This window comes from Radiobacillus sp. PE A8.2, assembly GCF_045635475.1.
Classification (GTDB): domain Bacteria; phylum Bacillota; class Bacilli; order Bacillales; family Amphibacillaceae; genus JBJGXI01.
In genome coordinates this window covers 1-55,646 of the sequence record NZ_JBJGXI010000033.1, presented here as the reverse complement: position 1 = coordinate 55,646, position 55,646 = coordinate 1, and the positions used below count along the sequence as shown (strand labels likewise).

The window sequence follows — 55,646 nt, the reverse complement described above, 5'->3', positions numbered from 1 at the left end:
TGAGTGGGATGAAGGTGCTGATGTTGGCGGGGATTATGGCCCGTATCGCCAAATGGAGCGTCTTGATATTTATAAAAAGTATGTTGATGAATTGCTTGAGCGCGGCTTAGCATACAAATGCTATGTGACCGAAGAAGAGTTAGAAGCAGAGCGTGAGGAACAAAAGGCGAATGGGCAAGTACCGATGTATTCAGGTGCACATAGAAATCTGACTGCTGACCAAGAAAAACAATTTGAAGATGAAGGTAGGCAGCCTAGTATTCGCTTTCGCGTTCCTGAGGGTAAAACATATCGTTTCAAGGACATTGTACGTGAGAATATTACCTTTGATTCTAGTGATTTTGGTGATTGGGTAATCGTTAAGAAAAATGGGATTCCGACGTATAATTTTGCTGTTGCGATCGATGACCATTTGATGAAAATTTCACACGTATTACGTGGTGAAGAGCATATTTCTAATACACCTAAACAATTGATGGTATATGATGCATTCGGTTGGGAAGCACCTCAATTCGGCCATATGACGTTGATCTTAAATGAAAACCGTAAGAAGCTTAGTAAGCGGGACCAGCATATTCTGCAGTTCATTGAGCAATACAAAAATCTCGGGTATCTTCCGGAAGCATTATTTAATTTCATTGGCCTACTTGGATGGTCTCCGGTTGGAGAAGAAGAGATTTTCACTAGTGAGCAATTTAAGGAAATGTTTGATCCAGAACGCTTATCTACCTCCGCGGCAATATTTGATCCGCAGAAATTGAAGTGGATGAATAACCAGTACATCAAAGCAGCTGACATGGACAAGGTTATTGAACTGAGCTTGCCACACTTAATAGATGCTGGTAAAGTATCAGAGCAAATGAGTGATGATGAGCGGGAATGGGCACTTGAGTTAATTGGACTATACAAAGATCAATTAAGTTACGGACAAGAAATTGTGGAATTAACAGAGCTTTTCTTTAAAACAGAAATTGATTATAATGAGGAAGCAATGCAAGTGTTACAAGAAGAACAAGTAACAGAAGTGCTTCAAGTATTTTCTGACAAACTTTCAGAGGATAACGAATTTACACCGGATACTATTAAAGCGCAAATTAAAGCAACACAAAAAGAAACGAAACAAAAAGGTAAAAAATTGTTTATGCCGATCCGTGTAGCCACCACAGGTCAGGTACATGGACCAGAGCTTCCAAATGCGATTCATTTACTTGGTAAAGATGTGGTGCAAACTAGACTAAAAGCAGCAATTGAGTCCATTTCATAACTTCCTTACACTGCTGTATGCATCCGCATATAGTTTGGGGATGCGAATGGATAAAGTCAGTATTATGAAAAGGACCAAATTGAAAAAATCTAAAACGAATTAGTTCACAAAAATCGTTAAATATAATATAGTATTACTACAAATTAGAACGTTGATGAGGAGAAGTAAGAAGTAACGTGCTTATGCAGAGAAAATCACCACTGGCTGGAAGTGATTTTAAGCAATTACTTTTGAAATGCACCTTAGAGTCCTTTATTGAAGTTAGTAGATAAGGGCGGAATTCTCTACCGTTACCTAGAGACTGGAGTTGGGGATACTAGTTCCCAAACAGAGTGGAACCGCGCGCAAGCGTCTCTGTGTTTATAACACGGAGGCACTTGCGCTTTTTTATTAGGCAGTTTTCTAAAAGATTGGTGTTCTTGTACAAAAGAAGTAATATCTGGCGTAGTAATTAGTTGCTTAATGATCTTACATGTGCACCGCTCCGTCCCTACACTTTGCTTTCCGCGGGGGGCTAGTGAGCCTCCTCGCGCCTTCGCGCTCCGGGGTCTCACTTACGCCACTAGTCCCGCAGGAGTCAAAGTGTAGGGCCTACGCTTCATAAAAGGTGTGGAACAGAAAACTAGCCTAAGATGTGGAAAAATACGCCACTCCGACGGGAAAGGACGTGTTTTTCCACAGCGCCGGATTAGCACACGATGATGCACTACGTCGGATACTAGATAAATTACGAACGCTAAAAATCAATAAATCTTACGTAAAAAGTTTTTATTAAAGTACAAAGCCGAGGAGGATGGATGGTGTGGGTCTATTTAGAATGTTGAAGGAAGATGTGAATGTTGTCTTTGATCAAGACCCGGCAGCGCGCACTTATTTTGAAGTTATATTAACGTATTCCGGGTTACACGCGATATGGGCCCACCGACTCGCCCATGCTTTTTACAGAAAGAAGTTTTTCTTTCTGGCACGAATCATTTCGCAAATCAGTCGTTTTTTAACAGGTATTGAAATACATCCAGGTGCCAAAATTGGCCAGCGCTTTTTTATCGATCATGGCATGGGAGTTGTGATTGGTGAGACATGTGAAATAGGAGATAATGTGACTATTTTTCAAGGAGTTACTTTAGGTGGCACAGGCAAGGAAAGAGGTAAACGTCATCCGACACTGAAAGATAATGTACTTGTAGCTACCGGCGCTAAGGTGTTAGGGTCAATTACGATTGGGGAAAGCTCCAAAGTAGGTGCTGGTTCGGTGGTATTGCACGATGTTCCTTCCCACTCAACTGTTGTAGGTATACCTGGACGTGTCGTTGTTCAAAATGGTGAGCGTGTTAGAAATGATCTTGACCATCATAAATTGCCTGATCCGGTTTCTGAGATATTAAAGGAAATGGAACGCGAAATTAATAAACTTAGGAAAGAAGTAAACGAATTAAAAGGAGTGAATACTAATGACGATCAACATTTATAATACACTTACAAGAAAAAAAGAGCCCTTTCAATCGCTCGAAAAGGGTAAGGTGAAAATGTATGTATGTGGTCCTACTGTATACAACTATATTCATATCGGTAATGCCAGGCCGGCAATTGTTTTTGATGCCGTAAGACGTTTCTTAGAATACCGTGGTTATGATGTAAACTATGTAATGAATTTTACTGATGTAGATGACAAAATCATTAAAGCGGCAAATGAATTAGGGGAAGAGGTTCAAGACGTTTCTGAACGGTTTATCAATGCATATCTAGCAGATGTTGATGCTTTAGGTGTAAAGATAGCGAATCATCATCCACGAGTAACCGAGACAATGGATGATATCATTGCATTTATTGAGACTTTGGTTGAAAAAGGGCATGCTTATGAAGCGGCTGGAGACGTATATTTTAAGACACGTTCATTTGATAATTATGGTAAACTGTCTCACCAATCTGTAGAGGACTTGCGTTCCGGAGCACGAATTCAAGTTGGGGAGAAGAAAGATGACCCGCTAGATTTTACTTTGTGGAAACAAGCAAAGCCAGGAGAAATCGCCTGGAAATCCCCATGGGGTGAAGGTAGACCGGGGTGGCATATCGAATGTTCTGCTATGGTTCAGAAATATTTAGGCGAGACTATTGATATCCATGCTGGGGGACAGGATTTAACTTTTCCTCATCATGAAAATGAGATAGCCCAATCGGAAGCTAGCACAGGAAAACACTTCGCGAACTATTGGATGCATAATGGCTACATCAATATTAACAATGAAAAAATGTCAAAATCACTTGGTAATTTTGTGCTTGCACATGATTTAATGAAAAAACACGATCCACAAGTCATCCGTTTCTTTATGCTTAGTGTCCATTATCGCAATCCGATTAACTTCAGTGATTCGTTATTAGAATCGGCGAAAAATAGTTTGGACCGTATTGTTAATGCGTACCAGAATTTAGAGCATAGAAAGCAATCTAGTACGAATTTAGATAAAGATATACAATCATGGTTAGAAAAAATCGATAATTATGAGCAACGGTTTACTGATGAAATGGATGATGATTTTAATACAGCCAATGCTATTTCTGTTCTGTTTGATATCACGAAGGATGCAAATCTCTATCTCCAATCCAAACAAACATCAGAACAAGTTATTGAAAAATTTCAATCAACCTTGTCGTCGTTAATGGAGATTTTAGGTATTCAACTAGTTCAACAAGAAGATTTGTTGGATGAAGAGATTGATGCAATGATTCAAGACCGGATTGAAGCGAGAAAAAATCGTAATTTTGCTTTAGCAGACGAAATAAGAGATAAGCTAAAAGATAAAAATATAGTGCTTGAGGATACCGCTCAAGGGACCCGTTGGAAAAGAGTGTAGTGATGGCAGTAGATGTCAAACAAATGAAAAGTTTAACGCTTGCTTATATGGGTGATGCTGTTTATGAGATTTATGTCAGGGAACATCTAATTAAAGAAGGAAACGTTAGACCACAGCTGTTGCACGGAGCTGCAATTCGATTTGTTTCTGCTAAGTCACAAGCAAAAGTGCTTCGTCATTGGCTAGACCAAGAGCAATTAACAGAAGAAGAAACAAGTGTTGTACGTCGGGGCAGAAATGCAAAATCAGGTTCTGTTCCGAAGAACACTGATGTACAAACATATCGATACAGTACTGGCTTTGAGGCGTTAATCGGCTATCATTATTTATTAGGTCAACAAACAAGGCTGGAAGAGCTGATAGAAGCTGCAATTAAATTCGTAGAAGAAAGGGGATGAGTATATGAATGATGAATGGATTATTGGAAAAAACCCTGTAATGGAAGCTTTAAAATCAGGACGTTCTATTAATAAATTACTAATTTCAGATCAACTAAATCAACCATTGGCCAATAAACTGCAAGCATTAGCCAAAGAAAGCGGCACGACTGCGCAAAGGGTACCTAAGAAAAAAATTGATCAATTAGTTAGTGGCAATCATCAAGGTATTGCGGCCGCGGTTGCAGCGTATGAGTACGCCTCATTGGAGGATTTATTTGCAATTGCCGAAAGCAAAAACGAACAGCCATTTTTCATGATATTGGATGAGGTTGAAGACCCTCATAATCTGGGATCGATTTTACGGACAGCTGATGCTACAGGCGTACATGGCGTGATTATTCCGAAACGGCGTTCGGTGGGCTTAACGGCGACAGTTGCCAAGACTTCAGCAGGAGCAATTGAATACATACCAGTTGCCAGAGTCACGAACATCGCATCTACCATTGATGAGTTAAAACAGAGAAATGTTTGGGTGGTAGGAACGGAAGCGGAAGGAACAGAGGATTATCGTCAACTTGATGGGAGTATGCCGATTGCATTAGTAATTGGAAATGAAGGGAAAGGTATGAGCCGACTCGTCAGAGATAAATGTGATTGGACAGTAAGGCTTTCTATGGTAGGGAAGGTATCTTCACTCAATGCCTCGGTTGCAGCGAGTTTACTAATGTATGAAGTGTATCGGAAACGATATCCGATTGGTGAATAGAACATGATTGTTTTAATCGTAGATGGATACAACATTATAGGGGCATGGGAAGAGTTAAAGCGGTTAAAAGATAGTGACTTAGATCAAGCGAGAAATATATTGATAGAAAAAATGGCTGAATATCAATCTTACCGAGGCTGTCGCGTAATTGTCGTATTTGATGCGTATTATGTACGGGGTGTAGAAACGAAACAGAAAAGTTATAAGGTGGAAGTAATTTTTACAAAAGAAAACGAAACGGCGGATGAATGCATAGAAAAATTAATAAAAGGTGTGAAAAATGTAAAAACGCAAGTATATGTAGCAACTTCTGATTACGCGGAACAACGAACAATCTTTGCGCAGGGAGCACTGCGCAAGTCAGCTAGAGAGCTTCAAATTGAGATGAATAATATAGAAAAAGATATTCGAACCGACGTCGAAAACTATAAAAAAGTGCATGCAAATTCGAAGATTCCGATAAGCGAGGACATATTAGAAGTGTTTGAAAAATGGCGACGTGGCAATAAATAGACAGCGATGCTTTGTTGACGGTTACCAATCAATTCCTGTATAATAATTTTATATATCTACGGCGATAAGTCGGGAGGAATCCTGAGGTGGGCACCATGCACAAGGAAACAGATAATCAGGAATTAGATTTGGGAGCACTTGAAGATGATCAACTTTGTCAATTGGTACATCAAGGTCGAGGTGAAGCGTTAGATTTTTTGATTAATAAATACAAGAACTTTGTGCGTGCAAAGGCAAGAACGTATTTTTTAATTGGTGCGGATCGTGAAGATATCATACAAGAAGGTATGATTGGCTTATACAAAGCTATCCGTGATTATAACGGTGACAAACTATCCTCATTCAAGGCTTTTGCAGAGTTGTGTGTGACCCGTCAAATTATTACTGCTATAAAAACGGCAACAAGACAAAAACATATTCCATTAAATTCTTATGTATCATTGGACAAGCCAATTTATGATGATGAATCTGACCGGACGTTACTAGATGTAATTGCTGGTTCTAAAATGATAGATCCTCAAGAACTGATTGTCAATCAGGAAAAATTCGGTGATATGGAATTTAAAATGTCCGAATTATTAAGTGAGCTAGAGCGGCAAGTGCTTGCGCTATACTTAGATGGACAAACTTACCAGGAAATATCAGAAGAGTTAAATCGCCATATAAAATCTATTGATAACGCTTTGCAACGAGTAAAACGAAAGTTAGAGCGATATCTAGAAGTTAGTGAGATTACTTTTTAACAACCATTTGATTGATTTGAATCGACGGTTTGAAGATAAAAGAATGCGTTGACATGCTTATCCAAGCATGCTAAATTAATAGGAGTGACAACCCTAGAGTTTTCTCATCTTTCCGGTTATGGAAAAGGAAAACACTTTTCCTTATCTCGTGTAGGAAAAAACCTACACTGCGGACGCGGGGGACTTTTACCGCCTCGACATTCTTGTGGCTAATTCGTCACCTTTTTGAACGCAGATTGATGGGGGAATGACATGAGAAAAAAAGTAGTGTTAGCTTGTACAGCATGTTTAAGCAGAAATTATAGCACGGATAAAAATAATTCTAACAACTCAGAGCGTTTGGAAGCTCAAAAATATTGTAAGAGGTGTGGCGAACATACGTTGCATCGAGAGACGAAATAACTATCAAACCTGATTTACGGATAAGTTTGGGGGTCCAAGGATGAATATCTTTAAATTCTTGAAAAATGTTTCCAGAGAAATGAAAAAAGTAAGTTGGCCAAACGGACGTCAACTAACTCGTTATACAATTACCGTTATAGCTACAGTGGCATTCGTATCAGTGTATTTTGGCGTAGTAGACTTCGGGATTACTGAAATTCTTAATTTATTTTTTGAATAATTATTGGAAGTTTATGCTATAATGATGGATAATAAGACATTTACCCAAAACCCGTTTATCGGGTTTTTTAAATTGGAAAAAAATAATTTACATACAGTCGATGTAAAATTGCTTAGGAATTATCTATTCTATATACGATAAAGGGAGGGAAGGGCAAGCGATTGTCCTGAACGATGGAAAAAAATTGGTATGTTGTTCACACGTATTCTGGTTATGAAAACAAAGTAAAGGCAAATTTAGAAAAACGATTAGAAAGCATGGGGATGGAAGACAAAATTTTTCGCGTGCTAGTTCCTGAGGATGAAGAAACAGAAATAAAAAACGGCAAGAAAAAAGTTTCGAAAAAGAAGGTTTTCCCTGGCTATGTATTAGCAGAAATGGTGATGACTGATGATTCATGGTACGTAGTAAGAAATACGCCGGGCGTTACAGGGTTTGTAGGTTCCACTGGGTCAGGCTCAAAGCCAATCCCGCTACTTTCTGAAGAAGTAGAAACGATATTGAAGCGGATGGGTATGGATGAACCGACTGTAGAGATAGATTTTGAAGTGAAAGAAAGCGTTAAGGTAACAGAAGGTCCATTTGCTAATTTCACTGGTACGATCGAGCATATTGACACAGACAAGCATAAAGTAAAAGTTCATGTTAATATGTTTGGTAGGGAAACTCCGGTAGAATTGGAATTTGCACAAATTCAAAAATTATAGAGTGTGGATTTTGGGAATAGGGATGCTGGATGATAAGAATGAACAATAAACTACAAAACAAGAGAGCAAAAAACATTCCCTTGCATTTTACTTTGAAAAATGCTAAAATTCTTATGTTCTTTATGCCTCGAGTATAAGGTTTAATTTTGATATGAATTGAGTGGGAGGGCAAAGACCCTATTACCACATCACGGACTTAAGGAGGTGTGTCTCGTGGCTAAAAAAGTTATTAAAGTAGTAAAATTACAAATCCCTGCAGGGAAAGCAAACCCAGCTCCACCAGTTGGACCAGCATTAGGTCAAGCAGGTGTTAACATCATGGGTTTCTGTAAGGAATTTAATGCCCGTACGCAAGATGAAGCAGGTATGATTATTCCGGTTGAAATTACGGTTTTTGAAGACCGTTCATTTACATTTATCACAAAAACTCCACCTGCTGCTGTTCTTTTAAAGAAAGCGGCTGGAATCGAAAGTGGATCAGGAGAACCAAACAGCAAAAAAGTTGCGACATTAAAACGTGACAAAGTAAAAGAAATTGCTGAAACAAAAATGCCTGATCTAAACGCTGCTGACGTGGAAGCGGCTATGCGTATGGTTGAAGGAACTGCGCGTAGTATGGGTATTGTTATTGAAGACTAATCCCACAGTAGCACTCTGATTAAAGAGGAAGGTTGCGATGATGGAGTGAACCCATTTCGCAACCTTTTTGTAGGATAAGGATTTGGAGATCCAATTCCGCTTTTAAAAGTGGGAGGTACATGAATTAACCGTTAAGACCACAATCAAGGAGGAAATAATAATGGCAAAAAAAACAAAAAAGCAACAAGAAGCACTTAAACTTGTTGATCGTACAAAGCAATACGACGTTCAGGAAGCAATTGAACTAGTAAAACAAACTTCTAAGGCTAACTTTGATGAAACTGTTGAAGCAGCATTTCGTTTAGGAGTTGACCCGAAGAAAGCTGACCAACAAATTCGTGGTGCTTTTGTATTACCACACGGTACTGGTAAAACACAAACCGTTCTGGTATTTGCAAAAGGCGAAAAAGCAAAAGAAGCAGAAGCAGCAGGTGCTGATTATGTTGGAGAGCAAGATCTAATCGCTAAAATCAACCAAGGTTGGTTTGATTTCGATGTAGTTGTAGCAACTCCAGACATGATGGCTGAAGTTGGTAAATTAGGTCGTGTACTTGGACCAAAAGGTTTAATGCCAAACCCTAAAACTGGAACAGTTACTTTCGAAGTAACAAAAGCAGTTGAAGAAATCAAAGCGGGTAAAGTAGAATACCGTGTAGATAAATCTTCTAACATCCATGTTCCAATCGGAAAAATTTCATTTGATGCACAAAAATTGGCGGAAAACTTTACTGCAATCACAGAAACATTGATCAAAGTAAAGCCACAAGCTTCTAAAGGTGTTTACATGAAGAATGCTTCTATAGCTTCTACAATGGGACCTGGTATCAAAGTTGACGTATCATCTTTCTCAAAATAAATAATATTGACTTGAGCTAATTAATTAGATATAATAATCGGTGTTGCTTAAAGTTAATAAATAAATGAATATAAACGTTATACCGTAGACAGTAGGTGCAGCAATGCTTAAATATCCTGCCGAGGTGTCGAATAATGAAGATAGAAATATCTGATGCATTCAACAAGCCTCCATGTCTATATGGGGGCTTTTTTACTACGGCCGTTCGGTATGATGAAATTCTATAGGAGGTGGAACGATGTCAAAAGTAATGGAGAAAAAGAAACAGTTAGTGACAGAAATCGCTGATAAGTTCCGCGATAGTAAATCAACAATTCTTGTTGATTATCGTGGTCTAAGTGTTGCTGAAGTAACAGAACTACGTACACAATTGCGTGAAGCTGGTGTAGACTTCAAAGTATACAAAAATACGATGTCTCGTCGTGCGGCAGAGCAAGTAGAACTTGCTGAGCTAAACGAAACGCTTGTAGGCCCAACTGCGATTGCGTTTAGTAATGATGATGTAATTGCTCCAGCTAAAATTTTGAATAAGTTTGCAAAAGACCACAATGCACTTGAAATTAAAGGCGGCGTAATCGAAGGCAAAGTTGTATCACTTGATCAAATTAAAGAGCTTGCAGACCTACCAAACTACGAAGGTCTACTATCTATGCTACTCAGCGTACTTCAAGCTCCAATTCGCAATTTCGCATATGCTACAAAAGCAATTGCGGAACAAAAAGAAGAACAAGGCGCATAAGTTTAATACTTCGAAGCTCGTGGGCTGAGAAGCGTAACAACGATTATACAGGTTTAAAGCCTATTATCGGATGATAAAAAATAAATTCAAACAAACATTAGGAGGAAAAAATCATGTCAAAAGAACAAATTATTGAAGCAATCAAAGAAATGTCAGTTCTTGAATTAAACGATCTTGTAAAAGCTATTGAAGAAGAATTCGGTGTAACTGCTGCAGCTCCTGTTGCTGTTGGTGGTGCTGGTGGCGCTGAAGCTGTTGAAGAGCAAACTGAATTTGATGTAGTTCTAGATAGTGCTGGAGCTTCGAAAATTAAAGTTGTTAAAGCTGTTCGTGAAATCACAGGTCTTGGACTTAAAGATGCGAAAGATCTTGTAGATAACGCTCCTGGAGCAATTAAAGAAGGTATTTCTAAAGAAGAAGCAGAAGAAATGAAAGCTAAACTTGAAGAAGTTGGAGCTTCTGTAACATTGAAATAAGTAATGAAGAGCTCGCCTATTTAAGGCGGGCTTTTACTTATACTCCAATAATAGTTGGGGTGTAATTTCCTTGAATGGTGTAGTTAACCTCTTTTCTTACCAAACTAGACACTTAATGCCTAACATATCCTCTACTTTCTAATGGCAAAATTAATACACCCAAACAATAAAATAAGTTGGCATTAAGAAATTAGAACAATAGATACTAGTAAGTCTGAAGGTAGGTGCCTTACATGTCAGATCATTATTTTTCTAACAAGCCACAATCACAGAGCAAGCCGTCAACATGGTCATTTGAATTAAGAGGGCAAACGATGAAGTTTACAAGTGATTATGGTGTTTTTTCAAAAAGTGAAGTAGATTTTGGGTCGCGTACATTGATTGATGCATTTGTAGAACCGAGCATCGATGGAGTTATATTGGATCTAGGTTGTGGATATGGTCCGATTGGATTGTCTCTTGCAAGAGCTTATAGTGATCGCCAATTTGTATTAAGTGATATTAATGAGCGCGCGGTTTCTTTAGCAGAACAAAATGCTAAGCAAAATGGTATAGCTAATGTGACGTTTCATGTATCTGATGGTATGGAAGGTTTGCGTAATCATCGGTATGCTGCGATCTTAATTAATCCACCGATTCGAGCAGGGAAAGACACGATTTTTCGTATGTTCGAGGAAAGTTATACAGCGCTTTTGGATCAAGGGGAATTGTGGATTGTAATTCAAAAAAAACAAGGTGCACCTTCTACCCAAAAAAAACTTCAAGAAATCTTTGCTGAAGTAAATGTAGTGAATAAGAATAAAGGTTACTTCATTTTTTGCGCAAAAAAACTTGACAATTAAACAAAGTTTAGGTAAACCCAAAGGGAAAGGGATTGACTCGATTTTCCTATTGTGGTAACATTGAAAAATGCCAATAGGACACTTTGTTTGTCAAGAGGAAATTTTACATTATTTCTATGTATAATTAACTAGTAGTGGGAGATAATGTTAGAATCGTCGTTAATGTTCGTGTTCTTTGTGTTGTTTTTTGTGAGAACTGCATTGGCTTAACTGTTTTTAAAATTAATTTCCAAGTTTATGAATTACACGTGCTTTAACGAGCAGGTGCCAATATATAAACTTGTGGATACATACGTATTCGCAAGTTTGTTCGGTATGTGTACCGAACAAATTACAATGCACTGATTAAAGTATACCTTTTCGCTTTAGAATGTCAACCACTTATGCTAGTAAAACTAGCGATTAGGTTAGGTGCAAAATCAGCCAAACATCCGATAGATGGTCGTCTGGCTTCGTTTCTTTTATTCTTGATTTGAGGGGTGAATCTGTTGACAGGTCAACTAGTTCAGTATGGACGACACCGCCAACGTAGAAGTTATGCACGTATTAGTGAAGTGCTTGAATTGCCGAATCTAATAGAGATTCAAACTGTCTCCTATAAATGGTTCATGGAGGAAGGTTTGAGAGAAATGTTTCAGGATATTTCTCCTATTGAAGACTTTGCGGGCAATTTATCACTAGAATTTGTCGATTACAGTTTAGGAGAACCAAAGTATCCGGTCGATGAGTCAAAAGAAAGAGATGTTACGTATAACGCTCCTCTTCGTGTGAAAGTTCGTCTGTTAAACAATGAAACAGGTGAAGTGAAAGAGCAAGAAGTATTTATGGGTGATTTCCCTTTAATGACGGAAACAGGTACTTTTGTTATTAATGGTGCTGAGCGCGTAATCGTTTCGCAACTTGTACGTTCACCAAGTGTATACTTTGGTGAAAAATATGATAAAAACGGTAAAAAAGGTAATACGGCTACAGTAATTCCGAACCGAGGTGCTTGGTTAGAGTTTGAAACGGATGCGAAAGACGTTGTACACGTGCGAATTGATCGTACACGTAAATTACCAATTACCGTCCTTTTGCGTGCGCTAGGATTTGGAAATGATCAAGAAATTATTGACTTGATCGGTGAAAATGAGTATTTAAAGAACACGCTTGAAAAAGATAATACCGAAACGAGTGAAAAAGCGTTATTGGAGATTTACGAGCGTCTACGTCCTGGAGAACCACCGACAGTAGATAATGCTAAAAGTCTTTTAGTATCTCGGTTTTTTGATCCAAAACGATATGATCTCGCTCATGTAGGTCGATATAAGTTAAACAAAAAGCTTCATATAAAAAACCGACTTTTCAATCAAGTGCTAGCAGAGCCTCTTGTTGATAAAGAGACAGGTGAAGTGATTGCTCAAAAAGGTGACAGGTTAGATCGTCGCTTATTAGATAAAATTATGCCGTATCTCGATGCGGAAGAAGGTTTCTTCGGTGAAGCGCACTTAGAACCACATGAAGGTGTACTTGAAGAACCTATAAAAATCCAGTCTATTAAAATCGTTGACCCTACAGATCCTGAAGGGGAGAAAACTTTAAATGTTATTGGTAATGCTAATGTAAGCAAAAGTGTTAAAAATATTGCTCCAGCAGATATTGTTTCTGCAATTAGTTATTTCTTTAACATATTACACGATGTTGGTGGAACGGATGATATTGACCACTTAGGTAATCGTAGACTGCGTTCTGTTGGTGAATTGTTACAAAACCAATTCCGTATTGGTTTGTCTAGGATGGAACGTGTCGTGCGTGAACGGATGTCAATTCAGGACACGTCATCGATTACACCACAACAATTAATTAATATCAGGCCAGTTATTGCGTCGATTAAAGAATTTTTTGGAAGCTCACAGTTATCACAATTTATGGATCAAACGAATCCATTAGCAGAGCTTACACATAAACGTCGTCTATCAGCGTTAGGACCTGGTGGTTTAACTAGAGAACGTGCTGGCTTTGAAGTGCGTGACGTTCACTACTCGCACTATGGCCGTATGTGTCCAATTGAAACGCCTGAGGGACCAAACATTGGTTTAATTAACTCCTTATCATCTTATGCGAAGGTGAATCCATTTGGGTTCATTGAAACGCCTTATCGTCGTGTTGACCCTGAAACAGGTAAAGTTACTGATCAGTATGATTACCTTACTGCTGACGAAGAGGACAACTATGTTGTTGCCCAAGCGAATGCACGTTTAGCAGAAGATGGATCATTTGTCGATGATGAGGTAATTGCTAGATTTCGTGGTGAAAACACAGTTGTAAATAGAGATCGTCTTGACTATATGGATGTATCTCCGAAGCAAGTAGTATCAGCGGCGACAGCTTGTATTCCGTTCTTGGAAAATGATGACTCGAACCGTGCGCTTATGGGTGCAAACATGCAGCGTCAAGCTGTACCGCTAATGCAACCAGAATCACCAAGAGTTGGTACGGGTATGGAATATGTATCTGGTAAAGACTCTGGTGCAGCAGTAATTTGTAAACAAGAAGGTATTGTTGAAAGAGTTGAAGCGAAAGAAATTCATGTTCGCCGAATTTCAACGATAGATGGAAATGAAGTTAAAGGTGATGTGGATCGCTATCGCCTGTTAAAATTCATACGTTCAAACCAAGGAACATGTTATAACCAGCGCCCGATTGTTAGTGTCGGAGACCATGTTGTTGAAGGTGAAATTCTTGCTGATGGACCATCTATGGAGCTCGGTGAGCTTGCTTTAGGACGAAACGTACTTGTTGGCTTTATGACTTGGGAAGGGTACAACTACGAGGATGCCATTATTATGAGTGAGCGCCTTGTTAAAGATGACGTATATACTTCTATTCACATTGAGGAATATGAATCAGAAGCTCGTGATACAAAGCTAGGACCAGAAGAAATTACACGAGATATCCCGAATGTTGGGGAAGATGCATTAAGAAACTTAGATGAACGTGGTATTATCCGTGTTGGTGCTGAGGTTAGTGATGGTGACCTACTTGTAGGTAAAGTTACACCTAAAGGGGTAACTGAGTTATCTGCAGAGGAGCGCCTTCTACATGCAATCTTCGGTGAGAAAGCCAGAGAAGTACGTGACACATCTTTACGTGTTCCGCACGGTGCTGGTGGGATTGTCTTAGATGTTAAAATCTTTAATCGTGAAGATGGCGATGAACTTCCACCGGGAGTAAACCAACTTGTTCGTGCATATATCGTGCAAAAACGTAAAATTTCAGAAGGTGACAAAATGGCTGGTCGTCACGGTAATAAAGGGGTTATCTCTAAAATATTACCGGAAGAAGATATGCCGTTCTTACCAGATGGAACACCAATTGATATTATGTTAAACCCATTAGGTGTACCTTCTCGGATGAATATCGGACAGGTGTTAGAAATGCACCTTGGTATGGCAGCGAGATCTTTAGGTATCCACGTTGCTTCACCAGTATTTGATGGTGCGCGCGAAGAAGATGTTTGGGAAACATTGGAAGAAGCTGGTATGCCAAGAGATGCGAAGACGGTACTATATGACGGTAGAAGCGGTGAACCGTTTGATAACCGCGTATCTGTTGGAGTTATGTATATGATTAAACTAGCACACATGGTTGACGATAAGCTTCATGCTCGTTCAACTGGTCCTTACTCTCTCGTAACACAGCAACCACTGGGTGGTAAAGCACAGTTCGGTGGACAGCGTTTTGGTGAAATGGAAGTTTGGGCGCTAGAAGCATACGGCGCAGCATACACGCTACAAGAGATTCTAACTGTTAAATCTGATGATGTTGTTGGTCGGGTGAAAACATACGAAGCGATTGTTAAGGGTGATAATGTCCCAGAACCGGGTGTTCCTGAATCGTTCAAAGTATTAATTAAAGAGCTTCAAAGTCTAGGTATGGACGTAAAAATGTTGTCCATTGACGAATCGGAAATTGAGATGCGAGATCTAGAAGAAGAAGATACCCAATCAGCAGATAAGTTTAATCTAGAGGTTGAAGAAAGCAAGTAGAGCTCTTTAGGTGTCAGATCTTTGCGAAGAGAACCTGGATATTAATAGGGAGGTAGGCCCCTTGTTAGATGTAAATAATTTTGAGTTTATGAAAATAGGTTTAGCTTCACCTGATAAGATCCGTTCTTGGTCCTTTGGTGAGGTAAAAAAACCGGAAACAATTAACTATCGTACGTTAAAACCAGAAAAAGACGGATTGTTTTGCGAGCGTATCTTCGGACCACAAAAAGACTGGGAATGTCATTGTGGAAAATACAAACGAGTTCGTTATAAAGGTGTCGTTTGTGACAGATGTGGAGTAGAAGTAACAAAGGCAAAAGTTCGTCGTGAGCGTATGGGGCATATAGAGCTAGCTGCCCCTGTCTCACACATCTGGTATTTCAAAGGTATTCCGAGTCGGATGGGACTCGTTCTCGATATGTCTCCAAGAGCACTGGAAGAAGTTATTTATTTTGCAGCGTATATCGTTACAGATTCTGGAGATACAGCATTAGAGAAGAAACAACTGCTATCTGAGAAAGAATATCGTGCGTATCGTGAAAAATATGGCCAAACGTTCCAAGCGCAAATGGGAGCAGAAGCTATCCGTAAAATATTACAAGATATCGATCTTGAAAAAGAAGTAGATTTACTACGAGAAGAGTTAAAAACGGCACAAGGGCAACGTCGTACCCGTGCAATTAAACGGTTAGAAGTACTAGAGGCATTCCGTAACTCAGGAAACAAGCCATCTTGGATGGTGTTAGATGTGTTGCCAATCATTCCTCCAGAATTGCGCCCAATGGTGCAATTAGATGGTGGACGTTTTGCAACATCTGATTTGAATGACCTTTACCGCCGGGTAATTAACCGTAATAATCGTTTGAAACGATTACTAGATCTTGGTGCGCCAAGCATTATCGTCCAAAACGAAAAGCGTATGCTACAAGAAGCTGTCGATGCATTAATCGATAATGGTCGTCGTGGCCGTCCTGTTACAGGACCTGGTAACCGCCCATTAAAATCTCTTTCACATATGCTTAAAGGTAAACAAGGTCGTTTCCGTCAAAACTTACTCGGTAAACGTGTAGACTATTCCGGTCGTTCCGTTATCGTAGTAGGACCACATCTAAAAATGTATCAATGTGGTTTACCGAAAGAAATGGCTGTTGAACTTTTCAAACCATTCATTATGAAAGAATTGGTTGAAAGAGGTTTGGCGCATAATATTAAGTCAGCAAAACGTAAAATTGAACGTTTGCACCCAGAAGTATGGGATGTTTTAGAAGAAGTTATTAAGGAGCACCCGGTGTTACTTAACCGTGCACCTACATTGCACCGTTTAGGGATCCAGGCGTTTGAACCGACATTAGTTGAAGGTCGTGCAATCCGTCTACACCCATTGGTATGTACAGCATATAACGCTGACTTTGATGGGGACCAAATGGCTGTTCACGTTCCGTTATCTTCTGAAGCGCAAGCAGAAGCAAGAATATTAATGCTTGCTGCACAGAACATTCTTAACCCGAAAGATGGTAAGCCAGTAGTTACACCTTCACAGGATATGGTATTAGGTAACTATTACTTAACCATGGAACGCGAAAATGCAATCGGTGAAGGAATGGCTTTTAAAGATTTAAATGAGGCAATAATTGCATATCAAAGTGGCTATGTACACTTGCACACAAGAATTGCTGTCCAGGCATCATCATTAAAAAATGTGACGTTTACTGATGAACAACGAAGTCAATTGTTATTGACTACGGTTGGTAAACTAATCTTTAATGATATTCTTCCAAGTTCATTCCCATATATGAATGAACCGACGCAGCAAAATTTAGAAGTTTTAACACCTGAAAAATACTTCATTTCCAAAGGAACGAATGTGAAAGAGGAAATCGCGAGCCGCGATATTATCCCTCCTTTCAAAAAAGGTATTCTAGGGGATATTATTGCTGAAGTATTTAAACGTTTTAAAATCAGTGAAACTTCTAAAATGCTAGATCGAATGAAAGATCTTGGATTTAGTTATTCAACAAAAGCTGGTATCACAGTTGGTGTTTCTGACATCGTTGTGCTAGCAGAAAAACAAGAAATTTTAGAAGAAGCACAAATTAGAGTAGATAAAGTTCTCAAACAATTCCGTCGTGGTTTAATTACAGAAGAAGAGCGTTACGATCGCGTTATCTCTATTTGGTCTAAATGTAAAGATGATATTCAAGAACGCTTAATGAAAACATTAAACCCTAGTAACCCAATCTTTATGATGAGTGACTCTGGAGCGCGTGGTAATGCATCCAACTTTACACAGCTTGCTGGTATGCGTGGACTAATGGCCAACCCGGCTGGTAGAATTATTGAATTACCGATCAAGTCTAGCTTCCGCGAAGGTTTGACGGTATTAGAATACTTTATTTCTACACACGGTGCTCGTAAAGGTCTTGCCGATACAGCGCTGAAGACAGCTGATTCTGGTTACTTAACACGTCGTCTCGTTGATGTAGCACAAGATGTAATTGTTCGTGATGAAGATTGTGGAACGGACCGTGGTTTGACTGTACAATCAATTACAGAAGGAACCGAGCTGATCGAGCCGTTAATTGACCGTCTGATTGGCCGTACTTCTTTCCAACTTATCCGTCATCCGGATTCTGGAGAAACACTAATTAAACGTGATGAAGTAATAACCGAAGATATTGCAAAACAAATTGTTGATTCTGGTATTGAAAAAGTGACGATTCGCTCTGTGTTTACATGTAACACGAAGCACGGTGTATGTAAAAGATGTTATGGTCGCAATTTAGCAACTGGTTCTGAAGTTGAAGTAGGAGAAGCGGTAGGTATTATTGCTGCTCAGTCTATTGGCGAGCCAGGTACTCAGTTAACAATGCGTACATTCCACACTGGTGGGGTTGCTGGAGATGATATCACACAAGGTTTACCGCGTATCCAAGAGTTGTTTGAAGCCCGTAATCCAAAAGGGCAAGCGGTTATTAGTGAACTTGAAGGTATCGTACAAGATGTAAATGAAGTGAAAGACAAACAAGAAATTGTTGTGCAAGGCGATGTTGAAAGCAGATCTTACACAGCACCATATGGCGCACGCTTGAAAGTAGCTGCTGGAGACAAAGTATTTGCAGGGCAAGAGCTAACAGAAGGTTCTGTTGATCCAAAAGAATTATTAAAAATCCGAGGCATAGATGGTGTTCAAGAGTACTTGTTAAAAGAAGTACAAAAAGTATACCGTATGCAAGGGGTAGAAATTGGTGATAAGCACGTAGAAGTAATGGTAAGACAGATGCTTCGTAAAGTACGTGTTATCGATGCTGGACATACAGACGTCCTACCGGGATCTCTGTTAGAGGTACACCAGTTTAGAGATGCCAACCAAAAAGTTTTACTTGATGGTAACCAACCGGCGATAGGTCGTCCAGTGTTACTAGGTATTACAAAAGCATCGCTAGAAACGGATTCATTCTTATCCGCGGCATCATTCCAAGAAACGACGCGCGTATTAACCGATGCAGCAATTAAAGGTAAACGTGATGAATTGCTTGGACTGAAAGAAAATGTTATCATCGGTAAATTGGTACCGGCGGGAACAGGCATGCCGAGATATCGCAAAATAACTGCGAAAATGGATGAAGAAGAAACGACTGATGAGCAATATACAGAAGAAATTACAAGATAAATTAGATTTATGCTAACAAGGGAAAGATAGGAAGCGCCTATGTTTCTATAAAATTCAGTTGACATGAAATTTATAGAATGATACTATATCAAAGGTGCTTCCGTTTATCCTTGTTGCTTTGGAGGATGCCAGATGTCTTATGAAAAAGTAGCACAGGTTAAACCAAGATTAATAATTGGGACCAAGCAAACACTAAAGGCCATGAAAAGTGGTATGGTTAGTGAAGTTATCATCGCTGACGATGCTGATCAGCATATAACTAGTAAGGTGTCGCGTCTTGCAAAAGACTTGCAGATTCCGTGTTCTCATGTGGAATCAATGAAGAAACTTGGGAATGCGTGTGGTATAGATGTAGGGACAGCGGCAGTGGCTATAAAACGTTAAAGTTTTGGCGAAACCAATGAAGTGTTCGCGAAGGCTTTGTTTTTTGCCAACATATGAACCACCTGGATGTGTGGTATTACAAAGATTTAACTGAAAGGAGGAAAAAACATGCCTACAATTAATCAATTGGTACGCAAAGGGCGCGTGAGCAAAGGCAGAAAATCTGACTCACCAGCACTAAATAAAGGTTATAATAGCTTTAAGAAATCATTGACGAACCAGTCTTCTCCACAAAAACGTGGTGTATGTACTCGTGTTGGTACATTAACTCCTAAGAAACCGAACTCGGCGTTACGTAAATATGCTCGTGTTCGTTTAACTAACGGAATTGAAGTAACAGCTTATATCCCTGGAATTGGTCACAACCTACAAGAGCACAGTGTTGTACTTATCCGCGGAGGACGTGTAAAGGATTTACCTGGTGTACGTTACCATATCGTTCGTGGTGCGTTGGATACGGCTGGTGTTGAAGGTCGTATGCAAGGTCGTTCTAAATACGGAACAAAGAGACCGAAGAAAAAATAATGCAGTACAAATATAACAAAAGAGAAGAAAGGAGGGGGACATATGCCTCGTAAAGGACCAGTACCTAAACGTGATGTCTTGCCAGATCCGGTTCACAATTCGAAGCTTGTCACACGCCTTATCAACCAAATCATGGAAGATGGGAAGCGTGGTAAAGCACAAACAATTCTATATAGCGCCTTTTCATTAGTGGAGGAGCGTAGCGGACAGAGTTCTATGGAAATATTTGAACAAGCAATGAAGAACGTAATGCCAGTACTAGAAGTACGTGCGCGTCGTGTTGGTGGTTCAAACTATCAAGTACCAGTAGAAGTTCGTCCAGAACGTCGTCAAGCACTAGGTCTTCGTTACATTGTTAACTATTCTCGCTTACGTGGAGAAAAAACAATGGAAGAACGTCTTGCGAATGAAATTTTAGATGCAGCTAACAATACAGGTGCAGCTGTTAAAAAACGCGAAGATATGCACAAAATGGCAGAAGCAAACAAAGCGTTTGCTCACTACCGTTGGTAATTTGAATAGTATGTATTATTATCACCCTGAGGCTTGCTAATCCACACGTATTAGTTGGATGTGTAATGCCGACGGGTAATATACTTAAGTAAGACCAACAACAAATCAAATTCTTTTTATAAGGAAGGAGAAATACGCATGCCAAGAGAGTTCTCCTTGGAAAAGACACGTAATATCGGTATTATGGCCCACATTGATGCTGGTAAAACAACAGCAACGGAACGTATTCTTTTCTATACGGGCCGTATCCATAAAATCGGTGAAACACACGAAGGCGCTTCTCAAATGGACTGGATGGAGCAGGAACAAGAACGTGGAATCACGATCACTTCTGCTGCAACAACGGCTCAGTGGAAAGGACATCGTATCAATATTATTGATACTCCTGGACACGTTGATTTCACCGTTGAGGTTGAACGTTCATTACGTGTATTAGATGGTGCAGTAGCATTACTTGATGCACAGTCCGGTGTAGAACCACAAACTGAAACAGTATGGCGTCAGGCGACAACATACGGTGTGCCGCGTGTTGTTTTTGTTAACAAGATGGATAAAATCGGTGCTGATTTCCTTTATTCTGTTGGAACAATTCATGATCGTTTAGGTGCAAATGCACATCCAGTGCAATTACCAATCGGTGCAGAAGACAATTTTGAAGGGATCATTGACCTTGTTAATATGGAAGCATACTTCTATTTGGATGATTTAGGCACGCGTGCAGAAGCTCGCGAAATTCCTGATGAATATAAGGAATTAGCTGATGAATATCATACTAAATTAGTAGAAGCAGTAGCTGAACTTGATGAAGAATTAATGATGAAGTATTTAGAAGGCGAAGAAATTACAGTTGATGAATTAAAAGCAGGTATTCGTAAAGGTACGTTAGATGTAGAATTCTACCCAGTGTTTTGTGGATCTGCATTTAAAAACAAAGGAGTACAAATACTTCTTGACGGTGTACTTGATTACTTGCCATCACCAATGGATGTACCGCCAATCGAAGGTATCGTTCCTGGAACGGAAGAGAAAACAAATCGTAAAGCAGATGATAACGAGCCATTCTCTGCATTAGCATTTAAAGTAGCTACCGATCCATTCGTTGGTAAACTTACTTTCTTCCGTGTTTATTCAGGTACACTAAAAGCAGGATCTTATGTTAAGAACTCAACGAAAGATAAACGTGAACGTGTAGGACGTATCCTACAAATGCACGCTAACTCTCGTGAGGAGATTGCTGAGGTTTACTGTGGTGATATTGCTGGAGCTGTTGGTTTAAAAGACACTTCAACAGGGGACACTTTATGCGATGAGAAGAGTTTAGTAATCTTAGAATCAATGGAATTCCCAGAACCGGTTATCTCAGTTGCGATCGAGCCTAAAACAAAAGCAGACCAAGATAAAATGTCTGTTGCGTTAGGTAAGCTAGCAGAAGAAGATCCGACTTTTAAAACAGAAACAAATCCTGAAACTGGTCAGACGATTATTTCAGGGATGGGTGAGCTTCACCTTGATATCATTGTAGATCGTATGAAGCGTGAATTTAAAGTAGAAGCGAATGTTGGTGCTCCTCAAGTATCATATCGTGAAACTTTCCGTGGATCTGCTGATGTTGAAGGTAAATTCGTTCGTCAGTCTGGTGGTCGTGGTCAGTACGGACACGTTTGGATTAAATTTGAGCCAAACGAAGAAGGCGCTGGATTTGAGTTCCAAAATAAAACTGTCGGTGGTTCTGTGCCGCGTGAGTACGTTGGATCTGTAGAAGCTGGTGTCAAAGAAGCGATGGGTAACGGTGTAATCGCTGGATTCCCACTAATCGACATTAAAGCAACACTGTTTGATGGAAGCTATCACGATGTTGACTCAAACGAGATGGCATTTAAAGTAGCGGCATCAATGGCACTTAAAGCGGCGAAAAACAAATGTCAACCTGTATTACTAGAACCTTTGATGAAAGTGGAAGTTGTTGTTCCAGAAGAATACATGGGTGATATTATGGGTGATGTTACATCTCGTCGTGGACGTGTAGAAGGTATGGAAGCTCGTGGAACTGCACAAGTTGTAAAAGCATTCGTACCACTTGCAGAAATGTTTGGTTATGCGACTGCATTGCGTTCAAACACGCAAGGTCGTGGAACTTACACGATGCATTTTGATCACTATGAAGAAACACCAAAAAGCATTACTGAAGAAATTGTTAAAAAACATGCTGGTGAGTGATTGATTTTTTGACATGAATCGAGTATAAATTGTATTGTAGGCTTAGAAACAACTTGCCCTAAGTTGTTTCTAAGCAACACATAAATATACTTAAAAGTAACTTTTATTTATTAAAGGAGGAACTATAAATGGGTAAAGCAAAATTTGATCGTTCAAAAGACCACGTTAATATTGGTACAATTGGACACGTTGACCATGGTAAAACAACTTTAACTGCAGCAATTACAACTGTACTTTTCAACAAATTCGGTATTGGTGAAGCTCGTGCTTATGACCAAATCGATGGTGCACCAGAAGAACGTGAACGCGGAATCACAATCTCAACTGCACACGTTGAGTATGAAACTGAAACTCGTCACTATGCACACGTTGACTGCCCAGGACACGCTGACTATGTTAAAAACATGATCACAGGTGCAGCACAAATGGACGGAGCAATCCTAGTTTGTTCAGCTGCTGATGGTCCAATGCCACAAACTCGTGAGCACATCCTACTTTCTCGTCAAGTTGGTGTACCTGCGGTTGTAGTATTCTTAAACAAATGTGACATGGTAGATGACGAAGAGCTTCTTGAATTAGTAGAAATGGAAGTTCGTGACCTTCTTTCTGAGTATGACTTCCCTGGTGATGATGTACCAGTAATCAAAGGTTCTGCTCTTAAAGCACTTGAAGGCGACGAGAAATATGTAGATGCGATCTTCGAATTAATGGATGCTGTTGATGAGTACATCCCAAGACCAGATCGTGACACTGAAAAACCTTTCATGATGCCAGTTGAGGACGTATTCTCAATCACTGGTCGTGGAACAGTTGCTACAGGACGTGTAGAACGTGGTGTAGTTAAAGTTGGTGACGAGATCGAAATCATCGGTCTTGCTGAAGCACCATCTAAAACAACTGTAACTGGTGTTGAAATGTTCCGTAAACTTCTTGATTATGCTGAAGCTGGAGATAACATTGGTGCACTTCTTCGTGGGGTTGCTCGTGATGATATCAACCGTGGTCAAGTACTTGCTAAGCCAGGTACAATCACTCCACACACAGACTTCAAAGCAGAAGTTTATGTACTATCTAAAGAAGAAGGTGGACGTCACACTCCATTTTTCACGAACTACCGTCCTCAGTTCTACTTCCGTACAACGGATGTAACTGGTGTGATCAACCTTCCTGAAGGCGTTGAAATGGTAATGCCTGGTGATAACGTAGAAATGACAGTAGAACTTATCTCTCCAATCGCGATTGAAGAAGGTACAAAATTCTCAATCCGTGAAGGTGGACGTACAGTAGGCGCTGGCGTTGTTGCTAAAATCACGAAGTAATTTAGCTTAATAGCTTAAAACCTAACAGGCAGCGATCTAATCGTTGCCTGTTTTATTATTTTCTTGGAATATATAAAATTAAACAACTGTATATTCTTACTAAGTTATTTAGCCACATCCAGCGACTAGCGAGACAACACCTAACTCCGTACAATAAATCAACATCGATTCGCTTACGCTGATCGTGTTTCCTTTATCTGCTTGAAAATAAAAACCAATTTTCTTCGTGCGAGGTTGATGCGGCCGAAGTCTTCCTTGTCCTACGGCTCAGTCCAAATGTCTTCGGTGGGACGAGTAATCGCACTAAGGAAAGCTAAAATGAATATACACCGCAGAAACAAATGATTTTATTGTTTCGAGTCCAAGTCCATGCGTCGCTAAACTGGCACACCGCACTTTTGTTCATTCTCATGCGTCTAATAATTGAGTAGTAAGTCGATAATAGTAGAGAACGCGGATATTATACTGGTAAATAAAGCAAAAAGATTACGTGGACTTGAAATCTGTGCTCACTTTCATGTATAATCATTTAGGTGTTAATCTATGAATAAATTTCTGCAATTTATGGTTGCATTCATACCTATAATTCTATATAATATGTAATGTTGGTCATAAAAGGCGATGATGCGGAAGGTTGTTGACACACCCGGCCCCTTTGCCATGGCGGGTTGTTAAGAAAATTTTCGCGGAGAAAGTCTATTATAAAAATGGGCGAAAAGGAGGGAAAATAATGGCAAAAGAAAAAATAAGAATTCGTTTAAAAGCATATGATCACCGTATTCTTGATCAGTCTGCAGAGAAAATTGTAGATACTGCGAAACGCTCTGGTGCTAATGTATCTGGACCGATTCCACTACCTACAGAAAAAACAATCTATACAATCTTGCGTGCAGTACACAAATACAAAGATTCTCGTGAGCAGTTCGAAATGCGCACACACAAGCGTCTTATTGATATCGTAAGCCCAACACCACAAACGGTTGACTCATTAATGCGTCTTGATTTACCGTCTGGTGTGGATATTGAAATCAAACTATAAAGAATTAATTATTAGGAGGTGTAACGGATGACGAAAGGAATCTTAGGTCGCAAAATCGGCATGACTCAGCTATTCTCAGAAGATGGCGAATTAGTCGCAGTAACTGTAGTTCAAGCTGAGCCAAACGTAGTACTTCAGAAGAAGACATCTGAAAATGATGGTTATGAAGCGGTCCAATTAGGATTTGCTGATCAAAAGAAAAACAATGCGAATAAACCCGTACAAGGCCATGCTCAAAAAGCGAACACAACGCCTAAGCGCTACATTCGTGAATTCCGTGACGCGGATCTTGAAACATATGAAGTAGGTCAGGAGATCGGCGTAGACGTTTTCGCTGTTGGCGATGTCGTTGATGTAACAGGAACTTCGAAGGGTAAAGGTTTCCAGGGCTCTATTAAGCGCCACAACCAATCTCGTGGACCAATGTCACACGGTTCTCGTTACCATAGAAGACCGGGTTCAATGGGTGTTATTGACCCAATGCACGTATTTAAAGGGAAGAACCTTCCTGGACAAATGGGTGGAGAACAAATCACGATACAAAACCTTGAAGTTGTTAAAGTAGATACAGAACGTAACCTACTTTTAATCAAAGGTAATGTACCTGGTGCAAAAAAATCTTATGTAAAAATAACAAGTGCCGTTAAAGGTAACTAATTATATATTGAAGGGAGGATATGTCATGCCTAAAGTAGCACTTTATAACCAAGCTGGATCGCAAGTTGGCGATGTAGAATTAAATGATGCTGTTTTCGGAATCGAACCAAATACTTCTGTGTTACATGACGCAGTAGTGATGCAACGCGCATCTCTACGTCAAGGTACACATGCGGTGAAAGGCCGTTCAGAAGTTCGTGGTGGTGGTCGTAAGCCGTGGCGTCAAAAAGGAACAGGACGTGCACGTCAAGGTTCTATTCGCTCTCCACAATGGGTTGGTGGTGGAACTGTATTTGGCCCAACTCCACGTAGTTACAGCTACAAGTTACCAAAGAAAGTACGCCGTTTAGCGCTTAAATCAGCACTATCTTCTAAAGTACAAGAAGAGAACTTGGTAGTTTTAGAAGCACTTGCTTTTGAAGCACCAAAAACAAAAGAAGTAGTTAATTTATTATCTGCTTTAAATGTTAATGAAAAAGCACTAATCGTTACTGCAGATACTGATGTAGTTGTTGCTCGTTCTGCTAATAACTTGCCTAACGTAAAAGTATTAACTGTAAGTGAAGTAAATGTACTAGACTTGCTTACGCATGACAAGCTGATCTTAACAAAAGAAGCAGCTGAAAAAGCAGGGGAGGTGCTTGCATAATGAAGGATCCACGTGATATTATTAAGCGCCCAGTTATTACTGAAAACTCTGCTGACTTAATGGCAGAGAAAAAATATACGTTTGAAGTAAGTCCTAAAGCGAATAAAACTGAAATTAAAAGTGCAATTGAATTAGTTTTTGGTGTTAAAGTGGAGAAAGTAAACACAATGAACCTAAAAGGTAAATTCAAGCGCATGGGTAAATACGGTGGTTTTCGCTCAGATCGTAAAAAAGCTATTGTACAATTATCTCAAGACAGCAAAGAACTAGATTTCTTTGAAGGTGTCGAGTAAATAACTATTTAAAGAAGGAGGGAAACGAAGATGGCGATTAAGAAGTATAAACCAACTTCTAATGGTAGACGTGGGATGACAGCATCTGATTTCGCTGAAATCACAACGGATAAGCCAGAAAAATCCTTGTTAAGCCCATTACACAAACGTGGTGGCCGTAACAACCAAGGTAAATTAACTGTTCGTCATCAAGGCGGCGGTCACAAACGTCAATATCGTATTATCGATTTTAAGCGTGACAAAGATGGAATACCAGGACGCGTTGCTACAATCGAATACGATCCTAACCGTACCGCTAATATTGCCTTAATTCACTATGCTGATGGTGAAAAACGTTATATTTTAGCTCCGAAAGGTTTAGAAGTAGGAGATCAAATTCTATCTGGTGAAGGTGCTGACATTAAAGTAGGTCACGCACTGAAATTAGAAGATATTCCAGTAGGTACTATTATTCATAACGTAGAATTAAAGCCGGGACGCGGAGCTCAGCTAGCTAGATCTGCAGGTGCTCAAGCGCAAATCCTTGGTCGTGAAGATAAATACGTGCTAGTTCGTCTTACTTCTGGTGAAGTGCGCTTAGTACTAAGTACATGTCGCGCTACAGTAGGTCAAGTAGGAAACCTAGAACACGAATTAATCAATGTAGGTAAAGCAGGTCGCTCTCGTTGGAAAGGTATTCGTCCAACAGTTCGTGGTTCTGTAATGAACCCTAATGATCACCCACACGGTGGTGGTGAAGGACGTGCGCCAATCGGACGTAAATCACCAATGTCACCTTGGGGTAAACCTACACTTGGTTATAAAACGCGTAAAAAGAATAAATCTACAGATAAATTCATCGTTCGTAAACGTAAAAAATAACGGGATTGAATGGCGGGGATTAACGCCCGTCCATCAGTCACGAAGGGAGGTTCACGTATGGGTCGTAGCTTAAAAAAAGGACCTTTTGCGGATGATCACTTATTAAAAAAGGTTGAGAAACTTAACGAAGATGACAAGAAGCAAGTTGTTAAAACTTGGTCACGTCGTTCTACAATATTCCCTAATTTCATCGGTCACACCATCGCGGTATATGACGGTCGTAAACACGTACCGGTTTATGTAACTGAAGATATGGTAGGACACAAATTAGGTGAGTTTGCGCCATCCCGAACGTATAAGGGACACGCAGGCGATGATAAAAAAACAAAACGCTAATGAGAGGAGGTACTCTTCATGCAGGCTAAAGCTGTTGCAAAATCCGTTCGTATTGCTCCTCGTAAAGTTCGATTAGTCGTTGATTTAATTCGAGGAAAACAAGTTGGAGAAGCGATTGCAATATTAAATCATACACAACGTGGTGCTTCACCGGTTGTTGAGAAGGTATTAAAATCTGCTATCGCTAACGCAGAACACAATTATGAAATGAACCCTGACAGTCTAGTAGTGTCTGAAGCGTTTGTAGATGAAGGGATTACTATGAAACGTTTCCGTCCTCGCGCTATGGGTCGTGCTAGTAAGATTAATAAAAGAACAAGCCACATCACTGTGGTAGTATCAGAAAAGAAGGAGGGATAATCTGTGGGTCAAAAAGTTAATCCTATAGGACTTCGTGTTGGCGTTATTCGTGACTGGGAATCAAAATGGTACGCTGGCAAAGACTATGCAGACTTATTGCATGAAGATATTAAGATTCGTGAATATATTGAGCAACGTCTAAAAGATGCAGCTGTTTCAAGTATCGAAATCGAACGTGCGGCAAACCGCGTTAACGTATCGATCTCTACAGCTAAACCAGGTATGGTTATTGGTAAGGGTGGTTCAGAAGTAGAAGCGCTTCGTAATTCTTTGAACGCTTTAACTGGCAAACGTGTCCATATCAATATCGTAGAAGTAAAAAGAGCTGATTTAGATGCGAAACTAGTTGCTGAGAACATTGCTCGTCAATTGGAAAACCGTATTTCTTTCCGTCGTGCACAAAAACAAACAATCCAACGCGCAATGCGTGCAGGTGCAAAGGGTATTCGTACACAAGTATCTGGTCGTTTAGGTGGAGCGGATATCGCACGTGCTGAACATTATAGTGAAGGAACTGTGCCTCTACACACACTTCGCGCAGATATCGATTATGGTACTGCTGAAGCCGATACTACTTACGGTAAACTCGGTGTTAAAGTGTGGATTTACAGAGGAGAAGTCCTTCCAACAAGAAACAAAAAATAAGGAAGGGGGCAAGCATTATGTTAATGCCTAAACGTGTAAAGTATCGTAGACAACATCGTGGTAAAATGAGAGGCCAAGCAAAAGGTGGTACAACAGTTGCTTTTGGTGAGTATGGTTTACAAGCACTAGATGCATCATGGATCACTAGCCGTCAAATCGAGTCTGCACGTATTGCAATGACTCGTTATATGAAACGTGGCGGTAAAGTTTGGATTAAAATCTTCCCTGATAAGCCATATACTGCTAAGCCTCTAGAGGTTCGAATGGGTTCTGGTAAAGGTGCTCCTGAAGGATGGGTTGCAGTTGTTAAACCAGGGAAAATTATGTTTGAAATTGCTGGTGTTTCTGAAGAAGTGGCTCGTGAAGCTTTACGTCTTGCTTCTCACAAATTACCGATTAAAACAAAATTTGTAAAACGTGAAGAAATTGGTGGTGAAATCAATGAAGGCTAATGAAATTAGAGAACTAACCACTGCCGAAATTGAACAAAAGGTTAAGTCATTGAAAGAAGAACTATTCAATCTACGTTTCCAATTAGCTACAGGTCAATTGGAAAACACAGCACGTCTTCGTGAAGTTCGCAAATCAATTGCGCGTTTGAAAACTGTTGTACGTGAAAGAGAGCTAAGCGTAAAAAACGGATAAATGAGAGGAGGTTAGCCTCGAATGACTGAACGTAACAATCGTAAAGTTTATACTGGTCGTGTCGTTTCTGACAAAATGGATAAGACAATTACTGTACTAGTTGAAACATATAAATTCCATAAATTATATGGAAAACGTGTTAAGTATTCAAAGAAATTCAAATCACATGATGAAAACAATCAAGCTAAAACAGGTGATATTGTTCGCATTATGGAAACTCGTCCACTTTCATCAACTAAACGTTTCCGTTTAATTGAAGTGGTAGAAGAAGCGGTTATTATTTAATAAAGTTCGCTCGGAAGCATTCCGAAGGGAGGTTACTGCGATATGATTCAACAAGAGAGTCGGTTAAAAGTAGCAGACAATTCAGGAGCTCGTGAAGTATTAACGATCAAAGTTCTTGGAGGTTCAGGCCGCAAGACTGCTAATATTGGAGATGTAATTGTCTGCACGGTGAAACAAGCAACACCTGGAGGCGTTGTCAAAAAAGGTGAAGTTGTTAAAGCTGTTATTGTAAGAACAAAATCTGGTATGAGACGTAAAGATGGTTCTTACATTAAATTCGACGAAAACGCAGCGGTAATTATACGTGACGATAAAAGTCCACGAGGTACTCGTATCTTCGGACCAGTTGCACGTGAATTGCGTGATGCAAAATTTATGAAAATAGTTTCTCTTGCTCCAGAAGTACTTTAAGAGAGATGCGGATATAGATATTGATAGCCTTGTTAAGGAGGTGCGACAGGTATGCATGTAAAAAAAGGTGACAAAGTTAAGGTAATCTCTGGCAAGGATAAAGGTAAACTAGGTACAATCCTAGAATCTTATCCTAAAAAAGAACGTGTCTTAGTTGAAGGTGTTAACATAATTAAGAAACACGCGAAACCATCACAGGATAATCCTCAAGGTGGAATTCTTAGCCAAGAAGCACCTATTCATGTTTCAAATGTAATGCCGATAGATCCTAAATCGGGAGAACCAACTCGTGTCGGCTACGAAGTACGTAATGGCAAGAAAGTACGTATCGCTAAAAAATCAGGTGACACATTAGATAAATAAATAGCGATGAAAGGAGGGCTAACAGGTGAACGAATTGAAACAAAAATATCAAGATGATACAGTTTCATCTATGATTGAAAAATTCAATTATGACTCTGTAATGCAAGTACCAAAAGTAGATAAAATTGTTATTAATATGGGTGTTGGAGATGCTGTACAAAATACAAAATCATTAGATAAGGCAGTAGAAGAACTAGCACTAATTTCTGGGCAACAACCAATGGTAACTAGAGCTAAGAAATCAATCGCTGGTTTCCGTTTACGTGAAGGAATGCCGATCGGTGCAAAAGTAACCCTTCGTGGTGAACGTATGTATGAGTTCCTTCAAAAGCTAATCGCTGTATCACTTCCACGTGTGCGTGATTTCCGCGGGATCTCTAAAAAAGCTTTTGATGGTCGCGGCAACTACACTTTAGGTGTGAAAGAACAACTGATTTTCCCAGAAATCAACTACGACCAAGTCGATAAAGTACGCGGAATGGATATTGTCATCGTTACAACAGCTAACACTGATGAAGAAGCACGCGAACTTTTAACTCAGCTTGGCATGCCTTTCCAAAATTAAGCGGTAAGCTCAAGAAGGAGGGAAAATTGTGGCTAAAAAATCAATGATAGCGAAACAAAAGCGCACTGCTAAATTTAAAGTACAAGAGTATACACGTTGCGAACGTTGTGGACGTCCACACTCAGTATTACGTAAATTCAAACTTTGCCGTATTTGTTTCCGTGAACTTGCCTATAAAGGTCAAATTCCTGGTGTCAAAAAAGCAAGCTGGTAAACCCCGATTAGGGAAGGAGGTAATGAATAATGGTTATGACAGATCCAATCGCAGATATGCTTACTCGTATTCGTAACGCAAACATGGTCCGCCATGAGAAATTAGAACTTCCTGCATCAACACTTAAAAAAGAAATTGCAGATATTCTAAAGCGCGAGGGCTTTGTCCGCGATTATGAATTCGTTGAAGATAATAAACAAGGTGTTATACGCATTTTTCTTAAGTATGGTGCAAATGAAGAGCGTGTTATTACTGGGTTGAAGCGTATCAGTAAACCAGGTCTACGCGTTTATGCCAAAGCTGATGAAATTCCAAAAGTATTGAACGGACTTGGCATTGCAATTGTATCTACGTCTAAAGGCGTATTATCTGATAAAGAAGCACGTGAGCAAGCTATTGGCGGCGAAGTGCTAGCATATATTTGGTAATTTACAATACGAAGTTAGGAGGTGCAATGAATGTCTCGTATAGGTCTTAAATTGTTAGAAATCCCTGAAGGCGTCGAAGTTAAAATTGACGGCAGCACAATTACAGTTAAAGGTCCAAAAGGTGAACTTACTCGTACGTTCCATGAGGACATGAAAGTGAAAATTGAAGATAATATTCTTACAGTTGAGCGTCCAAGTGATAACAAACTACACCGTGCTTTACACGGAACAACTCGTAGCCTAATTGGTAACATGGTTGAAGGTGTCCATAAAGGATATGAGAAGGCATTAGAAATTCAAGGTGTCGGTTATCGTGCTACAAAGCAAGGAACGAAGGTTGTTATTAGTGCTGGATACTCACATCCGGTTGAAGTTGAGCAACGTGAAGGTATTGAAATTGATGTTCCTACAAACACGAAGCTTATCGTAAAAGGTATTGATAAAGAAGCAGTTGGTGCGGTAGCTGCTAATATTAGAGCCATTCGCCCACCTGAGCCTTATAAAGGAAAAGGTATTCGTTACGAAGGCGAATATGTACGTCGTAAAGAAGGTAAAACTGCTAAGTAAGGCAAGTTAGCAAGCAGAAAGGAGTGACCTAGATGATCACTAAACCAGATAAAAATTCGGTTCGTAGAAAAAGACATTTGCGTGTTCGCAAAAACCTATCCGGTACAGCAGAACGCCCACGTCTAAACGTATACCGTTCAAATAAACACATCTATGCACAATTAATTGATGATGTAAATGGCGTAACAGTCGCTAGCGCTTCTACTGTAGACAACGGTTTTGACGCAGGATCTACAGGTAATATTGAAGCAGCAGAAAAAGTTGGCGAACTTATTGCGACTCGTGCAACAGAAAATGGTTTTAAAAACGTGGTCTTTGACCGTGGCGGATATTTATATCACGGACGTGTTAAAGCATTAGCAGAGGCTGCTCGTAGGGCAGGTCTTGAATTTTAATTGTTAAAGGAGGGACATATATTGCTTACAAACATTGATCCGAATAAATTAGATCTTGAAGAACGCGTAGTAACGATCAATCGTGTAGCGAAAGTAGTTAAAGGTGGTCGTCGTTTCCGTTTTGCTGCTTTAGTAGTAGTTGGAGACAAGAATGGCCATGTAGGCTTTGGTACAGGTAAAGCACAAGAAGTACCAGACGCGATCAAAAAAGCAATTGATGATGCAAAGAAAAATCTCATTACAGTACCAATCGTTGGAACAACAATTCCACATGATGTTACGGGTGGATTTGGTGCAGGTAGCATCTTAATGAAACCAGCTGCAGAAGGTACTGGAGTAATCGCTGGTGGACCAGTTCGTGCGGTATTAGAGCTTGCAGGTGTAGGTGACATTTTATCTAAATCTTTAGGTTCAAATACACCAATTAACATGGTTCGTGCAACGATTAATGGTTTAAAAGAACTTAAGCGTGCCGAAGAAGTTGCTAAACTACGTGGAAAATCTGTAGAAGAACTGTTAGGATAAGGAGGGAAAGTTATGTCTAAAAAGTTAGAAATTACCCTCAAGCGCAGCGTTATTGGCAGATCAGAAGTGCAAAAGGCTACTGTCAAAACACTTGGATTAAATAAGATTCATCAATCAATCGTACGTGAAGATACGCCAGTCCTTCGTGGAATGATCAACAAAGTATCTCATTTAGTTACGGTTAAAGAAGTTTAAAAACTTATTAGCGCAAAGAGGAGGTGCTCGCATGAAACTTCATGAATTAAAACCATCACAAGCTAGAAAAGAACGTAACCGTGTAGGTCGCGGAATGTCTTCTGGTAATGGAAAAACTTCAGGGCGCGGTCACAAAGGACAAAAGTCTCGTTCGGGTGGAGGCGTTCGTCTAGGTTTCGAGGGTGGCCAAATGCCTTTATTCCAAAGACTTCCTAAACGTGGATTTACAAACATCCACCGTAAGGAGTTCGCAATCGTTAACCTAGAAACATTGAATCGTTTTGAAGATGGCACAGAAGTAACACCTGAATTGCTACTTGAAACAGGTGTTGTAAGCAAGCTGAAAGCAGGTATTAAAGTACTTGGTAATGGTGTACTAGAGAAAAAAATAACTGTCAAAGCTCACAAGTTCTCAGCTTCTGCTAAAGAAGCTATAGAAGCAGCGGGCGGTCAAACTGAGGTGATTTAATGTTTCGTACAATCTCCAATTTTATGCGCGTGGCAGACATTCGATCAAAGATCATCTTTACACTTTTAATGTTAATCGTATTTCGACTTGGTACATTTATTCCAGTACCATTTACAGATAGAAATACAATTGACTTTATGAACGAGCAAAGTGTTTTCGGATTCCTGAATACATTCGGGGGCGGAGCACTAAAAAACTTCTCCATTTTCGCAATGGGGATTATGCCTTACATTACAGCATCTATCATTATGCAGTTATTGCAAATGGACGTTGTACCTAAGTTCACTGAATGGAAGAAACAAGGTGAAGTAGGCCGAAAAAAATTAGCTCAGTTTACCCGCTATGGAACGATTGTTCTTGCTTTTATTCAGGCAATTGCAATGTCGATCGGGTTTAACGCAATGACTGGTGGTCAGTTGATTGCAAACCCAGGTCCAGGTAAATTTTTTGTAATAGCAATTGTGTTAACTAGTGGAACGGCATTTTTAATGTGGCTTGGTGAGCAGATCACGAGTCATGGTGTTGGAAATGGTATTTCCATTCTTATCTTTGCTGGTATCACTGCAGCAATCCCGGGTGGCGTTAACACATTATATGCACAGTACTTCGGTGAAAATGTTGGTGATGAATTATTCTTAAACATTATCATTGTAGCGCTTATTGTATTAGTTATACTAGCAGTTATTGTGGGAGTTATCTTTATTCAAGAAGCTCTACGTAAAATACCTGTTCAATATGCTAAAAGATTAGTAAATCGATCACCTGTTGGTGGTCAATCTACACACTTACCTTTAAAAGTTAATGCAGCAGGGGTTATTCCGGTAATCTTCGCGATTTCATTTATAGTTGCACCAAGAACGATCGCTAGTTTCTTTGAAAATAGCACGTTCGCATCAACTATTGCTAACATTTTTGACTATACACAACCAATTGGTATGGTTATTTACGTAGCATTGATTATCGCATTTACCTACTTCTACACTTTTGTTCAAGTTAACCCTGAACAAATGGCAGAAAACTTGAAGAAGCAGGGTGGATATGTACCTGGGATTCGTCCTGGTAAAAACACAGAAACGTATTTAACGCGTGTTATGTATCGCCTAACATTTGTAGGCTCTATCTTCTTAGCAGCTGTTTCTGTATTACCAATTGCGCTTGGTGCGGCAGCAGGATTACCGCAATCCATTCAAATTGGTGGAACAAGTCTGTTGATCGTCGTAGGGGTTGCATTAACAACAATGAAACAATTAGAAAGTCAGTTAGTAAAACGTCACTATAAAGGTTTTATAAAATAACCTAGGCGACTTAATGTTATGGAATTGAGAGCGAGGGGAATTCGGTGAATTTAATCCTTATGGGTTTGCCTGGAGCTGGTAAAGGCACACAGGCAGAAAAGATTGTAGAAGAATATAAGATCCCTCATATCTCTACTGGAGATATGTTCCGTTCAGCAATGAAAGAAGGAACAGAACTCGGAATGAAAGCTAAAGGATTTATGGATCAAGGAGCGCTTGTTCCGGATGAAGTAACGATAGGCATTGTGAAAGAACGTTTGAGCAAAAGTGATTGTAATAAGGGATTCCTATTAGATGGATTCCCAAGAACAATCGCTCAAGCAGAAGCGCTAGAGCAATTGCTTGCCGATATGAATCAACCATTAGATTTTGTACTTCATATCGATGTTCCTCAAGACCAATTATTGGAGCGTTTAACAGGTCGGAGAATTTGTCCGTCGTGTGGAGCTACGTATCATGTAGTCTTTAATCCTCCAAAGCAAGAAGGGATTTGCGACAAAGATGGTGCGTCACTCATTCAGCGTGATGATGATACAGCAGAAACCGTGCAAAAACGATTAGAAGTTAACATAGAGCAGTTACAACCGTTACTAAATTTCTATCAAGAAAAAGGCTATCTTGAAACGATTAATGGTAATCGAGATATAAACGAAGTATTTCAAGATATAAACAGTAAACTTGGAGAATTATCTAAATGATTTATTGCAAATCACCACGTGAACTGAATGGATGCGATGGACGTGCAAAATCGTTGCTTTAACGCATGAGAAGTTAAAACCTCTCATCCAACCCGGAATAACAACCAGAGAATTGGATACAATTGCTGAAAGTTTCATTCGCAGCATGGATGCAATTCCATCATTTAAAGGGTATAATGGGTTTCGTGGTAGTATTTGTACCTCTGTTAATGAACAATTAGTTCATGGTATTCCTGGAGACAGGGTGCTTAATAACGGAGATATTATTAGTATTGATATAGGTGCTGCATTGCACTCCTATCATGGAGATTCTGTTTGGACCTATCCTGTCGGTACAATAGATAAGCAAACAAAAAGTTTGTTAGAGGTTACAAAGACTAGCTTGTTTAAAGGTATTGATGAGGCAAAGCCAGGTGTCCGCCTTTCAAATATATCGCATGCCATTCAAAACTATGAGGAACCATTTGGGTTTCGTATCGTATGAGAATACGCGGGTCACGGTGCAGGGAAAAAACTACATGGGGATCCCAATATTCCAAGTTACGGTCTACCTAATAAAGGTCCGCATTTGAAACTAGGCATGGTCCTAGCCGTTGAACCAATGGTGATCGCAGGGGCACGCTTTGTAAAAAAACTTCCCGCAGATAATTGGACGGTTGTCACCCATGATGGTAAAATGTGTGCTCATTTTGAACATACTATTGCTGTAACAGAAGAAGGTTTTGAAGTATTAACAATAGCCTAAGTGAAGGTGAATGTAGTTGAAGGATTCAGAGTCGAGGCCTCGAATAGGTCAAGTTGTTCGTATCTTACAAGGACGTGAGGCAGGACAGTTTGCGATTGTCATTCAAACAATAGATGATCGTTTTGTTATGCTTGCGGATGGAGAAAAGAGAAAATATGACAGACCTAAAAAGAAAAACATGAGTCATATTGAACCAATAGATTATATTTCTCCTGAAGTCCAAAACAGCCTTCTAGAAAGTGGTCGTGTAACAAATGGTAAGCTGCGTTTTGCTATATCAAAGTTTGTCAATGAGTATTTGACTGATTTTAAGAAGGGAGATCAACTCGATGGCGAAAGACGATGCAATTGAAGTAGAAGGTACCGTTAAAGATACGTTACCGAATGCAATGTTTAAAGTAGAACTTGAGAATGGTCACACCGTTTTAGCACATGTGTCAGGAAAGATTCGTATGCACTTCATTCGAATCCTACCTGGAGACAAGGTTACGGTTGAACTTTCTCCGTATGATTTGACTAGAGGGCGTATTACGTACCGTTACAAATAAATGATAAGCTCCGATATAATAAGGAGGTATGGATGATGAAGGTAAGACCATCTGTAAAACCTATATGCGAAAAATGTAAAGTTATTCGACGCAAAGGAAAAGTTATGGTAATTTGTGAAAATCCTAAACACAAACAAAAACAAGGATAATAAAGAAGGAGGTGCACGACGCTAATGGCACGTATTGCAGGTATTGATATTCCTCGTGAAAAGCGCGTGGTTATTTCTTTAACATATGTTTACGGAATCGGTAAATCTACCGCTATCCAAGTATTAAAAGAAGCAGGCGTTTCTGAAAATACACGTGTTCGTGATTTAACAGAAGATGAATTAGCAAATATTCGTCTTGCAGTTGAAAAACACGCTGTTGAAGGTGATCTTCGCCGTGAAGTTTCACTAAACATTAAACGTCTAATTGAAATTGGATCTTATCGTGGTCTTCGTCACCGTCGTGGTTTACCAGTTCGTGGACAGAATACGAAGAACAACTCTCGTACTCGTAAAGGTCCACGTAAAACGATGGCTAACAAGAAAAAATAATTAAAAAGGAGGTAACTCTTACATGGCTCGTAGAACTAATACACGTAAACGTCGTGTCAAAAAGAATATTGACACGGGTATAGCACATATCCGTTCAACTTTTAACAATACGATTGTAACGATTACGGATGTTCAAGGAAATGTAATTAGCTGGAGTAGTGCAGGTGCACTAGGATTTAGAGGTTCTCGTAAATCAACTCCATTCGCTGCACAAATGGCAGCAGAAGCTGCAGGCAAAAGTGCTCAAGAGAATGGCATGAAGACTTTAGAGGTTACTGTTAAAGGTCCAGGAGCTGGACGTGAAGCAGCAATTCGTTCACTTCAAGCTGCAGGTCTTGAAGTAACTGCTATTCGTGATGTAACACCAGTTCCTCACAATGGTTGCCGCCCGCCAAAACGTCGTCGTGTTTAATTAAACCGTACGTATATAATTTGTCACCCTGTCTATAATGGGTTATGATAGCTAAAAAGCAAGCCCCAGAAGCAATTGCAGTTTGACAGAAAAATGTACGAAATTGCTAAATGCAGAAACGGGAACTGCCTACATGAGGAATTTCGGTTAGACGAAGATAATGTCTAGCCGGGGTTTCGACGTTTTGAAGGAGGGTTTTATTTAATGATCGAAATTGAGAAACCAAAGATTGAAACGGTTGAAATTAGCGATGATGCTACTTTCGGAAAGTTCGTCGTAGAACCACTTGAACGCGGATATGGTACTACTCTAGGTAACTCCTTGCGTCGTATCCTATTATCCTCACTCCCTGGTGCTGCTGTAACATCAGTGCAAATTGATGGTGCGCTTCACGAATTCTCCACGATTGAAGGAGTCGTTGAAGATGTAACCACAATTATATTAAACCTAAAGAAACTGGCTCTAAAGATTTATTCTGAAGAAGTAAAAACTTTAGAAATTGATGTGCAAGGTGATGGGATCGTTACTGCTGCTGACATTACGTATGATAGTGATGTTGAAGTATTAAACCCTGACCTTCATATTGCAACTTTAGGTAGTAATGCACATTTGCATATGAGAATTACAGCGGAACGTGGTAGAGGATACCGTCCAGCTGAAGTAAACAATCATGACGATCAACCAATCGGTGTTATACCTGTGGACTCCATCTTTACTCCTGTTTCCCGTGTGACCTATCAAGTGGAAAACACCCGTGTCGGGCAAATTACTAACTTTGATAAACTTACACTGGATGTATGGACTGATGGAAGTATTAGACCAGAGGAAGCTGTTTCTTTAGGTGCGAAAATATATACAGAGCACTTGAACATCTTCGTTGGTTTGACTGATGAAGCACAGAATGCTGAGATTATGATAGAAAAAGAAGAAGATCAAAAAGAAAAGGTTCTTGAAATGACTATTGAAGAACTAGATCTTTCTGTTCGTTCTTATAACTGTTTAAAGCGTGCGGGTATTAATACCGTACAAGAGTTAGCGCATAAGTCTGAAGAAGATATGATGAAAGTACGTAACCTTGGTCGTAAGTCTCTTGAAGAAGTAAGACATAAACTTGATGAGCTTGGGTTAGGTTTGCGTAAAGACGATTGATTTAGACACCTTAAGATATTCCGAAATAAGGGAGGGATAATCCATGGCTAGAAAATTAGGTCGTACAACAGATCAACGTATGGCACTTCTACGTAACCTTGCCACTGATTTGATTATTCATGAACGATTAGAAACAACAGAGGCTAAAGCGAAAGAGCTTCGTTCTGTAGTAGATAAAATGATTACATTAGGTAAACGCGGTGATCTGCATGCCCGTCGTCAAGCTGCAGCATTTCTTTATAATGTAGAAGCTAATGAAAATGAATATGCAGTACAAAAGTTATTTTCTGATATTGCTGCACGCTACGATGAGCGTCAAGGCGGCTACACACGAGTTCTTAAATTAGGACCACGTCGCGGTGATGGTGCGGAAATGGCGATCATTGAATTAGTTTAAGTAGATATGAATGGCTTGAAGGGCAGGACAGAGTCTCTTACATGAGGTGAATCCAAGCCCTTTTTTGTTATTCAAAAATGTTAACTTTTTTGCTAGATAAGATAGGTGTATAATTCTTACAAGTTTCTAGCTCCGAGCGCCAGAAACTAGGCGACTTCGCGAATCGACTTACGATAAGTCATCATCGATTCAAGTTTTATCGAAGGTCGACTAAAGGCGGACTTGTCGTCCAACGTCGACATACCCCCTATGCGGGGGCATGATTCCTTTATCTCAGTCGATTCGCTCCAGTCGCTACGTTTCTAGCGGCGCTCTGCGCTTTTCAAGTGTCAAGCTCCGGGCGCCAGAAACTGCGCAACTTCACGAATCGCCCTACGATAAGTCATCATCGATTCAAGTTTTATCGAAGGTCGACTAAAGGCGGACTTTTCGTCCAACGTCGACATACCCCCTATGCGGGGGCATGATTCCTTTATCTCAGTCGATTCGCTCCAGTTGCTACGTTTCTGAGCGGCGCTCTGCGCTTTTCTTATTACCCAGGTAATAAATTTGGTTTTTTTGAGGTGTTAGCTTGGTTACATCAATGATTGAATTTAAGAATGTTTCCTATCGGTATGATGAAGAAGGTCCGTGGGTGTTGGACGATGTTAGCTTTCAGATTAGTGCAAGTGAATGGGTAGCTATTATTGGTCATAACGGATCTGGAAAATCTACCATCGCGAAATTAATAAATGGCTTAATCCTTCCACACCAGGGGCAAATTATCGTTAATAGTATACCTGTCAATGAAGACACGATTTGGGATGTGCGAAGAACCGTGGGAATGGTTTTTCAGAATCCGGAAAATCAATTTGTCGGTACTACTGTCCGTGACGACGTTGCATTTGGGTTAGAGAACCGTGGTATTCCACGAGAAGAAATGATCAAACGTATAGACGAGAGTTTAGCCACAGTTGCGATGAAAGATTATATGATGCACGAGCCGCATCGACTTTCAGGTGGCCAGAAGCAAAGGGTAGCGATTGCTGGAGTTTTAGCTATATCTCCAGAAACGATGATTCTAGATGAAGCAACCGCAATGTTAGACCCTAAAGGCCGAAATGAAATCATGACAACCATACATAATTTAAGACAACAGGGAAATATCTCTCTTGTATCTATCACACATGATTTGAATGAGGTAACACATGCCGACAAGGTTATTGTCTTGAATCAGGGGAAGATATGGATGGAAACATCGCCTCGTGAAGTCTTTGCAAAAAGAGATAGGCTACTAGAAATTGGCTTGGATACTCCTTTTATAGCGCAGCTAGCTAGTGAATTATCTAGTCAAGGGGTTAACATCTCAAAACAACCACTAAATCATGAGGAGTTATTAGAGGAGCTATGGACATTACATTCAACGATGTGACATACATATACCAACCAAAGACGCCTTTTGAACATACAGCAATTCAACAATTATCGTTTACGATTCCATCTGGCTCCTTTGTGGCAATCGTTGGTCATACAGGTTCGGGAAAATCAACAGTCATTCAGCATTTGAATGGTTTGATCCGGCCAACTAAAGGAGAAGTTGTGATTGGTAATTTCAGACTGTCAGCAGATAAGAAACAAAAAGCAATAAAAGAATTAAGGAAACGCGTCGGAGTTGTTTTTCAATATCCAGAGCACCAATTATTTGAAGAAACGGTTGCAAAAGATATTGGTTTTGGACCGAAGAACTTTGGTGTCAGTGAGAGAGAGGTTGAGAGGCGTGTTTATGAAACAGCTGAGGCTGTAAATATTTCACGTGATCTGTTGCAACGATCTCCATTTGATTTAAGTGGCGGTCAAATGCGTCGTGTTGCTATTGCTGGAGTATTGGCAATGAACCCAGAAGTTCTCGTTTTAGATGAACCAACGGCAAGCCTTGACCCAAAAGGACAGAAACAAATGATGGATATGTTTTATCAACTTCATCGAGAGAAACAACTGACAACTGTACTAGTAACGCATAGTATGGAAGATGCACTCCAATACGCAGACCATGTCATCATATTAGACCATGGTACGAAATATATGGAAGGCAAACCGAATGAAGTGCTTGTAAAGCAAGAACAATTAAAGAAGGTTCAATTAGATGTCCCTGAGATTATTGCTTTCTTACAAAAACTTGAGCGACTGTTTGGTGTAAGTCTCCCATACAATGGTCAAACAATAGAGGAATTAGCAAGTGATGTGGCCCTATTAGTGAGGGGGAAACAAGCATGACACAAATTATTATTGGACAATTTGTCCCGGGAAATAGTATGATCCATCGTTTAGACCCAAGAACGAAAATGATTATTATCTTCCTGTTTGTCATCATTGTATTTCTTGCTAATTCGGTGTGGAGCTATGGATTGTTAAGCTTATTCGCAGTTTGCAGTGCGTTATCAACGCGCATACGCCTCCCGTTCATTGCCAGGGGCTTAACACCTGTCTGGTTTCTGATTCTATTTACATTTATCCTGCACCTGTTTGTAACGAGAGAAGGAGAGATTTTGTTTCGGGTGTTATCATTTCCTATATACTCCGAAGCAGTGACGCAAGGTTTTTCTATTGCTCTACGTTTTTTTCTATTAATTTTAGTAACAACCTTACTCACATTAACAACGACCCCAATAGAAATAACAGATGCGATTGAAAATTTATTGCACCCGCTTAAGCGAATAAAATTTCCAGTTCATGAACTGGCATTAATGATGTCTATATCCTTGCGATTTATTCCAACGTTAATGCAAGAAACAGAGAAAATTTCAAAAGCACAAGCATCTCGAGGTGTAGATTTTAAGACGGGGCCGCTTAAAGACCGGATTAATGCTGTTGTCCCATTACTTGTCCCGTTATTTGTCAGTGCATTCAAACGGGCAGAAGAACTAGCGATGGCTATGGAGGCAAGAGGGTATCAAGGTGGAGAAGGCAGAACAAAGCTACGTGAGCTTAAACTTCAAACAATCGACTTTTGTATGTTTGGTCTTTTCGCTATCGTCATAGTAGCGTTATTCTACACTCGTGCATAAAGGTGGATGAATCAAATTGCAACGAATCAAATGTGTGATTAGTTATGATGGCAAAGCGTTCTCAGGCTATCAAGTACAACCAAATGGTAGAACCGTACAAGAAGCGTTTGAACAAGCCCTTAGCAAAATGCATAAAGGTAGCTCTATTCGTGTTACAGCATCCGGAAGAACCGATGCTGGTGTACATGCCCAGGGACAAGTGTTGCACTTTGACACAAATTTAACGATTCCAGATGAAAATTGGCAGCGAGCATTAAACGCACTTCTACCAGAAGATATCTTTGTTAGGTATGCTGAAGAAGTAGCTGCCGATTTTCATGCCCGCTATGATGTTGTAGAAAAGGAATATCGTTATGTCATTTTAGCATCTGCGCAGCCTATTTTATTTGAGCGGCATTATTCTTATCATGTTAGTAAACCTATCGATGTAGAAGCGATTCAAGCGGCTTGTAAGCTCGTTGAAGGGAAACATGACTTTACATCCTTCTGTGCTACCAAAACGGGTGTGAAGGGTGATAAAACCCGAACCATCTATCAAGCAATGTGCTGGAAGGAAGCTGACAAACTAATATTTTCATTTAGAGGTAGTGGATTTTTATATAACATGGTCCGTATATTAGTAGGAACCCTTCTTGATGTTGGATATAAGAAAAATCTACCATCTGATATAGTGAAAATAATAGATGCAAAGGATCGTGGTGCTGCTGGAAAAACAGCGCCACCGCAAGGATTGTTTTTGTGGAATGTTGTCTATCGAGATAGACAATGAGCAGTATAGTGATCGTTATTTGGGCATTAAATTTGCTATAAAAAATAAAAAATGTTAAAAACAACGGATCCGAGCGTTACATTTTATTGACAAAGTATAGGTAACTGTTATATTATGATCTATGGCATTTTATTTTCTAAACCACGAATTAGCCCCGGAAAGTTAGCTCGTGTTAGAAGTAAAAGAAAGTTTAAGAAGCGTTGATCTAGTCAGTGCAAAAATGAATCACATTGGGAGAGCGCCAACAGGCACTCCAATCACGATGAACATTATAGGAACTACTATGGTAGTAGTTGCAGGTCGTATACATTTGGATTATGGATAGTTTTAATTTTAGGAGGGTAACTAATCATGCGTACAACTTTCATGGCGAATGAAAATAATATCGAGCGCAATTGGCTCGTTGTAGATGCTGAAGGAAAAACGTTAGGTCGTTTATCCAGTGAAGTAGCATCATTACTTCGCGGTAAGCATAAAGCAACATACACACCGCATGCAGACACTGGTGATCACGTAATCATCGTAAATGCAGAGAAAATCGAATTAACAGGTAAAAAATTAACAGACAAAAAGTACTACCGTCACTCACAACACCCAGGTGGTCTTAAAGAACGTACTGCTCTAGAAATGCGTACAAAATACCCAGAGCAAATGCTTGAATTAACTGTAAAAGGGATGCTTCCAAAAGGTCCATTAGGCCGTAAGATGGCTAAGAAATTACACGTATTCAGAGGCGCTGAACATACGCACCAAGCACAAAAACCAGAAGTTTACGAACTTCGCGGATAATTAAAAGGAGGTAATGAATCTTGGCACAAGTACAATACTACGGAACCGGACGCCGTAAAAGTTCAACTGCTCGTGTACGTTTAGTACCAGGTACTGGACGTATTACTGTAAACAAACGTGATGCGGAAGACTATTTCCCATATGAAACACTTCGTATGGTAATTAAGCAGCCGCTTGCTGCAACTGAAACTGAAGGTAGCTATGATGTATTAGTAACTGTAGAAGGTGGAGGTTTCACTGGTCAAGCTGGTGCAATCCGTCACGGAGTTGCTCGTGCATTATTAGAAGCGGATCCAGAATACCGCGCGACACTTAAGCGTGCTGGTTATCTAACTCGTGATGCTCGCATGAAAGAACGTAAGAAATACGGTCTTAAAGGCGCTCGTCGTGCACCACAGTTCTCAAAACGTTAATATATCTACGTTTCAAAGGCTCTTTTCACTTTGTGGAAAGGGTCTTTTTTATGCAAGAAAATGACTTGTGACCACATATTAAAGCTCAATGTACCTTTGAAATTTCTCTGCTGTCTTCTCTTTTAAGGTGTCTGTCACCTTTGTATAGATGTTCATCGTCATTTGTATATCGGAGTGTCCTAGCCGCTCCTGTAATTCTTTAATACTTGCTCCTGCTTCAAATAATAGGGAAGCATGTGTATGGCGCAACCCATGAATAGTAATTCTGTGAAGGTTGGTGTTTTTAAATTACAATATCGACCTTGTCATTTGGATAAGCTAAGCGGAGCGGTGTACCGTCATCCCATGTAAAAACCATCTTATTAACATCTGAACTATTACTATTAGCTAAAGCCGCTTCTATTTGTCGTATACGCCACTTTTTGAGTAAAGATAGGGTTTTACTGTCTAAACTGATTAAACGCTTAGACTCTTTCGTTTTAGGAAAGAGCGTTATTCACGACAGGAGGTATGGCAAGGAACGAAAGGGCGATTTAAAACCACCGATAGATATGACATGGCAATTAATGAGCTGGAAGTAAGAAACTACATTAAAAAGGTTGAACGTAATACTACGTGAAGAGGGCGAAAAAGTTATGATTTATTAAATCCTATACCTGCAAACCCTACTATTCCTATAAATGCCCCAAACGTTGATAAATCAAGGAATACGAGTAATCGGAAAAAGAATCCTACTAATAACCTACAATTCCTAGAATTAAATAAAGGTAACGAACAAATGAATTCTAGGAATACTAGGATTAATTAGGAAATGCAATCCCACTATTTTAACCCGAATGATGACAAGGCTTTAGCTAATTCTAGGAATAGTAGGGATGACTTTCTAGGCTATGAAAATAAAAACAATGATGGTAGCGAGCTTATATAAAATGGAATTCGAAAAAATTATGAATGCGGCAAGTCTGGCGGGTTGTGATCTATTGGCAGAGGGAGAGCATATCCGAATAACCAACAGTAAGTACTTACCCGCTTCCATTAAGGAAAAGATAAAAGAGAATAAACCCCTTTTCCTAGAATTTCTGAATAGAGATACACAAGCCAAACAAGTGGGCTTTATGATTGGTATTTCCGGTGAAGTGTATGCCCGCTCTTTAAGTAAAAGTAGGATCGTCTATATAGAACGGATCGGTGCCACATTTGAATATTTTCTCTTAAAGGTAAAAAGCTATTTTGATTATTTTGAACGAAAAGAGATGTTTTAAAAATGAAAGGTGTGATTTAAATGCCAAAAGCTACAAAGGTCTACAAAAGGGAACAAGGATTAACCACAGCGCAATTACATGCTATTGATTTATTAGTTACCGGAAAAACAGATCGCGAAGTTGCTGATATAATTGGTGTTAATAGAGTAACTGTAACTAAATGGAGAAATTATGACGTATATTTTCAGACAGAACTAAACAAAGGAAGGAAAGAAATTTTGGGGGCATCAATAGATAGAATAAGAGCATTAGTCCCAAAAGCGATGGAAAGGTTAGAAAAAGAGGTGAAGGGTGAACATGGTTGGAAAGTTGCTTTAGAAGTAATCAAGTTAGCCGGAATTGAAAATAAATATATTAGAGAAATAGGACATGATGAAGCTGATGAAATTTTAACCGAATTAGCAAAAAAGAAGATGAATCAGGAATTATTTTCTATGACTAGTGATTATTCAAAGAAACAAATATTAGAGGAATATAGAGGTAAATCAGAAGCGGAAATATAGCACTGCTGTAAGAGAAAATTTCCCTAAAAGAAAACTTTAACTTTGTCACTCCATATAATAGTTAGAAGTGTAGACAATGTGCTAGATAATTTAATAGCCAATATGAATACTGTTAGATGTAAACCAAAACAGGTCCGAAATAAGGACACTAAGACAACCGTAAAGCACACTGGCACGGCTGTCTTAGTAGTTTTATAGAAAATTGATTCTTCAATTAGAAAGACAAAAATGGTTTTAAATTGATAAACCATGTAATAAAAGTTTTTTTTGACTGCTGTTAAGGATAGAATTCTCAACAATTTCGGGATAATTTCTAAAAACCGAATTGCTTAAAATCCTTAGAGGATCTTTTCGATCGAGTTCTAGTATTGTTCCTTTATAATCATTAATAGCTCCATCAATAACTTTATATACAACAAAACGGTCTTTAGAGTTACCAACATGAAGCATTCTATCAAGAACTATATTACCTGAAAAATCAACAACGAAAACTTTTTCAGTTTTTAACCAATGACTAGGAGCAGTGTGAGACTTTAAAACAAGTAAATATAAAAAGTCTGAGGTTGATTCCAATGGAATTACATCAAAATGTTCTGTTGAAGAAACAGGATTTTCTTGAAGAGCCATCATGTTAATACCCCCTTCCTAGTTTTTATAAACTAAACTATCCAAATATACACTAATTGAATTGAAAAGTAAAACAATAACTAAAAAATAATGTAGTATTCGTCTAGCAAAGTGCAACCTTCTAATATGGTATCTCTAGCTTCTTCAATTGAGCTTAAAACTCGAGTATCTTCAGATTCCTCATCCCAATGGAAGAGGGTATGTCTATTTTTATGATAGAAGTTGTAAAGTTTATTTATAAATGCTACTTTTCTCTCGTCAGCAAATTTATCCGCATGCGCTGTTGGGAGCAAGAAATTATCATCAGCACCTGGATCGAAAAAGCCAAAATTGTTTTTTCCATTGGAAGTTACTGTATTAAGCCCGATTGACTTGAAAATCACATGTAAATAGTAATCAATTGCTCTTAAAATGGGCATTGGTAAGTCGGAATAGTCATATCTTACACCAGAAATGGTTAAATTATACACTGCTTGCTTTAAAGACATATCAAGTTTATTAGACGTATGTCTATAATTAGGAAGCACTTCATTAAATCGATCCTCTACGATTTGAGGATTAATTGTAACCATATTGAATGCATTTAAGGTTTCAACAACATCATCTTCAGTTTCACATAGTTGAAGTAATAATGTTAAGGTATATTGCATAAATGGTGAGTCTTTGCCTTGAACTACAGTTCTTCCGGTGTCGTAACAGTTAATTACTACCCTATAATCATCAGATCTAAGCGTAAAATTGATACATCCCTGTCTTTCAGTATTGGTATCCAATGCAAAATTAGGATTTTCAGATTGGATTAAATCAAAAATTAATTCTAGTTCTTCTCGATCAATTCCGTAAATAGTTATACCACCATCTTTATTTGAACGAATTCCTTTTTGTAAGAGGGCACCTTTAGCTAATTTGTCTGCTATTTCGTTAAAATTAATGCCGGAATGAGCTTTTACCTTATTAAAAGTTACGGTAATCCCCGAGGAAGCATTGTCATATAAGGTTACATAATCTTTCGAAATATTTTTTTTAGCAGCCCAGTCTCTCTTAGCCCATTTTTCAATTCCTTCATAATCATAAGAAATAATAACATGTTCGTAACCGGATTCTTTAGCCCAGTTAATAGCATCAATACATGCAAACACTTCACCCGGCACCTGACGTGATTCAATATATCTTTCATCGTTATCAGAAAATGATTTCTTCTTCACTACGTCATTTTCTTTAACAGCAACCCAACCTGAACCATAAATTGGAGGGCTGTCTGAATACGACCCATCAACATAGATTTCTATACTATTATGCTTATCCGTGTTGGAAAATTCAGAAGTTTGTGTTGGGGGGGTATGTATTTCTTCTTTCTCGCTGACTCTATGTACTTCGTTTAAAACAGACTTACTGTTATTATTATCGAAGAAATTTTGAGCTTCTTTACTAGTTTTAAACGATTTATAGATAGCTCCAGAAAAACCTTTAACTTGTTCTTCTGTTTCAGCCCAAGTCATATAAATACCCGGTTTTCGACCTGCTTTAACTGCATAAAATTTACTCAACAATACAACTCCCTTTCTTCCTTATAATAACACTCAATTTCGACAAAAATAAAAAAAATCCTTCTTATTATATTATATTATGAAATCATCAACAATCAGGTGCTTTCCTTGAATAAGGAAAATTTTTCATTTTCTAAGGGTAGGGGTAATGAATTACTTAAGGAATGTTAAGAAATGGGTTTTTAGGTGAAAGTTGGTACATTGTCAACTTTTTTCTAAGTTAATAATAATACTTGGGTCAAACTTATGGCTCTTTTCACTTACGTAGAAGGGCTCTTTATTATTTTCAATTTATTCTTTCATTTTAGGATGATACTTCTTAGATGAGTAAGGTTACACACCTTGATATTAAGTGGGCTATTCTCCTGTTTCTGTTATTGGTTATAATAGGTATATAGATATCTAGGATGTAAAACATGGGTGCAAGTAATTTTTATTTTCTTTCTAATAAATGGGATATCCTTGCGAACTTAGGGGAGACCGTAGAAAAAAACGTTTTTATAGATCCAAACACTATCTTGATGAAACTTCGTGTATTTGCAGAGACGTTAACGAAATATGTATTAGCTTATGAAGAAATAAAGGAAACATATGAAACAAAACAAACGGATAGGATTCGTGCACTCCGTAGAGAGGGTCTTATCTCACAAGAATTAGAGGATTTCCTCGAGAAGATACGGAAAAAAGTCAATAAAGCCATGCATGAAGGACATGGTACCCAAATAGAGGCTCAGGCTCTCTTGCATATGGCTCATCGCCTTGCTGTATTGCTTATGCAGGTTTATGGTGATTGGGATTTTAAAGAACCTGAATATTAGGAACCAGTTCCTGTTCAAACAATAGATGAACAAGAACTTCGGAGGTTACCCTCTATATATGATGAAAAGGTAGCGAAGCTGGAGAGTGAACTAGAAAAATTTCGCCAAGAGCAACTATACATATCTGACAAAGATAAACTGAAAAGAAAAAGAGGATTTGCTGATTATGCTTTGTTTGTTGGTTTAGAGTTCGTAGAAATTATTGAAGCAAAAAGATTGAGGAAGAATATCCTTTTTGATATCGAACAAGTGAAAAATTACGCTCGACTCGTTGAAAAATAGGGTAATGAAATCATTAACCAACCATATGGAGATTACTTTATTCCCTTTTTGTTCGCAACGAATGGACGACCTTACTTAAAGCAATTTGAAGATAGGTCTGGCATTTGGTTTTTAGATGCAAAAAAACCTACAAATCATCCTGGTCCACTTAAAGCGTGGTATTCATCACGAGGATTGAAAGAATTGTTAAGGAAGGACATTGATGAAGCCATTGTAGAGGCAGGTATGAACTTTATGTAATATCTGAAGGCACTTAAGTTAGCTCAGAGAAATAACCGAATTGAGCGGCCACCATAGCACTTATTTACCGATAACAACCATAGAAACAACAATACCAGTCAAATAAGTGCGTTGGTGGCCGCTCAATTCTAACGACGCCTCTTTTTCACAGTTAAATGCTATGGTGACCGTTAATGGTTCATCGTCCTCGCAGCACGTTCCCGTTCCTCTTGTGGCATACGATCTGGGTTAGAAACCTTGAGAGTTGAGAGCGTCTGTTTAGCACTAAGCCGGAGTCTAGATATCTTATGCAACAATAATAATCTCTTAGATAACAGCTTATCAGAAATAGCTAAATCACAGTATTCATCAGTAATGTTCTTTTCAGTTGAATATAAAAGGATTGTTTTTTTCGATTGATCAGTTTTCAGTCATAAACGAAACCCTTGTCCCATATATTTGAACACAGGATCAACATATGGGAGGAAATACGGATGAATCGGTCAGTTAAAATCATAAGTTGGGTACTAGGTGCAGTATTATTAATTATTCTTGTTCAATATCCAATTCAAAAAACGACAAATTCATGGGAATCGTGGTCATTACCGTTATCAGGAACAGTCATTGTACTAGACCCTGGACATGGAGGAGTAGACGGTGGTGCAGTTGGTGCAGATGATACCCTAGAAAAAGATATAACAATAAAAGTTGCAATGTTATTACAGGATTATCTTCAGCAATCAGGTGCCCTTGTTTATTTGACAAGAGAAGAGGATAAAGACCTTGCTGCAGAAGATACAAAAGGTCTAGCTAGACGTAAGGCAGAAGATATTAAAAATAGGGTGGAATTTATAAAGGGTAAAAATGCTGATTTTTTTGCAAGTATCCACCTCAATGCGATACCGGATTCGCAGTGGAATGGTGCACAAAGCTTTTATTACCCTTCGTTAGAAAAAAGTGAACACTTAGCTAAATTAATACAAGCTGAAATAATTAGAAATTTGGAGAACACGACAAGAGAGGCACTTCCAATAAACAATATGTATCTATTGAAGCACGCGGAAACGCCAGGAGCTCTAGTTGAAATAGGCTTTCTATCTAATGCACATGAACGTGAATTATTGAAAACAGAAGCATATCAACAAAAGATAGCAGCAAGTATCTACGAAGGAATGCTACGTTATGTCACAGAAGAAGTCGAAGAATCGGATTAATTATTTTGCCCATCCTAAATTCATATTACTTAGTATAATAATGAGATATGTTATACTTACATTAAGTATGTCGAATAAGGATGGTGACTAATTGTGTTAACTGAAGAACAAGTGATCGAACTATTGCATCCACTAAAAGATCCATTTTTACATAAAACACTAGAGGAAACTGGTGGGATTGAAGAAATACAGATTAAGCCTGATAAGAAACATGTTAGTGTTAAACTTGCAATTGCCAAACTTAACACAGGAGAACAAATGCAACTGCAACAAGAAATAGTTAACGTTTTAAAACGTGGCGGTGCTGTAACTGTCGGATTGCGCTTTAATCAACTTGCGGATGAAGTGATTGCGAAGTACCAACCCGCTTCCGAAGAAAAAGCGTCATTACTTAGCGGAGATGTTGATACAAAGTTTATCTCTGTTGCTAGTGGGAAGGGTGGCGTTGGTAAATCTACTGTCACAGTAAATTTAGCCGTTGCTCTAGCTCGTTTAGGAAAGCGCGTAGGGATTATCGATGCAGACATCTATGGATTCAGTGTTCCTGATATGATGGGTGTAGAGAACCGTCCATCTTTAAAGGGAAATCGAATTGTTCCGGTAGAACGGTTTGGTGTTAAAATTATTTCCATGGGCTTCTTTGTAGAAGATAACTCACCAGTCATATGGCGTGGCCCTAGACTAGGTAAAATGTTAACGAGCTTTTTTAAAGAGGTGGAGTGGGGAGATTTAGATTATTTATTACTAGACCTACCTCCAGGTACAGGAGATATTGCATTAGATGTGCATAACATACTACCTACTTCAAAAGAAATAATCGTTACAACGCCACACCCAACGGCTGCATTTGTAGCTGCAAGAGCAGGACAAATGGCATTGAAGACAGACCATGAGATTCTAGGAGTAGTAGAGAACATGTCCTACTTCCAGAGTCGCCTCACTAACGAAAAAGAATATGTTTTCGGTAAAGGTGGCGGTGATAAACTTGCCGATGCACTGCAAACGGAAGTAATTGGTCGCCTGTCCTTACAGCAACCATATGAAGAAGAAGATGTATTTGCGCCTTCTGTATACCAAGAAGATCATCCAAATGGACAAGAATATCGCAAGATCGCTGCTAAGGTTATTTCTAAAATTGAATAAAGAAAAATGCCCTCCAACTTGGAGGGCATTTTTGCTATGGAGGATAAATCACGGTGCAGCATAGTTTTAACTACCACCGCCACCGCTTTCACCCTCACTACCACCTTCACTACCTTCACCGCCACTTTCACCGCTGCCACCTTCAGCCCCTGATTCAGATTGACCACCTTCTTGACTTTGGCCACCAGACTGCTTCATTTCTTCAGCCGCTTTAATAATTATTTCACTCATTTTTGCTTTAAAAAGTGGTGTATTCATTGTTTCTTGAATTGTCTGTTCTAAATGTTGTCGAAATTGTTGGCTTTTTAATACCGTTAACGTTTGTTCTTGCATTTCTGGGTTTTGTAATATTTCCAGTAATTTTTTTTGATATTCAGAATCACTCATCAAATCCTTCATCAGCTGTTCTTGCTGCGTTTGAATTGTTTTTGCAAATGCTTCGACAAATGTTGGGTCTTCGAACATTTTAGACCAATATTCTTTACCTTGGTCTGATGTTAAGGTACTTTGTACAGCATCTTTTACTAATTTTGATTCAATCACGAAGGTCTTTTGCATTTCCTCATCGGATAACACTTCCGTAATTGCTTTTTTTCCCTCATCAGTTTTCAATATATCGGCAACCATTTTCTTGGTTGTTTCGTAATTGGCTTCTTCTCCCCCTCCAGAACCTCCGCCTGTACAAGCGCTAAGAAGGAAGAAGGAGAGACAAATGAATGCAAATGGAATTATTCGATACAAAGTAGATACAACTCCTTTCATTTGCGATTCTTACTTTTAATATGGTAAATGGAGCAAAAAATATGTACGAAGAAGGAAAAAAGGAATTATTCGTGATAAAATACGTAAGACAAGTTGAGGGATAAATGGGAGGATTCATTGTGGTAAAAAGTCGAAATATAGTCCGAATGTTTTTTAGAACCTTGTTTCTAGGTGCTATTTCTGCAATTATAACAAGCTTTTTTGTTAAAACTGATTCTTATACGGAATATTTGCAACCAATTAACTACTTTCAATTGTTAGGTATTGTGCTTTTTATCATTGGGCTAGGTCTTGTATTTAGTTTAATTAGTCAAATGGGTTTCTTTGCCTATCTAACGATCAACCAGTTTGGTCTGGGAATGTTTCGTGGATTTTGGACTCCGATACAACTATTGTTAATAGTCGTAGCCTTATTTGATTTAGTGTACTTTAGACACCGCGCTGCAGATGTTGAGCATTCAATTGTAGGATATCTCTTAGTTGCAGTTGCATTATTTGTGTACAGTTGGATTGTTGCCGGAATAAAAGCAAAGCAAACAAATAATAAAGCTTTCGTTCCTGCTCTATTTTTTATGGTTGTGGTAACGTCTATTGAATGGGTTCCAGGTCTCCGCACAGATGGAAATGACTATGTTTGGATGATGATTATCTGTTTACTTGTGTGTAACACTTACCAATTACTACTGTTGCATCGGATTACTGAAAAAAGACCTGTTACAAACGAAGACGCGAAAAAGTAAAAAGACAAGGGATCCTCATCGTGAAGGGATCCCTTGTCTTTTAATAGATAAGAAAATATAAAATTCGGGGATGTGTCTAGCTCCCTGCGCCAGAAACTAGGTGACTTCCCGAATCGCCTTACGATAAGTCATCATTGATTCAAGTGTTATCGAAGGTCGACTAAAAGCGGACTTGCCGTCCAACGTCGACATACCCCCTATGCGGGGGCATGATTCCTTTATCTTAGTCGACTCGCTCCAATCGCTACGTTTCTAAGCGGCACTCTGCGCTTTTCTATTCAATCATTTCAGATTTTGCTTCTGCACGTGATATTAATTCAGAAATAGTAACATAATCAAAACCCTTGCTTTTTAATCCTGGTAAAATGCTAGTTAAAGCTTGTGGTGTTTGCTTAACCGAATCAGATGCATGAAGAAGTATGATATCCCCCTTGGATGTTTTGTTCATCACGTGGTCAATAATTTTTTGCTCTCCTGGATTTTCCCAGTCGTTCGGGTTAACATTCCATTGCACGACAGTAAATCCTAGTGATTCTGCTAATTTTAACACCTCTGCATTAAAGTGCCCGCTAGGTGTTCGTAATAGCGTCGTATCAGGATAACCGAGTTTGCGAAAAATCTCTCTAGCGTAGAGCAGGTCTTTCCGAACTTGTTCAATGTCTTGTTTCACATAACTTTTATAACGGTATCCCATCATTCCCAGTTCATGTTCATTTTCTTTTATTTTGTCTACTAGCTCAGGATGCCGCTCTGCCCATTCCCCATTAACAAAAAAAGTAGCCTTGACTTTGTGCTCACTTAGTTGTTCAAGGATTGGTTCTAATTTCTCATTTCCCCAACTTATATTAAAGGTAAGTGCAATATTGGGATCATTTTCATTCCCTTTACTAAGTGCGGCTGGCTTGTCCTGTGTGGAAAAGACAGAAAAAGAACTTTCGGTCTCTACCCAAATGAAAATAGCAGTAAAAAGTGCGGCTACGAGGATAGTCAACCATGTTTTCCAATGCTTAGCTTTAACTGTATAAAAATGCTGCATGCTTCCCCTCCTTTAAAAGGACTTGCTATATTTTATGTTTTGAATTAGCCAATATGACCAAATGAATTGTTTTTTGCTACTCATAAAAGGTTAGGAATATGGACAAGATAGGTAATACTTTTCTATAGAGGTGATATAATGCTAGGCATGTTAGTAAACGAGGCCGAACAAAAAGAAATAGAATATCTAATTAAACGAGAACTAGAAGAACTACTATTAGACTTAGAAGATAAGCGCATTGATCAATTGGTTAAACATGCTATGACAGAAAGGTACAAAATGCTTTTTCAGTTGTTTCGAAGAGTAGCAAGTGATAAAGAATGTTTGAAATACATACCGAAACGTTTAAAAAATCAATAGTTGTGTAAAAGAAAATTTAGTTCGTAGTATATCTGTTAATTTAAAAGTTGAAGGAGAAAATATGCAAATTTATTAATCATCCGCTACTGAGGTGACAGACAGGAGCGGATAGATGGGGGATTAACGAGCGGTGATGTGCTGCAAAGGGAAGCAATTATTCAGTTTATATCTTACTGGAAGTTATTAACTCCTTATATATTGGAGTTTTTTTTCATTTAAACTATTGCTAAAGCGTATGCTATATGCTATATTATTTTTTGTTGTCAGTTAAAAGATACGAAACGGCGTCACACAGGATTATGAAAACATAAAAAAAGTGTTGACACAAAATATCAACCATGATATATTATATTTCGTCGTCAAAAACGACAGCATCGA

General features: G+C 39.1%; 72 protein-coding genes, 1 pseudogene and 2 other annotated features (1 of these 75 running past the window's edge). Of the genes and pseudogenes, 67 read left to right on the top strand and 6 right to left on the bottom strand.

The genetic code is table 11. The annotated features are described in order from the left end of the window. The 12 genes from gltX to rplA form a co-directional block, all read left to right on the top strand. A protein-coding gene (gltX, locus tag ACI6MV_RS16735) for a glutamate--tRNA ligase (protein WP_407271469.1) crosses the window boundary here: on the top strand, window positions 1–1,264 show its 3' portion. 203 nt of this gene lie to the left of the window's left edge; the window shows 1,264 of its 1,467 coding nt (coding positions 204–1,467); the start codon falls outside the window, past its left edge; it ends in the stop codon at window positions 1,262–1,264. Between the two features lie 142 nt (window positions 1,265–1,406). Beyond that, window positions 1,407–1,623 (top strand) — a binding site (T-box leader). Between the two features lie 458 nt (window positions 1,624–2,081). Further along, window positions 2,082–2,735 (top strand): serine O-acetyltransferase, encoded by a 654-nt coding sequence (cysE, locus tag ACI6MV_RS16730; protein WP_407271475.1) that lies wholly within the window; start codon window positions 2,082–2,084, stop codon window positions 2,733–2,735. Then, a complete protein-coding gene (gene cysS / locus ACI6MV_RS16725; RefSeq protein WP_407271468.1) occupies window positions 2,716–4,116 on the top strand; it encodes a cysteine--tRNA ligase in 1,401 nt (466 codons plus the stop codon). The genes cysE and cysS overlap by 20 nt, the downstream gene beginning before the upstream one ends. Window positions 4,117–4,118: 2 nt before the next feature. Beyond that, window positions 4,119–4,514, top strand: a complete 396-nt coding sequence (locus tag ACI6MV_RS16720; RefSeq protein WP_407271467.1) for a Mini-ribonuclease 3 — start codon at window positions 4,119–4,121, stop codon at window positions 4,512–4,514. Between the two features lie 4 nt (window positions 4,515–4,518). Further along, complete coding sequence (gene rlmB / locus ACI6MV_RS16715; protein ID WP_407271466.1) at window positions 4,519–5,262, top strand: 23S rRNA (guanosine(2251)-2'-O)-methyltransferase RlmB; 744 nt, start codon at window positions 4,519–4,521, stop codon at window positions 5,260–5,262. A 3-nt stretch (window positions 5,263–5,265) separates the two neighbouring features. Beyond that, complete coding sequence (locus ACI6MV_RS16710) at window positions 5,266–5,775, top strand: NYN domain-containing protein (protein WP_407271465.1); 510 nt, start codon at window positions 5,266–5,268, stop codon at window positions 5,773–5,775. Window positions 5,776–5,870: 95 nt separating this feature from the next. Next, window positions 5,871–6,518, top strand: a complete 648-nt coding sequence (sigH, locus tag ACI6MV_RS16705; protein WP_407271464.1) for an RNA polymerase sporulation sigma factor SigH — start codon at window positions 5,871–5,873, stop codon at window positions 6,516–6,518. A gap of 252 nt (window positions 6,519–6,770) precedes the next feature. Further along, a complete protein-coding gene (gene rpmG / locus ACI6MV_RS16700) occupies window positions 6,771–6,920 on the top strand; it encodes a 50S ribosomal protein L33 (protein ID WP_407271463.1) in 150 nt (49 codons plus the stop codon). 40 nt (window positions 6,921–6,960) lie between these two features. Continuing rightward, window positions 6,961–7,140 carry a preprotein translocase subunit SecE gene (secE, locus tag ACI6MV_RS16695; RefSeq protein WP_407271462.1) on the top strand — a complete coding sequence of 60 codons (180 nt, stop codon included), beginning with the start codon at window positions 6,961–6,963 and terminating at the stop codon, window positions 7,138–7,140. Window positions 7,141–7,313: 173 nt separating this feature from the next. After that, on the top strand, window positions 7,314–7,847 hold the full coding sequence (gene nusG, locus ACI6MV_RS16690; protein ID WP_407271461.1) for a transcription termination/antitermination protein NusG: 534 nt from the start codon (window positions 7,314–7,316) through the stop codon (window positions 7,845–7,847). Window positions 7,848–8,060: 213 nt separating this feature from the next. After that, window positions 8,061–8,486 carry a 50S ribosomal protein L11 gene (rplK, locus tag ACI6MV_RS16685; RefSeq protein ID WP_407271460.1) on the top strand — a complete coding sequence of 142 codons (426 nt, stop codon included), beginning with the start codon at window positions 8,061–8,063 and terminating at the stop codon, window positions 8,484–8,486. Window positions 8,487–8,646: 160 nt separating this feature from the next. Beyond that, window positions 8,647–9,342 carry a 50S ribosomal protein L1 gene (rplA, locus tag ACI6MV_RS16680; protein ID WP_407271459.1) on the top strand — a complete coding sequence of 232 codons (696 nt, stop codon included), beginning with the start codon at window positions 8,647–8,649 and terminating at the stop codon, window positions 9,340–9,342. Between the two features lie 24 nt (window positions 9,343–9,366). Here the strand turns inward: rplA and ACI6MV_RS16675 are convergent, their stop codons facing one another. Beyond that, the gene (locus tag ACI6MV_RS16675) at window positions 9,367–9,501 is read right to left on the bottom strand and encodes a hypothetical protein (RefSeq protein ID WP_407271458.1); all 135 of its coding nucleotides are present in this window, start codon (window positions 9,499–9,501) and stop codon (window positions 9,367–9,369) included. Beyond that, window positions 9,407–9,545: a sequence feature (ribosomal protein L10 leader region), on the top strand. Its footprint overlaps the gene before it by 95 nt. 35 nt (window positions 9,546–9,580) lie before the next feature. Here ACI6MV_RS16675 and rplJ point away from each other — a divergent pair. From rplJ to rpsI, 47 genes and pseudogenes are all read left to right on the top strand, one after another. After that, window positions 9,581–10,081 (top strand): 50S ribosomal protein L10, encoded by a 501-nt coding sequence (gene rplJ / locus ACI6MV_RS16670; RefSeq protein WP_407271457.1) that lies wholly within the window; start codon window positions 9,581–9,583, stop codon window positions 10,079–10,081. Between the two features lie 113 nt (window positions 10,082–10,194). Continuing rightward, a complete protein-coding gene (gene rplL / locus ACI6MV_RS16665) occupies window positions 10,195–10,557 on the top strand; it encodes a 50S ribosomal protein L7/L12 (RefSeq protein WP_407271456.1) in 363 nt (120 codons plus the stop codon). A 233-nt stretch (window positions 10,558–10,790) separates the two neighbouring features. Further along, window positions 10,791–11,399 carry a class I SAM-dependent methyltransferase gene (locus tag ACI6MV_RS16660; protein WP_407271455.1) on the top strand — a complete coding sequence of 203 codons (609 nt, stop codon included), beginning with the start codon at window positions 10,791–10,793 and terminating at the stop codon, window positions 11,397–11,399. 488 nt (window positions 11,400–11,887) lie between these two features. Next, the gene (gene rpoB / locus ACI6MV_RS16655; RefSeq protein ID WP_407271454.1) at window positions 11,888–15,427 is read left to right on the top strand and encodes a DNA-directed RNA polymerase subunit beta; all 3,540 of its coding nucleotides are present in this window, start codon (window positions 11,888–11,890) and stop codon (window positions 15,425–15,427) included. A 61-nt stretch (window positions 15,428–15,488) separates the two neighbouring features. After that, entirely contained in the window at window positions 15,489–19,097 is a 3,609-nt protein-coding gene (gene rpoC, locus ACI6MV_RS16650) for a DNA-directed RNA polymerase subunit beta' (protein WP_407271453.1), read from the top strand. A gap of 132 nt (window positions 19,098–19,229) precedes the next feature. After that, window positions 19,230–19,481 (top strand): 50S ribosomal protein L7ae-like protein, encoded by a 252-nt coding sequence (locus ACI6MV_RS16645; protein ID WP_407271452.1) that lies wholly within the window; start codon window positions 19,230–19,232, stop codon window positions 19,479–19,481. Between the two features lie 108 nt (window positions 19,482–19,589). Next, window positions 19,590–20,006 (top strand): 30S ribosomal protein S12, encoded by a 417-nt coding sequence (rpsL, locus tag ACI6MV_RS16640; RefSeq protein WP_407271451.1) that lies wholly within the window; start codon window positions 19,590–19,592, stop codon window positions 20,004–20,006. A gap of 42 nt (window positions 20,007–20,048) precedes the next feature. Next, the gene (gene rpsG / locus ACI6MV_RS16635; protein WP_407271450.1) at window positions 20,049–20,519 is read left to right on the top strand and encodes a 30S ribosomal protein S7; all 471 of its coding nucleotides are present in this window, start codon (window positions 20,049–20,051) and stop codon (window positions 20,517–20,519) included. Between the two features lie 138 nt (window positions 20,520–20,657). Further along, complete coding sequence (gene fusA / locus ACI6MV_RS16630; RefSeq protein ID WP_407271449.1) at window positions 20,658–22,736, top strand: elongation factor G; 2,079 nt, start codon at window positions 20,658–20,660, stop codon at window positions 22,734–22,736. Between the two features lie 128 nt (window positions 22,737–22,864). Further along, window positions 22,865–24,055 carry an elongation factor Tu gene (gene tuf / locus ACI6MV_RS16625; RefSeq protein ID WP_407271448.1) on the top strand — a complete coding sequence of 397 codons (1,191 nt, stop codon included), beginning with the start codon at window positions 22,865–22,867 and terminating at the stop codon, window positions 24,053–24,055. A gap of 730 nt (window positions 24,056–24,785) precedes the next feature. Further along, window positions 24,786–25,094, top strand: a complete 309-nt coding sequence (gene rpsJ, locus ACI6MV_RS16620; protein ID WP_407271447.1) for a 30S ribosomal protein S10 — start codon at window positions 24,786–24,788, stop codon at window positions 25,092–25,094. Between the two features lie 27 nt (window positions 25,095–25,121). Beyond that, complete coding sequence (gene rplC / locus ACI6MV_RS16615) at window positions 25,122–25,751, top strand: 50S ribosomal protein L3 (protein WP_407271446.1); 630 nt, start codon at window positions 25,122–25,124, stop codon at window positions 25,749–25,751. Between the two features lie 25 nt (window positions 25,752–25,776). Next, on the top strand, window positions 25,777–26,400 hold the full coding sequence (gene rplD, locus ACI6MV_RS16610; RefSeq protein WP_407271445.1) for a 50S ribosomal protein L4: 624 nt from the start codon (window positions 25,777–25,779) through the stop codon (window positions 26,398–26,400). After that, window positions 26,400–26,693 (top strand): 50S ribosomal protein L23, encoded by a 294-nt coding sequence (gene rplW, locus ACI6MV_RS16605; RefSeq protein ID WP_407271444.1) that lies wholly within the window; start codon window positions 26,400–26,402, stop codon window positions 26,691–26,693. Before rplD ends, rplW begins: the two co-directional genes overlap by 1 nt. Before the next feature lie 30 nt (window positions 26,694–26,723). Continuing rightward, window positions 26,724–27,554: a 50S ribosomal protein L2 gene (gene rplB, locus ACI6MV_RS16600; protein ID WP_407271443.1), complete on the top strand. Its 831-nt coding sequence runs from the start codon at window positions 26,724–26,726 to the stop codon at window positions 27,552–27,554. A gap of 57 nt (window positions 27,555–27,611) precedes the next feature. Then, window positions 27,612–27,890 (top strand): 30S ribosomal protein S19, encoded by a 279-nt coding sequence (rpsS, locus tag ACI6MV_RS16595; RefSeq protein WP_407271442.1) that lies wholly within the window; start codon window positions 27,612–27,614, stop codon window positions 27,888–27,890. A gap of 18 nt (window positions 27,891–27,908) precedes the next feature. Further along, window positions 27,909–28,250 (top strand): 50S ribosomal protein L22, encoded by a 342-nt coding sequence (gene rplV, locus ACI6MV_RS16590; protein WP_407271441.1) that lies wholly within the window; start codon window positions 27,909–27,911, stop codon window positions 28,248–28,250. Between the two features lie 3 nt (window positions 28,251–28,253). Further along, window positions 28,254–28,895 carry a 30S ribosomal protein S3 gene (gene rpsC / locus ACI6MV_RS16585; protein ID WP_407271440.1) on the top strand — a complete coding sequence of 214 codons (642 nt, stop codon included), beginning with the start codon at window positions 28,254–28,256 and terminating at the stop codon, window positions 28,893–28,895. Window positions 28,896–28,912: 17 nt separating this feature from the next. Beyond that, window positions 28,913–29,347: a 50S ribosomal protein L16 gene (gene rplP / locus ACI6MV_RS16580; RefSeq protein WP_407271439.1), complete on the top strand. Its 435-nt coding sequence runs from the start codon at window positions 28,913–28,915 to the stop codon at window positions 29,345–29,347. After that, window positions 29,337–29,540, top strand: coding sequence for a 50S ribosomal protein L29 (gene rpmC, locus ACI6MV_RS16575; RefSeq protein WP_407271438.1), 204 nt, complete (start codon window positions 29,337–29,339; stop codon window positions 29,538–29,540). The genes rplP and rpmC overlap by 11 nt, the downstream gene beginning before the upstream one ends. A gap of 21 nt (window positions 29,541–29,561) precedes the next feature. Beyond that, on the top strand, window positions 29,562–29,825 hold the full coding sequence (gene rpsQ / locus ACI6MV_RS16570; protein WP_407271437.1) for a 30S ribosomal protein S17: 264 nt from the start codon (window positions 29,562–29,564) through the stop codon (window positions 29,823–29,825). A 42-nt stretch (window positions 29,826–29,867) separates the two neighbouring features. Beyond that, the gene (gene rplN / locus ACI6MV_RS16565; RefSeq protein ID WP_407271436.1) at window positions 29,868–30,236 is read left to right on the top strand and encodes a 50S ribosomal protein L14; all 369 of its coding nucleotides are present in this window, start codon (window positions 29,868–29,870) and stop codon (window positions 30,234–30,236) included. Window positions 30,237–30,287: 51 nt separating this feature from the next. After that, on the top strand, window positions 30,288–30,599 hold the full coding sequence (gene rplX, locus ACI6MV_RS16560; RefSeq protein ID WP_407271435.1) for a 50S ribosomal protein L24: 312 nt from the start codon (window positions 30,288–30,290) through the stop codon (window positions 30,597–30,599). A 25-nt stretch (window positions 30,600–30,624) separates the two neighbouring features. Then, window positions 30,625–31,164: a 50S ribosomal protein L5 gene (gene rplE, locus ACI6MV_RS16555; protein WP_407271434.1), complete on the top strand. Its 540-nt coding sequence runs from the start codon at window positions 30,625–30,627 to the stop codon at window positions 31,162–31,164. Between the two features lie 28 nt (window positions 31,165–31,192). Then, window positions 31,193–31,378: a 30S ribosomal protein S14 gene (rpsN, locus tag ACI6MV_RS16550; protein ID WP_407271433.1), complete on the top strand. Its 186-nt coding sequence runs from the start codon at window positions 31,193–31,195 to the stop codon at window positions 31,376–31,378. Between the two features lie 29 nt (window positions 31,379–31,407). Then, window positions 31,408–31,806 carry a 30S ribosomal protein S8 gene (gene rpsH / locus ACI6MV_RS16545; RefSeq protein WP_407271432.1) on the top strand — a complete coding sequence of 133 codons (399 nt, stop codon included), beginning with the start codon at window positions 31,408–31,410 and terminating at the stop codon, window positions 31,804–31,806. A 30-nt stretch (window positions 31,807–31,836) separates the two neighbouring features. After that, window positions 31,837–32,373, top strand: a complete 537-nt coding sequence (rplF, locus tag ACI6MV_RS16540) for a 50S ribosomal protein L6 (RefSeq protein ID WP_407271431.1) — start codon at window positions 31,837–31,839, stop codon at window positions 32,371–32,373. Between the two features lie 32 nt (window positions 32,374–32,405). Beyond that, window positions 32,406–32,768: a 50S ribosomal protein L18 gene (rplR, locus tag ACI6MV_RS16535; RefSeq protein ID WP_407271430.1), complete on the top strand. Its 363-nt coding sequence runs from the start codon at window positions 32,406–32,408 to the stop codon at window positions 32,766–32,768. Window positions 32,769–32,789: 21 nt separating this feature from the next. Beyond that, window positions 32,790–33,293, top strand: coding sequence for a 30S ribosomal protein S5 (gene rpsE, locus ACI6MV_RS16530; protein WP_407271429.1), 504 nt, complete (start codon window positions 32,790–32,792; stop codon window positions 33,291–33,293). Between the two features lie 12 nt (window positions 33,294–33,305). Next, window positions 33,306–33,488, top strand: coding sequence for a 50S ribosomal protein L30 (gene rpmD / locus ACI6MV_RS16525; protein WP_407271428.1), 183 nt, complete (start codon window positions 33,306–33,308; stop codon window positions 33,486–33,488). 31 nt (window positions 33,489–33,519) lie between these two features. Continuing rightward, window positions 33,520–33,957: a 50S ribosomal protein L15 gene (gene rplO / locus ACI6MV_RS16520; RefSeq protein WP_407271427.1), complete on the top strand. Its 438-nt coding sequence runs from the start codon at window positions 33,520–33,522 to the stop codon at window positions 33,955–33,957. Beyond that, complete coding sequence (gene secY / locus ACI6MV_RS16515) at window positions 33,957–35,252, top strand: preprotein translocase subunit SecY (protein ID WP_407271426.1); 1,296 nt, start codon at window positions 33,957–33,959, stop codon at window positions 35,250–35,252. Before rplO ends, secY begins: the two co-directional genes overlap by 1 nt. A 44-nt stretch (window positions 35,253–35,296) precedes the next feature. Next, on the top strand, window positions 35,297–35,950 hold the full coding sequence (locus ACI6MV_RS16510; RefSeq protein ID WP_407271425.1) for an adenylate kinase: 654 nt from the start codon (window positions 35,297–35,299) through the stop codon (window positions 35,948–35,950). Next, window positions 35,947–36,695, top strand: a pseudogene (map, locus tag ACI6MV_RS16505) (type I methionyl aminopeptidase). The gene ACI6MV_RS16510 and the pseudogene map overlap by 4 nt, the downstream one beginning before the upstream one ends. Window positions 36,696–36,711: 16 nt before the next feature. Next, window positions 36,712–37,047, top strand: a complete 336-nt coding sequence (locus ACI6MV_RS16500) for an RNA-binding protein (RefSeq protein WP_407271424.1) — start codon at window positions 36,712–36,714, stop codon at window positions 37,045–37,047. Then, complete coding sequence (gene infA, locus ACI6MV_RS16495) at window positions 37,025–37,243, top strand: translation initiation factor IF-1 (RefSeq protein WP_407271423.1); 219 nt, start codon at window positions 37,025–37,027, stop codon at window positions 37,241–37,243. Before ACI6MV_RS16500 ends, infA begins: the two co-directional genes overlap by 23 nt. Before the next feature lie 35 nt (window positions 37,244–37,278). Beyond that, entirely contained in the window at window positions 37,279–37,392 is a 114-nt protein-coding gene (gene rpmJ, locus ACI6MV_RS16490) for a 50S ribosomal protein L36 (RefSeq protein ID WP_003156543.1), read from the top strand. 24 nt (window positions 37,393–37,416) lie between these two features. Further along, window positions 37,417–37,782: a 30S ribosomal protein S13 gene (gene rpsM, locus ACI6MV_RS16485; RefSeq protein ID WP_407271422.1), complete on the top strand. Its 366-nt coding sequence runs from the start codon at window positions 37,417–37,419 to the stop codon at window positions 37,780–37,782. Window positions 37,783–37,804: 22 nt separating this feature from the next. Further along, window positions 37,805–38,194 carry a 30S ribosomal protein S11 gene (gene rpsK / locus ACI6MV_RS16480; protein ID WP_407271421.1) on the top strand — a complete coding sequence of 130 codons (390 nt, stop codon included), beginning with the start codon at window positions 37,805–37,807 and terminating at the stop codon, window positions 38,192–38,194. A 204-nt stretch (window positions 38,195–38,398) separates the two neighbouring features. Continuing rightward, complete coding sequence (locus ACI6MV_RS16475; protein ID WP_407271420.1) at window positions 38,399–39,343, top strand: DNA-directed RNA polymerase subunit alpha; 945 nt, start codon at window positions 38,399–38,401, stop codon at window positions 39,341–39,343. A 43-nt stretch (window positions 39,344–39,386) separates the two neighbouring features. Next, a complete protein-coding gene (gene rplQ, locus ACI6MV_RS16470; RefSeq protein WP_407271419.1) occupies window positions 39,387–39,740 on the top strand; it encodes a 50S ribosomal protein L17 in 354 nt (117 codons plus the stop codon). A 571-nt stretch (window positions 39,741–40,311) separates the two neighbouring features. Next, window positions 40,312–41,151 carry an energy-coupling factor ABC transporter ATP-binding protein gene (locus ACI6MV_RS16465; protein ID WP_407271418.1) on the top strand — a complete coding sequence of 280 codons (840 nt, stop codon included), beginning with the start codon at window positions 40,312–40,314 and terminating at the stop codon, window positions 41,149–41,151. Further along, on the top strand, window positions 41,127–41,993 hold the full coding sequence (locus tag ACI6MV_RS16460; RefSeq protein WP_407271417.1) for an energy-coupling factor ABC transporter ATP-binding protein: 867 nt from the start codon (window positions 41,127–41,129) through the stop codon (window positions 41,991–41,993). The genes ACI6MV_RS16465 and ACI6MV_RS16460 overlap by 25 nt, the downstream gene beginning before the upstream one ends. After that, window positions 41,990–42,784 (top strand): energy-coupling factor transporter transmembrane component T family protein, encoded by a 795-nt coding sequence (locus tag ACI6MV_RS16455; protein WP_407271416.1) that lies wholly within the window; start codon window positions 41,990–41,992, stop codon window positions 42,782–42,784. The genes ACI6MV_RS16460 and ACI6MV_RS16455 overlap by 4 nt, the downstream gene beginning before the upstream one ends. A 16-nt stretch (window positions 42,785–42,800) precedes the next feature. Further along, complete coding sequence (gene truA, locus ACI6MV_RS16450) at window positions 42,801–43,553, top strand: tRNA pseudouridine(38-40) synthase TruA (protein WP_407271415.1); 753 nt, start codon at window positions 42,801–42,803, stop codon at window positions 43,551–43,553. Window positions 43,554–43,904: 351 nt separating this feature from the next. Continuing rightward, window positions 43,905–44,342, top strand: a complete 438-nt coding sequence (rplM, locus tag ACI6MV_RS16445) for a 50S ribosomal protein L13 (protein WP_407271414.1) — start codon at window positions 43,905–43,907, stop codon at window positions 44,340–44,342. A gap of 20 nt (window positions 44,343–44,362) precedes the next feature. Continuing rightward, window positions 44,363–44,755 carry a 30S ribosomal protein S9 gene (gene rpsI, locus ACI6MV_RS16440; RefSeq protein ID WP_407271413.1) on the top strand — a complete coding sequence of 131 codons (393 nt, stop codon included), beginning with the start codon at window positions 44,363–44,365 and terminating at the stop codon, window positions 44,753–44,755. Between the two features lie 78 nt (window positions 44,756–44,833). On the opposite strand, the gene ACI6MV_RS16435 is transcribed toward rpsI, so the two are convergent. Then, window positions 44,834–45,004: a tyrosine-type recombinase/integrase gene (locus tag ACI6MV_RS16435; protein WP_407271412.1), complete on the bottom strand. Its 171-nt coding sequence runs from the start codon at window positions 45,002–45,004 to the stop codon at window positions 44,834–44,836. A gap of 641 nt (window positions 45,005–45,645) precedes the next feature. Here ACI6MV_RS16435 and ACI6MV_RS16430 point away from each other — a divergent pair. Next, window positions 45,646–46,017, top strand: coding sequence for a hypothetical protein (locus ACI6MV_RS16430; protein WP_407271411.1), 372 nt, complete (start codon window positions 45,646–45,648; stop codon window positions 46,015–46,017). Window positions 46,018–46,037: 20 nt separating this feature from the next. After that, the gene (locus tag ACI6MV_RS16425) at window positions 46,038–46,520 is read left to right on the top strand and encodes a helix-turn-helix domain-containing protein (protein WP_407271410.1); all 483 of its coding nucleotides are present in this window, start codon (window positions 46,038–46,040) and stop codon (window positions 46,518–46,520) included. Window positions 46,521–46,754: 234 nt separating this feature from the next. On the opposite strand, the gene ACI6MV_RS16420 is transcribed toward ACI6MV_RS16425, so the two are convergent. Both ACI6MV_RS16420 and ACI6MV_RS16415 read right to left on the bottom strand, forming a co-directional pair. After that, a complete protein-coding gene (locus ACI6MV_RS16420) occupies window positions 46,755–47,150 on the bottom strand; it encodes a type II toxin-antitoxin system RnlB family antitoxin (RefSeq protein ID WP_407271409.1) in 396 nt (131 codons plus the stop codon). Window positions 47,151–47,227: 77 nt separating this feature from the next. Beyond that, window positions 47,228–48,694, bottom strand: a complete 1,467-nt coding sequence (locus ACI6MV_RS16415; RefSeq protein ID WP_407271408.1) for a ribonuclease H1 domain-containing protein — start codon at window positions 48,692–48,694, stop codon at window positions 47,228–47,230. A gap of 416 nt (window positions 48,695–49,110) precedes the next feature. Here ACI6MV_RS16415 and ACI6MV_RS16410 point away from each other — a divergent pair, with 416 nt between their 5' ends. The 4 genes from ACI6MV_RS16410 (at window position 49,111) to ACI6MV_RS16395 (ending at window position 52,370) form a co-directional block, all read left to right on the top strand. After that, window positions 49,111–49,512 (top strand): DUF4145 domain-containing protein, encoded by a 402-nt coding sequence (locus ACI6MV_RS16410; protein ID WP_407271407.1) that lies wholly within the window; start codon window positions 49,111–49,113, stop codon window positions 49,510–49,512. Window positions 49,513–49,842: 330 nt separating this feature from the next. Then, window positions 49,843–50,034 carry a hypothetical protein gene (locus ACI6MV_RS16405; RefSeq protein WP_407271406.1) on the top strand — a complete coding sequence of 64 codons (192 nt, stop codon included), beginning with the start codon at window positions 49,843–49,845 and terminating at the stop codon, window positions 50,032–50,034. Window positions 50,035–50,507: 473 nt separating this feature from the next. Further along, window positions 50,508–51,227, top strand: a complete 720-nt coding sequence (gene cwlD / locus ACI6MV_RS16400; RefSeq protein WP_407271405.1) for an N-acetylmuramoyl-L-alanine amidase CwlD — start codon at window positions 50,508–50,510, stop codon at window positions 51,225–51,227. A 93-nt stretch (window positions 51,228–51,320) separates the two neighbouring features. Continuing rightward, window positions 51,321–52,370 carry a P-loop NTPase gene (locus tag ACI6MV_RS16395; RefSeq protein WP_407271404.1) on the top strand — a complete coding sequence of 350 codons (1,050 nt, stop codon included), beginning with the start codon at window positions 51,321–51,323 and terminating at the stop codon, window positions 52,368–52,370. A 66-nt stretch (window positions 52,371–52,436) separates the two neighbouring features. Here ACI6MV_RS16395 and gerD read toward each other — a convergent pair whose 3' ends face one another. Further along, on the bottom strand, window positions 52,437–53,111 hold the full coding sequence (gene gerD / locus ACI6MV_RS16390; protein ID WP_407271403.1) for a spore germination lipoprotein GerD: 675 nt from the start codon (window positions 53,109–53,111) through the stop codon (window positions 52,437–52,439). 167 nt (window positions 53,112–53,278) lie between these two features. Between gerD and ACI6MV_RS16385 the strand changes: the two genes are divergently transcribed. Next, window positions 53,279–53,872: a KinB-signaling pathway activation protein gene (locus ACI6MV_RS16385; RefSeq protein WP_407271402.1), complete on the top strand. Its 594-nt coding sequence runs from the start codon at window positions 53,279–53,281 to the stop codon at window positions 53,870–53,872. A 274-nt stretch (window positions 53,873–54,146) separates the two neighbouring features. Here the strand turns inward: ACI6MV_RS16385 and pdaB are convergent, their stop codons facing one another. Next, window positions 54,147–54,908, bottom strand: a complete 762-nt coding sequence (pdaB, locus tag ACI6MV_RS16380) for a polysaccharide deacetylase family sporulation protein PdaB (RefSeq protein WP_407271401.1) — start codon at window positions 54,906–54,908, stop codon at window positions 54,147–54,149. 138 nt (window positions 54,909–55,046) lie between these two features. Here pdaB and ACI6MV_RS16375 point away from each other — a divergent pair, with 138 nt between their 5' ends. Continuing rightward, window positions 55,047–55,268: a hypothetical protein gene (locus ACI6MV_RS16375; protein ID WP_407271400.1), complete on the top strand. Its 222-nt coding sequence runs from the start codon at window positions 55,047–55,049 to the stop codon at window positions 55,266–55,268. Window positions 55,269–55,646 lie beyond the last annotated feature (378 nt).

Bases quoted from the DNA above. Each gene is read 5' to 3' on its own strand.
- rplN (WP_407271436.1), top strand. From the start codon at position 29,868: ATGATTCAACAAGAGAGTCGGTTAAAAGTAGCAGACAATTCAGGAGCT.
- rplL (WP_407271456.1), top strand. From the start codon at position 10,195: ATGTCAAAAGAACAAATTATTGAAGCAATCAAAGAAATGTCAGTTCTT.
- ACI6MV_RS16475 (WP_407271420.1), top strand. From the start codon at position 38,399: ATGATCGAAATTGAGAAACCAAAGATTGAAACGGTTGAAATTAGCGAT.
- rplF (WP_407271431.1), top strand. From the start codon at position 31,837: ATGTCTCGTATAGGTCTTAAATTGTTAGAAATCCCTGAAGGCGTCGAA.
- rplD (WP_407271445.1), top strand. From the start codon at position 25,777: ATGCCTAAAGTAGCACTTTATAACCAAGCTGGATCGCAAGTTGGCGAT.
- rplX (WP_407271435.1), top strand. From the start codon at position 30,288: ATGCATGTAAAAAAAGGTGACAAAGTTAAGGTAATCTCTGGCAAGGAT.
- ACI6MV_RS16460 (WP_407271417.1), top strand. From the start codon at position 41,127: ATGGACATTACATTCAACGATGTGACATACATATACCAACCAAAGACG.
- rpsM (WP_407271422.1), top strand. From the start codon at position 37,417: ATGGCACGTATTGCAGGTATTGATATTCCTCGTGAAAAGCGCGTGGTT.
- ACI6MV_RS16455 (WP_407271416.1), top strand. From the start codon at position 41,990: ATGACACAAATTATTATTGGACAATTTGTCCCGGGAAATAGTATGATC.
- nusG (WP_407271461.1), top strand. From the start codon at position 7,314: ATGGAAAAAAATTGGTATGTTGTTCACACGTATTCTGGTTATGAAAAC.
- ACI6MV_RS16645 (WP_407271452.1), top strand. From the start codon at position 19,230: ATGTCTTATGAAAAAGTAGCACAGGTTAAACCAAGATTAATAATTGGG.
- secY (WP_407271426.1), top strand. From the start codon at position 33,957: ATGTTTCGTACAATCTCCAATTTTATGCGCGTGGCAGACATTCGATCA.
- pdaB (WP_407271401.1), bottom strand. From the start codon at position 54,908: ATGCAGCATTTTTATACAGTTAAAGCTAAGCATTGGAAAACATGGTTG.
- tuf (WP_407271448.1), top strand. From the start codon at position 22,865: ATGGGTAAAGCAAAATTTGATCGTTCAAAAGACCACGTTAATATTGGT.
- ACI6MV_RS16430 (WP_407271411.1), top strand. From the start codon at position 45,646: ATGAAAATAAAAACAATGATGGTAGCGAGCTTATATAAAATGGAATTC.
- rpsQ (WP_407271437.1), top strand. From the start codon at position 29,562: ATGACTGAACGTAACAATCGTAAAGTTTATACTGGTCGTGTCGTTTCT.
- rpsK (WP_407271421.1), top strand. From the start codon at position 37,805: ATGGCTCGTAGAACTAATACACGTAAACGTCGTGTCAAAAAGAATATT.
- rpsJ (WP_407271447.1), top strand. From the start codon at position 24,786: ATGGCAAAAGAAAAAATAAGAATTCGTTTAAAAGCATATGATCACCGT.
- rplQ (WP_407271419.1), top strand. From the start codon at position 39,387: ATGGCTAGAAAATTAGGTCGTACAACAGATCAACGTATGGCACTTCTA.
- cysS (WP_407271468.1), top strand. From the start codon at position 2,716: ATGACGATCAACATTTATAATACACTTACAAGAAAAAAAGAGCCCTTT.
- rpmG (WP_407271463.1), top strand. From the start codon at position 6,771: ATGAGAAAAAAAGTAGTGTTAGCTTGTACAGCATGTTTAAGCAGAAAT.
- rpmD (WP_407271428.1), top strand. From the start codon at position 33,306: ATGTCTAAAAAGTTAGAAATTACCCTCAAGCGCAGCGTTATTGGCAGA.
- rplJ (WP_407271457.1), top strand. From the start codon at position 9,581: ATGTCAAAAGTAATGGAGAAAAAGAAACAGTTAGTGACAGAAATCGCT.
- ACI6MV_RS16410 (WP_407271407.1), top strand. From the start codon at position 49,111: ATGGGTGCAAGTAATTTTTATTTTCTTTCTAATAAATGGGATATCCTT.
- rpmC (WP_407271438.1), top strand. From the start codon at position 29,337: ATGAAGGCTAATGAAATTAGAGAACTAACCACTGCCGAAATTGAACAA.
- rplM (WP_407271414.1), top strand. From the start codon at position 43,905: ATGCGTACAACTTTCATGGCGAATGAAAATAATATCGAGCGCAATTGG.
- ACI6MV_RS16385 (WP_407271402.1), top strand. From the start codon at position 53,279: ATGTTTTTTAGAACCTTGTTTCTAGGTGCTATTTCTGCAATTATAACA.
- ACI6MV_RS16720 (WP_407271467.1), top strand. From the start codon at position 4,119: ATGGCAGTAGATGTCAAACAAATGAAAAGTTTAACGCTTGCTTATATG.
- ACI6MV_RS16425 (WP_407271410.1), top strand. From the start codon at position 46,038: ATGCCAAAAGCTACAAAGGTCTACAAAAGGGAACAAGGATTAACCACA.
- rplP (WP_407271439.1), top strand. From the start codon at position 28,913: ATGTTAATGCCTAAACGTGTAAAGTATCGTAGACAACATCGTGGTAAA.
- cwlD (WP_407271405.1), top strand. From the start codon at position 50,508: ATGAATCGGTCAGTTAAAATCATAAGTTGGGTACTAGGTGCAGTATTA.
- ACI6MV_RS16660 (WP_407271455.1), top strand. From the start codon at position 10,791: ATGTCAGATCATTATTTTTCTAACAAGCCACAATCACAGAGCAAGCCG.
- sigH (WP_407271464.1), top strand. From the start codon at position 5,871: ATGCACAAGGAAACAGATAATCAGGAATTAGATTTGGGAGCACTTGAA.
- rlmB (WP_407271466.1), top strand. From the start codon at position 4,519: ATGAATGATGAATGGATTATTGGAAAAAACCCTGTAATGGAAGCTTTA.
- secE (WP_407271462.1), top strand. From the start codon at position 6,961: ATGAATATCTTTAAATTCTTGAAAAATGTTTCCAGAGAAATGAAAAAA.
- ACI6MV_RS16375 (WP_407271400.1), top strand. From the start codon at position 55,047: ATGCTAGGCATGTTAGTAAACGAGGCCGAACAAAAAGAAATAGAATAT.
- rplV (WP_407271441.1), top strand. From the start codon at position 27,909: ATGCAGGCTAAAGCTGTTGCAAAATCCGTTCGTATTGCTCCTCGTAAA.
- ACI6MV_RS16710 (WP_407271465.1), top strand. From the start codon at position 5,266: ATGATTGTTTTAATCGTAGATGGATACAACATTATAGGGGCATGGGAA.
- rplO (WP_407271427.1), top strand. From the start codon at position 33,520: ATGAAACTTCATGAATTAAAACCATCACAAGCTAGAAAAGAACGTAAC.
- rpsG (WP_407271450.1), top strand. From the start codon at position 20,049: ATGCCTCGTAAAGGACCAGTACCTAAACGTGATGTCTTGCCAGATCCG.
- infA (WP_407271423.1), top strand. From the start codon at position 37,025: ATGGCGAAAGACGATGCAATTGAAGTAGAAGGTACCGTTAAAGATACG.
- rplR (WP_407271430.1), top strand. From the start codon at position 32,406: ATGATCACTAAACCAGATAAAAATTCGGTTCGTAGAAAAAGACATTTG.
- ACI6MV_RS16420 (WP_407271409.1), bottom strand. From the start codon at position 47,150: ATGATGGCTCTTCAAGAAAATCCTGTTTCTTCAACAGAACATTTTGAT.
- rpsS (WP_407271442.1), top strand. From the start codon at position 27,612: ATGGGTCGTAGCTTAAAAAAAGGACCTTTTGCGGATGATCACTTATTA.
- fusA (WP_407271449.1), top strand. From the start codon at position 20,658: ATGCCAAGAGAGTTCTCCTTGGAAAAGACACGTAATATCGGTATTATG.
- rplA (WP_407271459.1), top strand. From the start codon at position 8,647: ATGGCAAAAAAAACAAAAAAGCAACAAGAAGCACTTAAACTTGTTGAT.
- ACI6MV_RS16675 (WP_407271458.1), bottom strand. From the start codon at position 9,501: ATGCATCAGATATTTCTATCTTCATTATTCGACACCTCGGCAGGATAT.
- cysE (WP_407271475.1), top strand. From the start codon at position 2,082: ATGTTGAAGGAAGATGTGAATGTTGTCTTTGATCAAGACCCGGCAGCG.
- rplB (WP_407271443.1), top strand. From the start codon at position 26,724: ATGGCGATTAAGAAGTATAAACCAACTTCTAATGGTAGACGTGGGATG.
- rpmJ (WP_003156543.1), top strand. From the start codon at position 37,279: ATGAAGGTAAGACCATCTGTAAAACCTATATGCGAAAAATGTAAAGTT.
- rplW (WP_407271444.1), top strand. From the start codon at position 26,400: ATGAAGGATCCACGTGATATTATTAAGCGCCCAGTTATTACTGAAAAC.
- rpsL (WP_407271451.1), top strand. From the start codon at position 19,590: ATGCCTACAATTAATCAATTGGTACGCAAAGGGCGCGTGAGCAAAGGC.
- rplC (WP_407271446.1), top strand. From the start codon at position 25,122: ATGACGAAAGGAATCTTAGGTCGCAAAATCGGCATGACTCAGCTATTC.
- rpsH (WP_407271432.1), top strand. From the start codon at position 31,408: ATGGTTATGACAGATCCAATCGCAGATATGCTTACTCGTATTCGTAAC.